This is a genomic window from Helicobacter sp. 219-2 (genome assembly GCF_030053225.1).
Lineage (GTDB): Bacteria > Campylobacterota > Campylobacteria > Campylobacterales > Helicobacteraceae > Helicobacter > Helicobacter pylori_C.
The window spans coordinates 1093436-1151106 of record NZ_JASGBS010000001.1 but is presented as its reverse complement, the minus strand read 5'-3'; the positions used below and the strand labels follow the sequence as shown (position 1 = coordinate 1151106).

Here is a 57671-nt window from a genome sequence, read left to right as displayed (position 1 = left end):
AACGCCCGTTTGAGCGCTAAACCTTCCGTTGAAAATTTAGAAAAGCGTTATGATAAAATCGCTCAAAAAATCGCCCAAAAAGTTAAAATTGATGGCTTTAGAAGAGGTAAAGTCCCCCTTAATTTAGTGAAAACCCGTTATCGAGCCCAAATTGAACAAGACGCTCAAGAAGAAATGATTCAAGAGGTTTTAAAAAACGCTTTTAAGGAATTAGGGATTGAAAATAAGGATCTAATCGGCAGCCCCAACCTCACTAAATTTGAAAAAAAAGACACGCATTTTGAAATAGAAGCCAACATTGGCTTAAAACCCACGATTGTTTTAGACAAGATCAAAGAGTGCGTGCCTAGCGTGGGAGTGGAAATCCCCAATGAAGAAAAAATTGATGAGCGTTTGAAACAGCTCGCTAAAGACTATGCGAAATTTGTGGATACTGATGCTCAAAGAAAAGCTCAAAACGACTATAAATTAACGATTGATTTTGAAGGCTTTATAGATAATGCGCCTTTTGAAGGGGGCAAGGCTGAGAATTTCAGTTTGATTTTAGGCAGTAAGCAAATGCTAGAAGATTTTGAAAAGGCTCTTTTAGGCATGCAAGCGGGTGAAGAAAAAGAATTCCCTTTGACTTTCCCTAGCGAATACCACGCAGAGCATTTAGCCGGCAAAGAAGCCCTTTTTAAAGTGAAATTACGCCAGATTCAAGCGCGTGAAGTGTTAGAAATCAATGACGAACTCGCTAAAATCGTGCTGGCTAATGAAGAGAATGCGACTTTAAAGCTTTTAAAAGAAAGGGTTGAGGGGCAGTTGTTCTTAGAAAATAAAGCCAGGCTCTATAATGAAGAGTTGAAAGAAAAATTGATTGAAAATTTAGACGAAAAGATTGTTTTTGATTTGCCTAAAACGATCATAGAGCAAGAAATGGATTTGTTGTTCAGGAACGATCTTTATTCCATGCAAGCTGAGGAAGTCAAATCCTTACAAGAAAGTCAAGAAAAAGCCAAAGAAAAGCGTGAAAGCTTTAGGAATGATGCGACAAAAAGCGTGAAAATCACTTTTATCATTGACGCTTTAGCAAAAGAAGAAAAAATTGGCGTGCATGACAATGAAGTCTTTCAAACTTTGTATTATGAAGCGATGATGACAGGGCAAAACCCAGAAAATCTCATTGAACAATACCGCAAAAATAACATGTTAGCGGCGGTGAAAATGGCGATGATTGAAGATAGGGTGCTGACTTATTTGTTGGATAAAAACCTGCCTAAAGAGCAACAAGAAATTTTAGAGAAAATGAGGCTCAACGCTCAAAAAACTCAAGTGGGTTAAACGGCTAAAAAAAGGAGAGATGATGGGATACATTCCTTATGTAATAGAGAATACCGATCGTGGGGAGCGCAGCTATGATATTTACTCGCGCCTTTTAAAGGATCGCATTGTTTTATTGAGCGGTGAGATCAATGATAGCGTGGCGTCTTCTATCGTGGCCCAACTCTTGTTTTTGGAAGCTGAAGACCCTGAAAAAGACATTGGCTTGTATATCAATTCTCCCGGTGGGGTGATAACAAGCGGTCTTAGCATTTATGACACCATGAATTTTATCCGCCCTGATGTTTCCACGATTTGCATCGGTCAAGCGGCTTCTATGGGGGCGTTTTTGCTGAGCTGTGGGGCTAAGGGCAAGCGCTTTTCACTACCCCATTCAAGGATTATGATCCACCAGCCTTTAGGGGGGGCTCAAGGGCAAGCGAGCGATATTGAAATCATTTCTAATGAGATTCTCAGGCTTAAAGGTTTGATGAATTCTATTCTAGCTCAAAACTCAGGGCAGAGTTTGGAGCAAATCGCTAAAGACACGGACAGGGATTTTTATATGAGCGCTAAAGAAGCTAAAGAGTATGGCTTGATTGATAAAGTGTTACAGAAAAATGTGAAGTGATTGCATGGCGTTATTAGAGATTATCCATTACCCTTCTAAAATCTTAAGAACGATTTCTAAAGAGGTCGTTTCTTTTGAGGCAAAACTCCACCAACAGCTAGATGACATGCGTGAAACCATGATCGCTAGTGAGGGGATAGGGTTAGCCGCTATTCAAGTGGGCTTGCCTTTAAGAATGCTCATTATCAATCTCCCACGAGAAGACGGCGTGCAACACAAAGAAGACTGCTTAGAAATCATTAACCCTAAGTTTATAGAAACTAAAGGGACAATAATGTATAAGGAGGGGTGCTTGTCTGTGCCGGGATTTTATGAAGAGGTGGAGCGTTTTGAAAAGGTTAAGATAGAATACCAAAACCGCTTCGCTGAAGTGAAAATTTTAGAAGCGAGTGAGCTTTTAGCGGTAGCCATTCAGCATGAAATAGATCACCTCAATGGCGTGTTATTCGTGGATAAATTATCCATTTTGAAGCGTAAGAAATTTGAAAAAGAATTAAAAGAATTAAATAAAAATCCCAAAAACAAGTCCTAACCATGATCAACACGATATTTTGTGCAACCATGCAAAGGGGGGTGGCAGAAATCGTGGCTGTGGAGGCGACTTTCACAAGGGCTTTGCCGGCGTTTGTGATTTCAGGCTTGGCTAATAGCTCTATCCAAGAAGCCAGACAGCGGGTCCAATCGGCTTTGCAAAATAACGATTTCACTTTCCCGCCTTTAAAAATCACCATCAACCTTTCCCCTTCAGATTTGCCTAAATCTGGGAGCCATTTTGATTTGCCTATCGCTCTTTTAATCGCTTTGCAAAAACAAGAGTTGGCTTTTAAAGAGTGGTTTGCTTTTGGGGAGTTAGGGCTTGATGGCAAGATCAAACCCAATCCTAACATTTTCCCCATGCTTTTAGACATTGCCATTAAACACCCCCATGCTAAAGTCATTGCGCCTAAGGCTAATGAAGAGCTTTTTTCGCTCATCCCTAATTTGCAATGCTTTTTTGTGGAGCATTTTAAAGAAGCTTTAGAAATCTTGCAAAATCCTGAAATCAAAGCAGACACCCACACGAAAAAACTACCCTTTAAAACGATAGAATTGAACGATAAAGAGTATTATTTTTCAGACGCCTATGCCTTAGATTTTAAAGAAGTTAAGGGGCAAGCTGTCGCTAAAGAAGCCGCTTTGATCGCTAGCGCTGGGTTTCATAACTTGATTTTAGAGGGAAGTCCAGGGTGTGGGAAAAGCATGATTATTAATCGCATGCGTTATATCTTGCCTCCATTGAGCCTGAATGAAATCCTAGAAGCGACAAAATTACGCATTTTAAGCGAGCAAGACAGCGCCTACTACCCCTTAAGGAGTTTTAGAAACCCTCACCAAAGCGCTTCAAAATCCAGTATTTTAGGCTCAAGCTCTCTAAAAGAGCCAAAACCTGGCGAAATCGCATTAGCGCATAACGGCATGCTTTTTTTTGATGAATTGCCTCATTTTAAAAAGGATATTTTGGAAGCTTTAAGAGAGCCTTTAGAAAATAATAAATTGGTGATCTCAAGAGTGCATAGCAAAATTGAATACGAAACCTCTTTTTTATTTGTGGGGGCTCAAAACCCTTGCTTGTGCGGGAACTTACTCAGTATAACCAAAGCATGCCGTTGCCAAGATAGAGAAATCACGCAGTATAAAAACCGCTTGAGCGAGCCTTTTTTGGACAGGATTGATTTGTTTGTGCAAATGGAAGAGGGGAATTATAAGGACACGCCGTCGCATTCTTGGACTTCAAAAGAGATGCATCAATGGGTATTACTAGCTTTCAAACAGCAAAAATTAAGGAAACAGAGCGCTTTTAATGGTAAGCTTAATGAAGAGCAGATAGAACGATTTTGCCCTTTAAACGCTGAAGCGCAAAAGTTGTTAGAGCAGGCGGTTGAAAGGTTTAATCTGTCCATGCGCTCTGTTAATAAGGTCAAAAAAGTCGCTAGGACGATTGCGGATTTAAACGCTTGCGAGAATATAGAAAAATCTCACATGCTTAAAGCGCTGAGTTTTAGAAAGATTTCTTAAAAGGATTTTTATAAGGGAGAGAAAATGCAAGAATACCATATTCATAATTTGGATTGCCCTGATTGCGCGTCTAAATTAGAAAGGGATTTAAACAAACTAGATTGCGTGAAAAAAGCTCAAATCAATTTCAGCACCAGTAAGTTGTTTTTGGACACGAGTGATTTTGAAAAAGTTAAGGCTTTCATCAAGCAGAATGAACCGCATTTGAGCCTGTCTTTTAAAGAGACTGCAGAAAAGCCCTTGAGTTTTACGCCACTCATTATTACAATCATTGTCTTTTTGGGCGCGATTTTAATCTTACACCTTGAGCCTAACGCTTTTATTGAAAAGGCTATGTTTTTTGTGTTGGCTTTAGTGTATCTTATAAGCGGTAAAGATGTGATTTTAGGGGCGTTTCGTGGGCTTAGAAAAGGGCAATTTTTTGATGAAAACGCTTTGATGCTCATTGCGACTATTGCGGCTTTTTGCGTGGGGGCTTATGAAGAGAGCGTGTCTATTATGGTGTTTTATTCAGCGGGCGAATTTTTGCAAAAACTCGCTATCTCTCGCTCTAAAAAATCCCTTAAGGCTTTAGTGGATGTCGCTCCTAATCTGGCTTATTTGAAAAAGGGCGATGCATTAGTGAGCGTTGCGCCTGAAGATTTAAGAGTCAATGACATTGTGGTGGTAAAAGTCGGCGAAAAAGTGCCTGTGGATGGCGTGGTAGTTAAGGGCGAAAGTTTGCTAGATGAAAGGGCGTTGAGTGGGGAGTCTATGCCTGTTAATGTCAGCGAGCATTCTAAAGTTTTAGGGGGGAGCTTGAATTTAAAAGCGGTCCTTGAAATTCAAGTGGAAAAAATGTATAAAGATTCTTCTATCGCTAAAGTGGTGGATTTAGTCCAACAAGCCACGAATGAAAAGAGCGAAACCGAGAAATTTATCACTAAATTTTCACGCTACTACACCCCAAGCGTTTTATTCATTGCTTTAATGATCGCTGTATTACCGCCCTTGTTTTCTATGGGGAGCTTTGATGAGTGGATTTATAGGGGGCTTGTGGCTTTAATGGTGAGCTGCCCTTGCGCGTTAGTGATTTCTGTGCCTTTAGGGTATTTTGGAGGCGTGGGAGCGGCGAGCCGAAAGGGCATTTTAATGAAAGGCGTGCATGTTTTAGAGGTGCTTACCCAAGCTAAAAGCATCGCTTTTGATAAAACCGGCACTTTGACTAAAGGCGTTTTTAAAGTAACAGATATTGTGCCGCAAAACGGGCATTCTAAAGAAGAAGTTTTGCATTACGCTTCTTGTTCGCAGCTCTTATCCACGCACCCTATCGCTTTATCCATTCAAAAAGCATGCGAAGAAATGTTAAAGGACGATAAGCACCAGCATGACATTAAGAATTACGAAGAAGTGAGCGGAATGGGGGTTAAAGCGCAATGCCATACGGATCTAATCATCGCAGGGAATGAAAAAATGCTCGATCAATTCAATATCGCGCACAGCCCTTCCAAAGAAAACGGCACGATCGTGCATGTGGCTTTCAATCAGGCTTATGTGGGCTATATCGTCATTAGCGATGAGATTAAAGATGACGCCATAGAGTGCTTAAGGGATTTAAAAGCGCAAGGGATAGAAAATTTTTGCATTTTGAGCGGGGACAGAAAAAGCGCGACTGAGAGCATCGCTCAAACTCTAGGCTGTGAATATTATGCGAGCTTGTTGCCTGAAGAAAAAACGAGCGTGTTTAAAACTTTTAAAGAACGCTATAAAGCCCCGGCGATTTTTGTAGGCGATGGCATCAATGACGCTCCGACTCTAGCGAGCGCTGATGTGGGGATAGGCATGGGGAAAGGCTCAGAATTGAGCAAGCAAAGCGCAGACATTGTGATCACTAACGACTCGTTAAATTCGTTAGTGAAAGTTTTAGCGATCGCTAAAAAAACTAAAAGCATTATTTGGCAAAATATCTTGTTCGCTTTGGGGATTAAAGCGGTTTTTATCGTGCTAGGGCTTATGGGGGTAGCGAGCTTGTGGGAAGCGGTCTTTGGCGATGTGGGGGTTACGCTTTTAGCCTTAGCCAACTCCATGCGCGCGATGAGGGCTTAATGATCTTATCATCAGCCATTTAGAAGAAGGGCAAAATGCATAAAATAGAGCGCTTACTCCAAACTTTAGCGCCTAAGGGGGTGGAGTTTAAAACGCTTGAAGAGGTTTTTGAAATTAAAAATGGTTACACCCCATCAAAAAACAATCCTGAATTTTGGGAAAAAGGGACTATCCCTTGGTTTAGAATGGAGGACATTAGAGAAAATGGGAGGATTTTAAAAGACTCTATCCAACACATTACCCCAAAGGCTTTAAAGGGTAAGAAATTATTCCCTAAAAATTCTATTATTATTTCTACAACAGCAACCATAGGCGAACATGCCCTTTTAATCGTTGATTCGTTAGCGAATCAACGATTCACTTTTTTAAGCAAAAAAGCGAATTGTGGTATTGCTTTAGACATGAAATTCTTTTTTTATCAATGTTTTCTTTTAGGGGAATGGTGCAAAAAAAACACTAATGTTTCAGGTTTTGCTTCTGTGGATATGACTGCTTTTAAAAAATATAAGTTCCCCATCCCACCCCTAGAAATCCAGCAAGAGATCGTTAAGATTTTGGATCAATTCTCAGCCCTAACCACTGATTTATTAGCCGGTATCCCGGCTGAAATAGAAGCCAGGAAAAAGCAATACGAATATTACAGAGAAAAACTATTAACCTTCAAACCACTCAAGGCATAAAGCATGAATTATGAGATTATCGCAGAAAGCAATGAAAGCACCGTGATAGCCGAGTATCATAGCGATAATGAGAAAAAAAGCGCTTATGAGAGCGAAGCAGAGCTAGAAAGGGCGTTTATGGCGCTTTTACAAAAACAAGGCTTAAAATAGGCGATAAAGCGTTTTTTTAATGGCTGATTTATCGCTAGGCGTTTAACAACCCCTTAAAGGGTTGTTATTTAAAGAGGGCTTAAAGCTTCCACACTATCTCGGTGAAAATATGGCTCCTGTCTTGATCGGTGGCAGGCTGGCTGTCCAATTTTGGCCCGTTCCACCCCATTTTATAGCCTTGATGCATCAACATATTATAATATTCAAACTTAATGTCGGCCGAGAAATTTTTAGTGAATTTGTAGCCCAAGTTGAGCGATAGGACTTGTTCGTTCGCCCTAGGCCCATAAGTCAAACGCCCCAATAAGCCCCAAAGGAATTTCCTATGCACCCCACCGCCAAAGGCAAACACGGTAAAAGCGTTCGCATCCATCATGTAAGACAAAGAGTTAAGGGTGTTTGCATAAACGGTGTTCGTCCAAAAGTCAAAGCCTAAGCGGTTACCATGGTAGCCTATCATCCAGTTGGCGTTCCCAAAGGATTTATAAATCCCAAAACCAAAATTGTATTCATTCCATTCAAACTTTTGTTTGATCATCAAGCTGTGCGCATTCTTACCGGCCGGCATGCCAAATTGATAGGTGTCCCAAAACCTTTTAGCATAAAAAGGATTGAGCACGGTAACATCTGTTTGAGAGCGAAACCCTAATCCGGTAAAAGTGGGGTTACTATCATAAGTGATCGTAAAGTTAGGGTCGTATTCGTTAAAGGGTGAAAAATAGACAAAAGGCTGAATGCTCCAACCCTTGTAATTCCAAATGATATAAAAGGCATGCACCCCAGGGTTTATGGTTTGCCCGTTTTTGAGAGTGTAGGTTTTAGGCGAATAGAAATTATAAAGCCACTCATTATAGGCAAAACCACGACCAAAAGAGCTAAACCACCAGAATTTGAAATTCCCTAAGTTTAAGGTCATGTCCAAGCCTTGGTTGTAACCACTCATATAATCCGCTGGGGATTCGTATCTTCCGCCCCTAATTTCAAAAATATCTTTGTAGTTGTAACGCAAGTAAGCGTTATAAATCACATAGTTTCTGGTGTGATCGGCATAAGTTTTTGCGCAAGTGGAAGCCTCTAAAGCTTCTTGATCAGACAATTGTGTCATTTGGGCTTGAGTCATCTTATCGTATTGGCCTTGGGTCAAATTCCCCGTGGCTAACCCACAACTAGCCCATGGTTTTTGCCCTACAAGACCGCCCCAATAGCCCACATAGTTCCAAGCCATAGCCCCATAGGGTTTTCCTGTAACTTCGTTAATGAAATCCTTAGTGGTATCATAAATTACAGCACCCCCCCAACCCCCAAGACTCCCGTCTAAATGATGCCCGTTAGCCGTAGCGCTTTTGGGCAAGAGTTCCGTAAAATCTACTTGCATGTAAGCCATAACCGTCATAAAGGTTTCGGTAGGGTAAAGCCCTTTATTGGTGTTGATAGGTTTGTTATTGAAACCGATTTTAGAGAAACTTTCAGCACCCGCTTTAATTTTAGCGATTTTGCCCAAATCAAAAGCTTGACTTTGAGAAGAGAATAAAAAAAGAAGCGTTGCGATATTTTTAGCAGATGCAACTTTATAGTTCATGTTTAACCCTTAGTATAAACAAAAAAATCTAAATAGAGTAAGCCAACACCATTTTAAAGAAAATTTTTTCTTACAGATCTTAAACATCTAATCAGTCTGTTCATCTTTCGTCCTTTTTTCTACGAAGTCCGACTTGCAAAGTTAATTCTTAACTAAGTCGTTCTTTAATACTAGCATAATATTATTGTTTTTTTTAATTTTGAGGATAAAATTTTTCTTTGTCAGTCAAATACAGACACTCAAAGCCTTATTTAATCTCAATATTATTTAATTTTTTAATTTATTCATTCCTTAACACGCTTAAAGCATCAATATGAGAAGCTTTTTTAGATGGGTAATAAGAAGAAAGCCCTACGATAATGATAGAACCTATTAGAGTGAGCATAAAATCCATTAAAGACAGATCCAAAGGCAAGGTGTTAATGCCATAAACATCTGCTGGGAGCGAGATGATAGGGAACACGCTTAAAAGATACATGCTTAAAAACGCTAAAACCACCCCAAGCGCCACACCGCCTAAACCAATGATATTACCCAAATAAAAAAAGGTTTTTTGGATTTCTTTTTGGCTGCTCCCCATGCTAAAGAGTAGGGCGATTTCTTTACGCCTGTTCATCACCACCATTAAAAGCGAGCTGATGATATTCAAAGACGCCATTAAAATAATGAGCATGAGCACAATGAATAACGCTCTTTTTTCTAATTCCATAGCCGAGAAAAAATTCCCGTTTTGTTGCCACCACCCTTCAATGCCTATGCCATGGTGGTTGATGGTTTTTAAAGCGTTGCGTAAATTTTCAATATCTTTCATGGGCTCTTTAGAATAGACATGCACCCCATCATAAAGCCCTAAGGGCAATCTCCTGATCGCGCTTATGGCTTGAAGGCTAGTATACATGTAGCTCATGTCATAAGATTTTAGCCCTGAATCAAAATCGCCTTTTATGGTAAAACGCTTCATAATAGGGGAGAGCGTGAGACCGGTTGGCTCTAATTCGGTGAAAAACAAATCGGCTTTTTGATTGAGATCTAAATTCAAGCTGTATCTCAAGCTTTTCCCCACGATCAAATTAAAAGGGTTTTTAAAAAGATCGTTTTCATTGGTATTTTTTAAAGCGTCGTTTAAAACTTCATTGATGCGCCTTTCTTTAGAAAAATCAACCCCAAACACCACGCCACCATTCATGGAATGCGCGCTTTTAATCAGGCTTTGAGTTTGCAAATAGGGGCTAAAAAGCAAATTGGGGAACTTTTTTTCTAAAGCTTGAACCACTTCTTCGCTGATCCCATAAGGGCTTGTGGTATAGAGCGTTAAGGGGTAGTTCATCACAAAAAGCTTTTTTTCAAATTCCTTACTCATGCCGTTCATGATCGCCATAGCCACAATTAAAACCATCACGCCAACCGCCACGCCAAAGAAAGCCAACAAAGCGGTGATGCTAATAAATGGCTGGCTTTTATCAAAACGCAAATAACGCTTGATAAGGAAAAAAATCAACGATCTATTTGGCAAATAAGCCCTTTTTAGGACCGCTTTTAGCGCAACAATCTTTGTATTTTTTGCCGCTCCCACAAGGGCAAGGCTCGTTCCTTTTAGGGGTTTTAGCGAAAGCTTTCATGGCCACATTCAAATCTTCATCTAAGGCTTCTTCATGGCGGTAAGTTACGCTCTCATGCTCTCTTTCTTCGCTAAAGTTATCCAAATAACGCTCCGCATCGCTAGAATCTTGCTCATTTTCAAACTGGATCTTAGAAAAGGTTTTGATCGCTTCCATTTTAATGTCTTCAATGAGTTCTAAGAAAAGGTTGTAACTCTCTTTTTTATATTCTACAAGAGGGTCTTTTTGGTTATAGCCTCTCAAATTAATACCGGTTTTGAGGTTATCCATCGTATAAAGGTGCTCTCGCCATGCGTTGTCTAAAATCTGCAAATACACGATGCGCTCAATCCGGCTTCTTTGTTCGCTATCTAAAACTTTCATTTTGTTTTCATAATCGCTTTTTAATTTTTCTGCGACAAAATTTTCAATAGGAGAGGCTTTTTCTAAATCTTCTAATTCAACATGAGCGTTAAAATCTTCTTTTAAGATGTTTTTAAGCCCTAAAAGTTCCTCTTTAGACAGGTTTTGATGGTCAAAGGCTTTGAGTTTGGAAAAGATTTGATGGAGTGCGTATTCTCTGTTTTCAGCGATTTTAGTGCCAATATCGTAATTGGCATCTAATAACTCATCTCTAAATTTATACACGCTTTTTCGTTGCTCATTAGCCACATCATCGTATTCTAACAAATGCTTACGGCTTTCAAAATGCAAGTTCTCCACTTTTTTTTGCGCGTTTTCCACCGCTCTTGTAACAAGCTTTGATTCAATGTGTTCGCCGTCTTTAAGCCCTAATTTTTCCATCACCCCCTTAATCCTATCGCTTCCAAAAATGCGTAACAGATTGTCTTCTAAGCTCAAATAAAATTGGCTTGTCCCCGGATCGCCTTGGCGCCCGCTTCGCCCCCTTAATTGGTTGTCAATCCTACGGCTCTCATGCCTTTCAGTGCCAATAATATACAGCCCCCCAAGCTCTTTAATTTCATCAGTGAGTTTAATATCAACGCCCCTGCCTGCCATGTTAGTTGCAATCGTAACCGCTCCTTTAAGCCCGGCGTCTTTGATGATTTCAGCTTCTTTGGTGTGCTGCTTGGCGTTTAAAACGGTGTGAGGGATGCGTTCTTTTTTGAGTAAAGCGTGCAAGGTTTCACTCTTTTCAATACTTGCTGTGCCGACTAAAACGGGCTGACCCTTATCGTATAATTCTTTAATCTTAAGGATCACGGCGTCAAATTTTTCTTTTTCACTCTTATAGATCAAATCGTTCAAATCTTTGCGCTTGATCGCTAGATTAGTGGGGATAGACACCACTTCTAAATTATAGATTTCTAAAAATTCTGTGGCTTCGGTTTGAGCCGTGCCTGTCATGCCAGCGAGTTTAGAAAACATCCTGAAATAATTTTGGAAAGTAATATCGGCTAAGGTTTGGCTCTCTTCTTTAATGCTCACGCCCTCTTTAGCCTCTAAAGCCTGATGCAAGCCCTCACTAAAGCGCCTCCCCTCAGACAAGCGGCCGGTAAATTCATCTACAATCACCACTTCATTGTTGGCTACAATATAATCTTTATCAATAAAAAAGAGGTAATTCGCTTTCAAAGCCTGGTCTAAATGGTGCGATAAGGCGGCGTTTTCAATCTTGTATAAATTATCCACGCCAAAGAGATTTTCGGCCTTTTTAATCCCCTCTTCAGTGATTAAAATCGCGCGGTTTTTTTCATCTATGGTGAAATCTGTTTCCACTTGCATGCTTTTAGCGACTTCATCAGCCTTGTTGTAATTTTCCATGCGCCTATCCACAGGCCCTGAAATGATTAAAGGGGTTCTGGCTTCATCAATTAAAATGGAATCCACTTCATCAACAATAGCGAACGCATGGGATTTTTGCACCTTATGCTCTAAGGAATATTTCATGTTATCCCTTAGATAATCAAAGCCAAATTCATTATTAGTGCCATAAACAATGTCTTTAGAATAAATTTCCAATCGTTCATCATCATCTCGCACGCTTGCGGTAATCGTGCCTACGCTATAACCTAAGAAATGATACAACGGCTCCATTTCTTTAGAATCCCTATGCGCTAGGTAATCATTAACGGTTACCACATACACGCTCTCGCCCTTTAAAGCGTTCAAAGCCACCGCTAAAGTAGCGACTAAAGTCTTGCCCTCGCCGGTTTTCATTTCAGCGATTTTGCCATCGTTTAAGACCATGCCCCCAATGAGTTGCACATCAAAATGGTGCATCTTTAAGATCCTTTTGCTCGCTTCTCTGGTGATTGCAAAACTTTCTGGTAAGACTTCTAAAAGGGTTTTTTCTTGCAAATCTTTTTCTGTGGATCGCACTCGTTTTTTTAACTCTTCAAAAGCGTTTTGCAGCTCAACATCGCTCATTTTTTCATAAGTAGGCTCTAAGGCGTTGATAACTAGGACTTGTTTTTTGTATTGTTTGATCCAGCGATCGTTTCTAGTGCCAATGATTTTTCCAATGATTGCTTTTATCATAGTAGTAATAACCTTATTAAGAGTGCTTTAATCCCATTTATTTTATTAAAGCGTCAGTTTTTAATCCCATTTTAGCATGGATAAAATAAAAGTCATGTAAAATAAAGGGTTTTATTGAGATGAGAGATGATTTTAAGGTTTGGATAATGAAAGCTTTTTTAAAGATTTTAATGGTTTTAATTTTTATGAGCGTTGCTTACGCTAAAAATCCTTCAACGCTTTCTAAAGAAGAAGAGGTTTTACAGCATTTGCAAAGTTTTAGCGCGCGTTTCAAGCAGGTTTTAAAAAATGAAAAACCCTTAGTTTATTACGGGGTTTTAAAGGCTAAAGCCCCTAATTGGGCTTTATGGGTTTATGAAAAGCCTTTAAAAAAAGAAATTTACATGAACGATAAAGAAGTGGTGATTTATGAGCCTAATTTGTTTCAAGCGACTATCACGCCCTTAAAAGACAAGACGGATTTTTTCACCATCCTCAAACGCTTAAAAAAGCAAGATGACGGCTCTTTTAAAACGACTATCCACAAAACCACTTATCGTTTGGTTTTTAAAGACGGCAAGCCTTTTTCGCTAGAATTTAAAGATGAAATGAACAATCTTGTAACGATCACTTTTTCTCAAACAGAAATTAACCCCACCATTGCTAATGAAATCTTTGTTTTTAAGCCTAAAGATGAAAACATTGATATTGTGCGCCAATGATTTTTAACGATTCATTGCATTTTGTTAGCAAAAGTTGGTTAAAATAGACAAGCCTTTAGAAATCATGGGGCTGACTTGGATTTCGACAGATTTCTTGTCGTGCAGACAGCATGCCAAGTGCTACTTGTAAAACAGCAACAAAAATAACTGTAAACAACACAGATTACGCTCCAGCTTACGCTAAAGCTGCGTGAGTTAATCTCCTTTGGAGCTGGACTGATTAGAATTTCTAGCGTTTTAATCACTCCATAACCTTAAGCTAGACGCTTTTAAAAGGTGGTTCGCCTTTTAAACTAAGAAACAAGAACTCTTGAAACTACCTCAAGGTTTTAGAAAGTTGGACCAGAGCTAGTTTTAAGGCTAAAAAACCAACCAATTTTCTAAGCATTGTAGAAGTTTGTGTTTAGGACAAGATTTTTGGACTGGGGTTCGATTCCCCACAGCTCCACCATATTAAAAAGTATCATTTTTAAGCGTATTTAAGGAAGGTAAATGCAGAAGTTTTTCTCTCGTTTTAGAAGGTGGGCGTTGCCCTTTTATTTTGTGAGCGCTTTAGTAGCGATTGATATTGATGAAGTAACAGAAGCTCAAGCTAACAGCATTAAATTAAGCGATCAGTTAGTAAGCCTGAGCGATAAGCTTTTAGAAAAAGCGGTTGATAGGGGGCACAATACCGATCACTTAAAAGATCTTAACGATTTGCATGAAAAAATCAAATATTTGCGCTTGATCTTAGAGCCTAAACCTAAGGACAAAGAAAATAATCCTAACTTAAAAGATCATCAAGGCTCTGAAATGATTGAAATCGGCGAAGCGATTAAAAAGGCTTTAGGCGATCCGGTATTCCCCCAAGACGCACTAGACGCCGCTTTGCAAATTGACAAACAATTGGATTCTTTTAAGCAAGATAATTTGGTTGATGTTAAGCCCTTAAAAGATGTTTTAGCCCAACTAGAAGCCGAATTGAGGAAAGCCATTAATTTCCAAAAACAATGGCTCAATTCTACCAAGCCTAATTGATAGGGGCCTAATTGATAGGGTTTAAAAAAAGAATTTCAAACTCACTATGAGATTGCTCCTGTCTTGTGTGTTCGCCTTAAAGGCTTTATCAAAAGGGCTAGTGAGATCATTAGTCTTATAGCCAGTGTGCATGCTCACCGCATAGTATTGTAAATTCACATCAACGCTAGCAAAATAACCCCATTTATAACCCAAGTGCAAGTCAATGGATCTTTCGCTCGCTCTGGTGGCGTAAGTGTATCTGCCTAAAATACCCCATAAAAACTCTCTATACACGCCCCCACCAAAGACATATCCGCTAACAGAGTCTGCGGTAACAGCGTTACTAAAAACCAAACCATAAACGCTGTTACTTCTTATGTCAAAAGGGATCGGGTTACCATACCAGCCAATCCTTGCGTTAGCGTTGCCAAAATTTTGGTAATAGCCAAAGCCAAAGTTAAATTCGTTGCAGTCAAAGCGTTGGTGGATTAAAAGCGATGAACCCCACTCGCCAATCTTAGAGTTACGCCAATACACATCGTATAAATCTTTAGCATAAACAGGGAAAATTACATTGATAAGGGTTTGAGATCGTAACCCTAAACCTCTAAATTTCGGGTTGCTATCAATATGGATTTTAATCCCGGGCGCCTCGTAAGTCTTAGGTGAAAAATAAAAAAAGGGCGTGGCTTTAACATGCTTGCTAGAAAAATAAAGTTGCACCGCATGAATGCCATCATCAACTTCTTTTCTGCCATCTTCAGTCACAAGGGGAGCATACCAATCTCGTATCCATTGCCCCATAGCCAAAGCCCTCCCAAAAGAGCTAAACCATTTTAACGACACCTTAGGTTTGATTTTATATTCTACTTCAAAACCCTCCGTATAACCGCTCATAAAATCCATGTTAGAGAGATAGCGCCCTAATTTTAAGTGGAATTTATCGCCATAAGAATAAAACAAATAGGAATTATATAAGACATAATTACGAGTGTGAGCGTCAGATTCTATGCGAGAGTCTTTCCAAGGAGCGTCGCCTAAATACCCCCACCAACGCCCTATGAAGTAATAAAGTTCTGAGCCATAGACTTGATGCGTGGCTTGGTCTATGAGCGTTTTTGTGGAATCATAAGCGAGCGCTCCTAAAATCCCCCCAACGCCTATTTTTAGGCTGTGTTTTTCAATGTTTTTAGGGAGCAGATTGGAATCAACTTGAAGCTTGATCGTGGCGGTTACAAAAGTGGCTGTAGGGAAAATGCCTTCTTTGGAATTGAGTTTGGAATGGTTAAACCCCACTTTAGAAAAGGATTCCGCTACCCCGCTAAACTTATAATCAAAAGCCAATAAAGGGCTTTGATTGTAAAGAATAGAAGCAAACAATAAAGGTAATTTTTGAAATTTTAACACAGAATAACCTTTGTTTAATTTTCGCTCGTATCGTATTCCAATTTTATTAAAAAACCTATTAAAAATGAAAGTATTCAAATAATTATCTGAATATTATTCTTTTTTTGTTTCGCTTCCATTTTTTATCGGCTCAAAAGAATACCCTAAAGCCTGATAAATTTGATTGTGGTAACGGACTTGATTGTCTTCTAAACTCTCTTGAAAAGATTTTTTAAAATGCGGATCTAGCGTGTTTAAAAACACCTCTAGTCCTATCGCGCTGGAATAATTCACCCAATCATGCCTTAAATCGCTCTCCAATAAGGAGGCGTATTCTATAAGCGTTTCATCGCTATTTTGTAAGGCATTGACAATGAATAAATTTTTTCTGTCTTTGGGCTGGGTGAGTAAGAGTAAAGAGGGGTTGAAATTGATTTGTGTGGAAAGGATTTTAAAGGGCTTGTATTCTAAAAGCCCTATTTGAGAAAGGATTAGACCGCTTTTAGTGGTAGGGGTGTTTAAAATCAAGGTAGAATTTTTAAAAAACGCATCATTTTTTCTAAAATTTTTAGAAAAACTCGTGGCTTGCTTGTAAGAAATATTTTCTTGGTGTTTGACTGCAATGTTTAAAGACTCCGTGATTTGCCTCAAGCGTTCACCTATTAAGCCATCATCATCGTATTCAATCACGGGTGAATTAGGGCTAATGAAAGCCGTGAGCATGCCTAATTGCTCTTTATAGTCAATCCCCCCAAAATACAAGAGCTCGCTTAAAGAACGATCGGTATGATTTTCTAATTGCGCTTTATTCACCGTAGGCACATAAGTAGGGGTGCTAATGGTGGTGTTTTGGATCAAATTTTCCACGCCCTCTTTAGTCAATAAGGCTATCACAAAAGGGAATTTTTCTTTTTCAATTTCTTTATAGGTTTGCTCTAATTTTTCAGGACTCTCTTCATCGCTGTCAAAGACTTGGATATTGAAATCGTTGTTTCTGGTGTTCAAATACGCTAAAAGAGTGTTCATCACCGAAATCGCATAACGCCCCACCACTTTTTTAGGTAGTAAAACCGCTAATTCAATCTTAGGCTCATAGCTTTCTTTGGCTGGAGTTTGAGAAGCGATGAATGCGGGGTTGAGTTTATTGAGTATGTCCTTGTAATAAGTTTTAAGACTCTCATCTTGGTTATTGTTATCGTATTGAGAAACAAAAGAAAAGATTTGATTTTGCAACATCAAGTCTTTCAAGCATTCCAAAGAGCAAGGCTCTGTCTTAATGATTTGCTGGTGTGCTGGGGGCAAAGGGGAAAACAGATAGCTTTTAGCGTTCAAGCTTATCGCGCAAAAAGTTGAAACAATCAGCACAAGGCGTTTGAAAAATCTTTTTCTTAAGGCGTATGGCATTTTTTAATATCTTTTAAACTGAATTTCCTAAAATTTTATTATAGAATATTTAATAACGAGACTAGTCCCACCCCTACAATCCAACAAGAGGACTTTTTTAAGGCGTGTGAGATTAAACACACTTTTGGAGATTTAAACTCTATAAAATCCCCATTATAGGGACACAGAGCGAGAGCCAAACCCCACAACTTTAATTTTTCAACCAACTTTAATTTCTTCAACCATTAAAGGATTGCATCAAAGGATTGCATGGCACATGCTTTCATGTTTTGATTATCCCCTAGCGCCAATTATAGATATAAGGCCTTAAGCTAATGCAATAATCTCTAGTGCTTAATATATCCTTACGCATATCCCCTAATTGCCCAGACAACACTTCTTGCACTCTTCTTAAATTGTTAATCTCAGTGTTCTGCACGCTGATTATTTTTTTTAAATCCCTTATCTCTTTAATCAAATCCGCATTGGTGATTGCCTTATTAACTTGCGCTGAATCCGCGCTTAAAAAAGCCAACGCCACACACCAACTCACAACGATTTTTTTTACCACTACTCTCCTTTTTATCCTCTCTCAACACTCAAGCCACAGCTAAATAAAAGGGATCGCCCCTTTTAATGAAAACAAAACTAGAGCCTGAAATTCTCCATTAAATTAAAGTTCATGTAGCGATAGATCTTGTCTTTTTGGCTCTCTAGCTTTTCACTCACTAAATTCATGTATTCTTCTTTAGTGGGGATTCTCCCTAGTAAAGCGCACGCCGCCCCAAGCTCTGCGCTGCCTAAATACACTTTAGCCCCTCTACCCATACGATTATCAAAATTCCGTGTGGAAGTAGAAAAGACGACCGCATTATCCCTAACCCTCGCCTGATTGCCCATGCACAAGCTACAGCCTGGGACTTCAGTCCTCGCCCCAGCAGCCCCAAAAATCGCATAATAGCCCTCATTAATAAGCTCTTGTTCATCCATTTTACTGGGTGGCACTACCCAAAGGCGTGCTTGACTGGGAGGAGCGTTTTTAACGATTTCGCCAAAGGCTCTAAAATGCCCGATGTTCGTCATGCAAGAGCCAATAAACACTTCATCAATAGCGTGCGGTCTTTTGCCGGTCGTATCCGCTAAAACTTCGCTCAAAGTAGCGACATCATCAGGGTCATTAGGGCATGCCAAAATAGGCTCAGTGATTTCTGCCACATCAATTTCAATGACAGCGGCGTATTGAGCGTTACTATCTGGCTCTAACAATACCGGATTATCCACCCAAGCTTGCATCGCATCTCTGCGTTTTTTCAAAGTCTCTTTGTCTTCATAACCGCTCGCAATCATCTCATCAATAAGCTTGATATTGGATTTCAAGTATTCAATCATCGGCTCTTTATTCAAACGAACCACGCAAGCAGCCGCGCTCCTTTCTGCGCTCGCATCGCTTAGTTCAAAAGCCTGCTCCATTTTAATATCAGGCAAGCCTTCAATCTCTAAAATACGCCCGTTAAAGACATTGATTTTACCCTTTTTCTCCACCGTGAGTAACCCTTTTTTGATCGCATAATAAGGGATCGCATTCACTAAATCCCTTAAAGTAATCCCAGGATTCATTTCCCCTTTAAAACGCACCAACACAGATTCTGGCATGTTCAAGGGCATCGTGCCTGTAACCGCTGCAAAAGCGACTAACCCGCTCCCTGCCGGGAAACTAATGCCTAAAGGGAAACGGGTGTGGCTATCCCCCCCTGTGCCTAAAGTGTCAGGCAATCCCATGCGGTTTAGCCATGTGTGGATCACGCCATCGCCCGGATGCAACGCCACACCGCCTCTTTGAGTGATAAAGCCAGGCAAGGTTGCATGCAAACTCACATCGCTAGGCTTTGGGTAAGCGGCGGTATGGCAAAAACTCTGCAACACAAAAGGCGCATCAAATTTCAAACTCGCTAATTCTTTAACCTCATCTCTAGTCATCGCCCCTGTGGTGTCTTGACTGCCCACGGTGGTAACCTTTGGCTCACAATAAGTGCCAGGTAAGATCCCTTTTACCCCACAAGCATGACCTACAATTTTTTGGGCTAAAGTGTAACCTTTAGCGTCGCTTTTAGGAGCGGATGGCTTTTTAAACGCTTCAGATTCGCCTAGCCCCAAAAATTTACGCGCTTTATTCGTCAAACCCCTACCAATGATTAAAGGGATACGCCCAGAAGCCCTAACTTCATCTAATAAAGTTTCAGGCTCTAGCTTAAAGGCGCTGACCACTTTATCATTCAGCGTGATTTCGCCTTTATAAGGATAGATTTTAATCATATCGCCCTCTTTTAAATCCTTAACATCAGCCACAATGGGTAATGCTCCACTATCTTCACAAGTCGCAAAGAAAATCGGAGCGATCACCCCCCCAATCACAATGCCCCCACTCCTTTTATTAGGCACAAAAGGAATGTCCTTACCAAAATGCCACATGATAGAGTTTGTTGCGCTTTTTCTAGAGCTTCCTGTGCCGACCACATCGCCCACATACGCTACAGGAACGCCTTTAGCTTTAATGGCTTTGATGCGTTGTTCGTAATTTTCAATCCTGTTTTTTAGCATCGCTTTGGCGTGTAAAGGAATATCGCTTCGTGTGAAAGCATCGCTCGCTGGGCTTAAATCATCGGTATTGGTTTCGCCATCAATCTTAAACACGCACGCTTCAATGCATTCATTCAAAGGCTCTTTATTCAAAAACCATTCAGCGTTCGCCCAAGACTCTAGCACCTCTTTAGCCAGAGCGTTAGTTTTACTCATTGCAGCGATTTTATCAAACGATCCATAGACTAAAAGAGTGGTTTTTAAAGCTTTTGCACTCTCTTTGGCGATGTTTTTGTCTTGACTTTCTAAGCCCATAATCAAAGGCTCTACATTATACCCCCCAAGCATCGTGCCTAAAAGAGTGGTCGCTTCTAAAGCGCTAATGTGCGTGCATTCTAGTTTTTTTTGAGACAATTTGGCTAAAAATTCCGCTTTCACTTTCGCCCCCTCATCAACCCCAGGGCTTACTCTGTGAATGAGTAATTCTTTAGCGAAAGCGGCATTTGTGGGATCTTTCATCAAAATCTCAACGACGGCTTCTACTTGTTTAGCGTTTAAAGGGAGCGGCGGGATACCCTCACTCTCTCTTTCTAAAACGCTTTTTTTATAATCTTCTAAAAAATCTTTCATCATTTCTCCTTTTAAATAGTGTTACTCACTAATACATTCTAATTGCATTGCAAACTACTCCATGATAACAAAACTCTTTTTACTTTTAGTTAAGTTGTAAGAAACTTTAGCTACCATGCGATATAAAAAAGGATTTTAAGTGCGTTTTGGTAAAATTGATTATTTAAACATGCTCCCTTTTGATGTGTTCATCAAATCCTACCCCACCCCTTGTTATTTCAAACAATTTTTACGGCTTAAAAAAACCTACCCATCCAAACTCAATGAGAGTTTTTTATTCAGGCGTATTGATGCGGGGTTTATTTCTTCTATCGCTGGCCATCAATTCGCTCTTCATTCCTATTCTCTAGGCATTGTCGCTTATAAGGAAGTTTTAAGCGTGCTGGTTGTGGATACAAAAAACGCTTTTGATAAAGAAAGCGCTTCTTCAAACGCTCTCTCTCAAGCGCTAGGGTTAAATGGCGAAGTGTTGATCGGCAATAAAGCGCTGCAGTTTTATTATTCCAACCCTAAAAAAGATTTTATAGATTTAGCCGCTCTTTGGTATGAAAAAAAACGCTTGCCGTTTGTTTTTGGGCGTTTGTGCTATTACCAAAACAAGGATTTTTACAAGCGCTTGTCTTTAGCTTTCAAACATCAAAAAACAAAAATCCCTTACTACATCCTTAAAGAAGCCGCTTTAAAAACCAACTTAAAATGCCAAGACATTCTAAACTACTTGCAAAAAATTTACTACACTTTAGGCAAAAAAGAACAATCAGGCCTTAAAGCGTTCTATCGTGAATTGTTATTCAAACGCATTCAAAAACCCAAGCGCTTTTAGTTATGCGCCAAGAACAGAGGCTTAAAAATTAGAAAGGGTGTTTTTAAGCAAGATTAGGTTACAATCATAAGTTTTATTAAAGTTTTATTAATTGATTAAGAAGGGATCATGCAAGCAAAAATAAAAAACAAACGGGTTTTGGTGAAATTTTCTGGGGAAGCGTTAGCTGGGGACAACCAGTTTGGGATTGACATTCATGTGTTAGATCACATCGCTAAAGAAATTAAAAGCTTAGTGGAAAACGCTATTGAAGTGGGTATTGTGATTGGTGGAGGCAATATCATTAGGGGGGTTAGTGCGGCTCAAGGGGGGATTATCAGGCGCACCAGTGGGGATTATATGGGCATGTTAGCCACCGTGATTAATGCAGTAGCCATGCAAGAAGCTTTAGAGCATATCGGTTTAGACACAAGAGTGCAAAGCGCGATTGAAATCAAAGAGATTTGTGAAAGTTACATTTACAGAAAAGCGATCAGGCATTTAGAAAAGGGTAGGGTGGTGATTTTTGGTGCTGGCACGGGAAACCCGTTTTTCACTACGGATACGGCTGCCACTTTAAGAGCGATTGAAATTGGATCGGATTTAATCATTAAAGCGACTAAAGTGGATGGCATTTACGATAAAGACCCTAACAAGTTTAAAGACGCTAAAAAATTAGACACTTTAAGCTATAACGATGCCTTGATAGGGGATATTGAAGTGATGGACGATACCGCTATTTCTTTAGCTAAAGACAATAAGCTCCCCATTGTGGTGTGTAACATGTTCAAAAAAGGGAATTTATTGCAAGTGATCAAGCACCAACAAGGCGTATTTTCTATGGTAAAATAAGCCCTTTAAAATTTGATAGAACTCTAAAATAAAAGGATCAATTTGAAAAAAGAGAGAACAGAGAGTTTAGTCGCTCAAGCCTTAAAAAATATTGGGAACGACCGCTACATGTTAGATAATTTAGTTTTCGCTCGTGTGAAGCAATTAAACGCCGGAGCCAAAACTTTAGTGAATATGGACCCTAAACGCCATAAATTAGTGGATATTGCTATCAGAGAAATCGCTGAGGGGAAAATTGATATAGACAGGATAGATGAACGAAATTGATAAATCCGTTGATATCGGATTCTTACGGATTCTTGATGTTATTAAAAAAGTTACGACCCCAAAGGGCGGCATTGAAATCTTAAGGACTTTAATTGATTTTACGCCCAAAATTGAAAACGCCCTAAATTTAGCGGCCAAAAGCCATAAGGGGCAGTATAGAAAAAGCGGCGAGCCTTATATTGTCCATCCTATTTGTGTGGCAAGCTTGGTAGCGTTTTGTGGGGGCGATGAGGCGATGGTGTGCGCGGCGCTTTTGCATGATGTGGTAGAAGACACGCCATGTAAAATTGAAACGATTGAGCAAGAATTTGGGCAAGATGTGGCTAATTTAGTGGATGCACTCACTAAAATCACTGAAATCAGGAAAGAAGAGTTAGGAGTGAGCGCTCAAGATCCCAGAATGGTGGTTTCAGCGCTCACTTTTAGAAAGATCCTAATTAGCGCGATACAAGATCCAAGAGCCTTAGTGGTAAAGATTAGCGACAGGTTGCACAACATGCTCACCTTAGACGCCTTGCCTCATGACAAACAAGTGCGTATTTCTAAAGAAACTCTAGCGGTGTATGCCCCCATAGCGAGCCGATTGGGCATGTCTTCAATCAAAAATGAATTAGAAGATAAGAGCTTTTATTATATTTATCCAGAAGAGTATAAAAATATCAAGGAATATTTGCACAAAAACAAGCAGTCTTTACTCTTAAAACTCAACGCTTTTGCGAGCAAGTTAGAAAAAAAACTTTTTGATAGCGGGTTTAGCCATTCGGATTTTAAACTCGTTACAAGGGTGAAACGCCCTTATTCTATCTATCTTAAGATGCAACGAAAGGGCGCGGTTAATATTGATGAAATTTTGGACTTGTTAGCCATTAGGATTTTATTGAAAAACCCGATTGATTGCTATAAGGTTTTAGGGATTATCCATTTGAATTTCAAACCCATTGTTTCTCGTTTTAAAGATTACATCGCTTTACCCAAAGAAAATGGCTATAAGACGATACACACGACCATTTTTGATGAATCTTCTGTTTATGAGGTGCAGATTCGCACCTTTGATATGCATATGGGGGCGGAGTATGGTAATTCAGCCCACTGGAAGTATAAAGCTGGGGGCGTGGATAATGAAGATCATCATGAGGGCATGAGGTGGTTGCAAAATTTTAAATACCATGACAGCGATTTGAAAAACGACCCTAAGGAATTTTACGAACTCGCTAAGAACGATTTGTATCGTGAAGACATTGTCGTTTTTTCGCCCCATGGGGACACTTACACCTTACCGGTGGGAGCGATTGCTTTAGATTTTGCTTACATGGTGCATAGCGATTTAGGCGATAAGGCCACGGACGCTTATATCAATAGTAAAAAAGCCTTACTCAATCAAGAATTAAGGAGTGGGGATGTGGTTAAAATCATTAAAGGCGATAAAGTAATACCTCGTTTCATTTGGATGGATCAGCTTAAAACTTCTAAGGCTAAAAACCATTTGCGCATCCAAAGAAGAAACCGCTTGAAAGAAATTGACACTAAGAGCATGATCAATATCTTAGCGACTTTTTTTGGGCGCTCTGTTTTTGAAGATGTGGATTTGAAAGATTATAAAAACTTTGAAGAAAAATTAACAGATTGTGGGGTGGAAACCACCTTAACAGAAGCGATGAAAAGCTTTGAAAATTTAGCCAAACTCACTGAAGAAATTGAAAATAAGGTGTTTTCTTTAAAAGAAGATGCGATTTTAGAATACCAAGAGATGAGTTTATGGACTCGAGGTTTAAGGTATTTGGGTTTTAAAACCAGCGTTTTGAATTTTTTAACCCCAAACCGGCAGTGGCAGTGTAAGGAATTGGAACATTTTAGCGTTTGTTCAAGCAACGCTTTAGAAATCAAACAGGTGTTGTTGAATGATTGTTGTTATCCTAAATATGGCGATGAAATCATTGCGATTGTAACGGATTTAAAAGATCCAAAAGCGATTGCACACCATAAATTTTGCAAAAAAGCGATGGCGGAAGTGGATGCTAAAGTGCCGATGGTTTATATAGAATGGCACAAGCGGGATCGAACGATTTATAAAATGATGTTTTATTTAGGCGAAAAAAAGTCGGTTTTAGCAAGTTTATTGACTTTTTTAAACAGGAATGAATGCAATATTGTGGGCGTGTCTTATTTGGGCTATAAAGACAAGTATTCTAGCCATTGTGAAGTGAGTTTTGAAATAGCTACGGATAAGGCGGATTGGATCAGAGCCTTAATCAATCGCAAATATCAAGATAGGATTGTAGAATTATCCAGTCTGGATGATGCTTATGAATCATAATAAGCCCTAATTAAGGAATGAACATGGAACAAAAAATCAGTATCGCCTTAAAAGAGATTACTAGAGGCGCTAATGAAATCATTGGATTAGAATATATTGAAAAGCTGGTGAGAAAATATTACGAAACCAATGAACGCTTTATCGTTAAAGCCGGGTTTGATCCTACCGCTCCAGATTTGCATTTAGGGCATACGGTATTGATCCAAAAACTGGCTTTATTGCAGCAGTATGGGGCTAGAGTGAAGTTTTTGATTGGGGATTTTACCGCTATGATAGGCGATCCTACAGGGAAAAATGAAACGAGAAAACCCTTAAACCGGGAGCAAGTCTTAGAAAACGCTAAAACTTATGAAGAGCAAATCTATAAAATTTTAGATCAAAAACACACCGAAGTGTGCTTTAATTCCACTTGGCTTGATGCTTTAGGCGCAAAAGGCATTATAGAATTGTGTGCAAAGTTTTCAGTCGCTAGAATGCTAGAAAGGGACGATTTCACTAAACGCTATAAAGAAAATCGCCCCATTAGCATCGTGGAATTTTTATACCCTTTGTTGCAAGGCTATGATTCAGTAGCGATGGATGCGGATATTGAGCTTGGGGGCAATGATCAAAAGTTTAATTTGCTGGTGGGGCGCTTTTTGCAACGCGCTTATGGCTTGAATAAAGAGCAATCTATCATCACCATGCCTTTATTAGAGGGGCTTGATGGGGTGCAAAAAATGAGTAAAAGCTTGGGGAATTATGTGGGGATCACGGAAGAGCCTAATGCGATGTTTGGGAAGATCATGAGCGTGAGCGATAATCTCATGTGGCGCTATTACACCCTTTTGAGTGCTAAAACTTTAGAAGAAATTGAAGACTTAAAACATGGTATTTTGAATCAAACCTTGCACCCTAAAGCCGTTAAAGAAGATCTCGCTGGTGAAATCGTGGCTCGTTATTATGATGATGAACAAGCCATCAAGGCTAAAGAGCAATTTTCTAAAGTGTTTAGCGCAAACCTTTTGCCCGAAATTTTATTAGAGAGCGATTTTGATGAGGGGGTTGGGATTTTAGATGTTTTAAAACAGATTGGCTTTTGCCCATCCACTTCACAAGCCAGGCGTGATATTCAAGGGGGAGGGGTAAAGATTAATCAAGAAGTGGTAAAAAATGAGAGTTATCGTTTTGTTAAAGGAAATTATGTTATACAGCTTGGTAAGAAAAGATTTATGAAATTAAATATTAACTAATATTAAGGAAAGAGCTATGGTATCAACACTCAAACCGCTAAAAATCGGTAAGCACACCATAAAATTCCCTATCTTTCAAGGGGGAATGGGTGTGGGGATTAGTTGGGATGAACTAGCTGGAAATGTTGCCAAAGAGGGGGCTTTAGGAGTGATTTCAGCCGTAGGGACTGGTTATTATAAAAACATGCGTTTTGTAGAAAGGATTGTGGCTAAAAAACCCTTTGAAGCCTTGAATTTTTACTCCAAAAAAGCGTTGAATGAGATTTTTGCAAACGCTAGGAAGATTTGTGGGAACAAGCCTTTAGGAGCGAATATTTTATACGCTATCAATGACTACGGCCGTGTTTTAAGGGACGCTTGTGAAGCAGGAGCGAATATTATTATTACAGGGGCTGGTTTGCCCACTAACATGCCTGAATTCGCTAAGGATTTTAGCGATGTGGCGCTCATCCCTATTATTTCTTCAGCGAAGGCTTTAAAAATCCTTTGTAAAAGGTGGAGCGATCGCTATAAAAGAATCCCGGACGCGTTTATTGTGGAAGGGCCTTTGAGTGGGGGGCATCAGGGCTTTAAATACGAAGATTGTTTCAAGGAAGAATTCCGATTAGAAAACTTAGTGCCTAAAGTCGTGGAAGCTTCTAAAGAATGGGGGAATATCCCTATCATCGCTGCTGGGGGGATTTGGGATAGGAAGGATATAGACACCATGCTAAGTCTTGGAGCGAGTGGGGTGCAAATGGCGACTCGTTTTTTAGGAACGAAAGAATGCGACGCTAAAGTGTATGCTGATCTTTTGCCCACGCTCAACAAAGAAGATATTTTACTCATTAAATCGCCTGTAGGCTATCCGGCTAGGGCTATTAATACGGGGGTGATCAAACGCATTGAAGAGGGTAATGCGCCCAAAATCGCATGCGTGAGCAATTGTGTAGCGCCTTGTAACAGGGGTGAAGAGGCTAAAAAGGTGGGCTATTGCATCGCTGATGGCTTGGGGCGCAGTTATTTAGGGAACAGAGAAGAGGGGCTTTATTTTACCGGGGCTAACGGCTATAGAGTGGATAAGATTATCAGCGTGCATGAATTGATTAAAGAGCTTACAGAGGGTTAATTTGTAGTGCTTGTGAGGTTAGGGGTTGTTGCATGTCTTTTTTGGTTGCATTTTGCTTATGCTACAACTCTTAAAATCATCAACATTGTGCCTTTTGGCTCTAGCAGCGTTAAAATCTCGTTCAATCAAGAAATTAAAAAATTCAAAGAAGTTTTGCTCAAAAATTTCAAGAGCTATTTGGAATTAGAAGCCATTTTAACCATTCCTAAAAAGCATTACCAATTTTCTAAACAATCGTCCATCACGATCGCACAATTTAGCCCTAAATTAGTGCGAGTGGTCATTAGCCATGCCCCTAAGATGACTTATGAAGTTAAAATCCTTAAAGACAAGCTCTATGTTTCTATCGTGGAGAAAAAGCCCTTATCTAGGCATCAAATGGTGCTAAAACCACCCAAACACCATGCGCTAAAACACCAAGCGCCTAAACCCGCCCCTAAATCTATTAAAAAAGAGGCTAAAGAGATTAAAGAGAAAACGCCAACTAAGCATGCGCATTCAAAACACACGCATTCTCAATTAAACGAAAGGAGCGCTAAAAAAGAAATTCCTAAAAAAGAAGCAGAAAATGAGAGTAAGAACCAAGTTTTTATAGCAGAAAAAAATGATGCTTTCATCAAAACCAAGCGCAAAAAACACAAAAAGATCGTTTTAGACGCCGGACATGGGGGAAAAGATTGCGGGGCGATGAGCTCGAATTTAGTGTGTGAAAAAGACATTGTTTTAGAAGTGGTGAAGTTTTTGCATAAAGAGCTTAAAAAAAGAGGCTATAGCGTTTTATTGACAAGGGATAAGGACATTTATATTGATTTAGTGGCTCGCACGGAATTAGCCAATAAAAAAAGCGCGGATTTATTCATCTCAGTGCATGCTAATTCCATCCCTAAACGCTCCACCTCTAACGCTCATGGCATAGAAACTTATTTTTTATCCACCGCAAGGAGCGAAAGGGCTAGGAAAGTGGCTGAGCAAGAAAATAAAGACAATGTGAATTTGATGGATTATTTTTCTAAAAGCTTGCTTTTAAATTCATTAAACACGCAGCGATTGATTGTTTCTAACAAACTGGCGATTGATGTGCAATACGGCATGCTCCAAAGTATCCGCAAAAATTACCCTGATGTGGTGGATGGGGGCGTGAGAGAGGGGCCTTTTTGGGTGTTAGCCGGGGCTTTGATGCCTTCAATTTTAATAGAAATTGGTTATAATTCCCATGCGATAGAATCTAAACGCATCCAAAGCAAACCGTATCAGAAAATCTTGGCTAAGGGTATTGCTGATGGCATTGATAGTTTCTTCAGCAAGAATGATTAGGCAATGATTAGGTTGTAGATGAATTTTTATCAAAAAATACACACGCATAAAGTCGTTTTTTCTTCATTGTTTTTTTTGTTGTTTTTGTTCAATGTGGAAACTTTGTTGCTTTCGCATTTCAGCGATGATTTTTCGCAATTGTTTTTTTTGTTTGAAAACCATGTTTATGATTTCATTGTCAAATTAGATTACTTGGGGTTAATAGGCGTTTCTTTAATTTATCTGCTTGTGCTTATTGTAAAGCCTTTCACCCTCACGCGCCAAAAATGCGCTTGCGTAGGGATATTATGCCTTTCTTTCTACGCTTGGAATTTTCCTGTTAAAGATTCTTTAATAGCGCTTTATATTTTCTATTTTGTGCTGTTAGCGACTTTATTGTGGCGTTTTTTAGGGGCTAGCATGAAGCAATCTTTCTTGCCTTCTATAAATATTTGCATCGTGTGGATTTTTGCTTCTTCTTTACAGAGTTTTAGATTTTTAAGCGTGTCTGATTGCGTGGATTTTTCCCTTTTTATACTCGCTCTTATTTTATTGATACTGGTTTTAATCTACCACAAACGCCTTTTTGGGTTGTATGAATACGCTAACACGCTCATTTTGATCGTGGGGCTTAGCGTGGTGGTGCTATGCTCTAGCATGTTTATTCAAACTAAAGAATACTATGGCATGCGATTGGGTTTTTATTTTTTAGGCTTGTTAGGGTGGCTTTTAGAATATGTGCATAACACTTTAAGGCGCTTGGAGCATCAAATTTAAAGCTCAAGTAGGGATAGCTAAAGCTTTTTGATTGAGTGTCCTTGATTGAGTGTCTTTTTGGGGCTTAAAAGCGGGTTTAAAAAATCTTAAAGAGGTTTAATGATCTTTTGTTTCTGGCGTTCTTGCTCTAATTTAGCCACTTGAGCAAAGACTATCGCCACAGCTTCAAACAATTCTTCTGGTATGGTAGCGTTTAATTTCACATCTCTATAAAGCTCTCTAGCGAGCGTTTTATTTTCTATAATTTCTATGTCATGCTCTCTAGCGATACCCTTAATCCTAATGGCTAAATAATCCATGCCTTTAGCCACCACCACCGGCACAGGGTGTTCTTCATCAAATTTGAGAGCGACAGCATAATGGGTGGGGTTAGTAACCACGACATTAGCTTTAGGGATTTCTTGCATCATTTTATTCGTGGCGTTTTTTAGCATCATTTGGCGGATTTTGGCTTTGATTTCTGGGTTTCCTTCTTGCTGTTTGTATTCGTCCTTAACTTCTTGTTTAGTCATTTTTAAAGAGTTGGTGTATTGGCGGCGTTTGATTATTAAATCTATAAAAGCCAAGACAAAAAATAAAAATAAAAGCGAAGAAATGAGCATTAACGCCTTGCTTTTAAACCACAATAACTGGTCTTGCAAATTCAAAAGAGCCGCATGGTTTAATTCCCCTAAAAATAAGGAAAAGATGAAAAATCCCAGAAAAAAAGCTAAAAAAACTTTTAAAGTGATCAAACTCCCATCAAGGAGCTTTTTTAAAGAAAAAAGGTTTTTGACGCCATTGATAGGGTTGATTTTAGAAAATTTAGGCTCAATGACTTTAGGGGCAAAGAGCCAGCCAAATTGCAAGACATTAGATAAAAACGCCACCACCACTAAAATGATTAAAATAGGTAAAAGCAATAAAAAAGTGTCTTTAGCCAGTTGGTTAAACAGCTTTTGAACGCTTTCTTTACTGAAATCTAGGGAAAAATCTTTCACTACATGGCGATACATCTCGCTAAAGCCATCCACCCACCAGATAAAAAAACAAAAATACCAAGTAATCCGGCCAATAACCCTAAAACCCCCACCACTTCCATGCTCTTAGGCACATTGCCTTCTTCTCTGGCTTTTTGGATTTTTTTCGCGCTAGGGAGTTCGGTTTTTTCTTCTTCAGCCATTTGTTCTCTCTTTTAAAATTTGAACGGCTAATTCATAGTCTTTTAGGGTGTTTAGGTTTAAAAATTCTTCTTCTTTATCCAAATGCATAGCGATAGAAGAGGTGTTTTTCACAAGATCACTAAGGCGATAATTTTGTGTTTTAAGAGCGTAACTAAGAGCGTTAAAAATATTTTGATGCCACAGAGAAATCAAATAATGTTCTTTTGTAGGGCTTTTAGCATAGACCACGCTAAAATCTTTAATCCCACAAAGAGCCTTAATGCTTTCAAAGGACACTAAAGGCGTGTCTATAGGGATAAAAAAAATATAAGGGGTTTGCAATGTTAAAAAAGCGTTATAAATGCCAAAAAGGGGTGAAAAAAGATCGCTCTCTTTTTCTAAAAGGTAGGGAGCGTTTAATTCATACGATTTTTTAGCGCTGATAATGACTTTTTTGAAAAGTTTTAAAAGGCGCATGTATTGGTATTCTAAAAGGCTAGAATACGATTCAAAAGGCATGAGAGCCTTATTGATTTGAATGTTATTGGTGATAAAACGAGAGCTTTTGCCCCCAGCCAGTAAAACGCAAGGAATGTCATTAATGATAGGGTTTTTCAAAAGATCTATCCATGTTTGATGTTGTTAAGTCATTGTTTGTTATGTTACACTAAAAGCTTAAATAAAGGGCATAAGGGAAAAGGGAGTGTTAGTAGATAGTTTTAATAGGGTTATTGACTATATTAGGGTTTCTGTAACCAAACAATGTAATTTCAGGTGCCAGTATTGCATGCCTACTACGCCATTAAATTTTTTTGATAATGAAGAATTATTGCCTTTGGATAATGTTTTAGAATTTCTTAAAATCGCCATTGATGAAGGCGTTAAAAAAATTAGAATCACCGGTGGGGAGTCGCGTTATCCCGAGTGAATGTTTCATTGGATTCTTTAAAAAGGGTTTTAAAAATCTCTCAAAAAGACGCCCTTAAAAACACGCTAGAAGGGATTGAAGAGTCCTTGAAAGTGGGTTTAAAACTCAAATTAAATACGGTTGTGATAAAAAGCGTTAATGATGATGAAATCTTAGAGCTTTTAGAATACGCAAAAAATAGGCATATCCAAATCCGCTACATTGAATTTATGGAAAACACGCATGCTAAAAGTTTGGTTAAAGGCTTGAAAGAGCGAGAAATTTTAGATTTGATCGCTCAAAAATATCAAATCATTGCGACAGAAAAACCTAAACAAGGGTCTTCTAAAATCTACACGCTAGAAAATGGCTATCAATTTGGCATTATCGCTCCGCATAGCGATGATTTTTGCCAATCTTGCAATCGTATCCGTTTGGCTTCTGATGGTAAGATTTGCCCATGCTTATACTATCAAGACGCCATAGACGCTGAAGAGGCGATCGTAAATAAGGATACAAAAAATATAAAAAGGCTTTTAAAGCAATCTATCATCAATAAACCAGAAAAAAACATGTGGAATGATAAAAACAGCGAAACTCCCACAAGGGCGTTTTACTACACAGGGGGGTAGGGGAGTAAAATATTTATTATTTTAAACCTTTTTATTAAAAATAAGGCGGTTTGCTTAGGATTTTTGGTTATAGTGGCTAGGATTGAACAATAAGGAGATCTTTATGGAAAAAGTCCTAGCGTTTTTTATCTCTAGCTTTTTTATTCCTAGTCTTTCGGGGGGGGGGGGGTTACTTATAAGCTTTTCTTAGATTCTTCAAAATCCCCCATTCTTTTTAAACTTCTTCAATTCCGTTTATTGACACTACTAAAGGGAGGCAATTCATGTTGGATCAAGATGTGTTACAAAATTCCCATGAAGCTGGGGTGGGTGGTTTGGAGAGTGAAATTTTGAATGGTTTTGTTTCATTCATAAAGAGTATCTATAAATGCCAAAAAAAAGGAAAAGACCCCAAAGAAGTACTCAAGCACACCGCTATTGCGACTCTAAAGGGTGGTGTGCGTAGTTATGGTATTGCATTTGGGGGTTCATTATTGGGGGGCATGATGCATAATAACGCTAACCAATTCATCCAAAACCTTAGCAATGGTTCAATACCTACGATGGTTGTAGGGGTTGGTGTGGGAAGTTGCGAAATTTTAATTAAATATTTTCGTGGAAAGATTAATAGTGTGGAGTGTTTGGAGAAATTGGGGGAAAAAACACCAAATTTTTAAGCGGTATAGCTATGAGTGGCATTGGTCAATTAGCGATCCCCATTCCTGTGGTTGGAGCGCTCATCGGGGGCTTTGTGGGTGCAGCGTTGAGCGAAGCTTTTTTTAACGCCTTAAATTCTAAAAAGGTTGAACTAGCACGCCAAAGGCGTATAGAGATTGAGAAAGAATGCCGTGAGAGTATCAGGCTGTTAGAGATGTATCGCAATCAATTTAAGGAGGTGTTTGAGCGGTATTTTCAAGAGACTGCGAGATTCTTTAATGAGAGTTTTGATGAGTTGGAGAGGGCGCTTTATGCGGGCGATGCGGATTTGGTCATAGGAGCCAATAATAAGATCCAAGAAGGGCTGGGTCAAAAGGCGTTGTTTGGCAACAAGCAAGAATGTTGGGAATTTATCACTAGCCGTAAAGAGGGTTGGAATTTCATCACCAGCCGTGGAAGAACAGAAATTTAAAGGAGAAGTCATGGAAGAAAATAGAGATGGGCATGCGATTGTGTCTAATGTGATAAAGTCGTTGGAAAAGGGTGGTTTTTTCAGTCCAAGCGATCGAGAAAAATTCGCACGAGTCGCCAGAGAGCATGGGATTGAAGGTAGCGTTATTGAAGAGGTTATTGATATTGCTCAGACCATTAGTCTTATCTTTCGCCATGAAGATGGCTTGATAGGAGCGATCTGGCAAGAGAGGAGAAGAAAGCCGTGTGCGCTGAACTCCAAAAGAGCATTGATGAAAATTTGGAAGCTTTGAGAAAGATCACGAACTCCTTATTTGCTACTAAATTTGTTGCTGATCTTACGAGATCAATGTTTCCACTAAATGTGCAAAAAATGATGGAAGTCCTTAATAATTATAATAATAAAGATGGGTCAAAATAAAGGAGAAGACATGCCATACCGCTGATAAAGTCAATGAAATAGTCAAAGAGGCAGAGGATTTAAAAGAAGGGGCAAAGAATAGGGTTGAGTGCGCTGAGTCTGGTTACAAGAACGCTCTCATGGGATTGGGTAAGAAAAAACTCCATGTCATAAGCCATGGCGTTTCAAGGTTTGTGAGGCATTTCAATCAATTGAAGGGTCATCAGTTTTTCGTCAAAGATTCTGACATGCAAGATCTCCACAAACAAGTCTCAGTTGCACAAAATTTCTCTAAACAACTTAATGCCAGTGGTATGAGCGAGGAGAGCACTATAGGGGGAATGTTTGCAGGCTATGGTGGTTTAGGTATTTCTAGTTTCACTACTGGTGATATGTTGGGTGGAGGGCTCACTATGGGTGGTCTTGCAGGCATGGTAGTGCTTGGAGGGCTTGTGGCCGGGCCAGCACTCGCTATTTTGGGAGCTATGAGCGCTGATGAAATGAAAGAGAAGCTAGAAAAAGCCAAGGCTTACTACTCTCAAGTTGAAAAAGCCGTTAAAAAAGCAGATGCGATGACCGATCAGTTTCAAGCTATTGAAAAAATGGCTAAGCTTTTCACCAAACAGATCGCCAAATGCGATACACTGCTCTTCTTGCTCTCTCAAGACGCCATTGCCACGATGAAAAAAACACAACTACGATTTCTCTCCTTACGACAAAGAAGAAAACGAAGAAGAAAAAGATCAGCTCTGCGTTACGGTTTCAACGCTCTCTAGTTTGAGCGCTTTTTTGAAAGTGCCTATCATAGACGAACACCAAAAGCTTAATGAAAAAGCGCAAATGGCTTTGGAGATCATGAAAGGGCAGATGGATGCCCTAGAAAGCGGGTAAGAAAGCGGGCGTTATGATGTGGCGATGATCCAATCCAGGCAAAAAGATCTTGAAAACCTGTAAAAGGGGATCGCCTAGAGGCTTGAAAGATAAAGAGCCTTAAAGGGGAGAATATAAAAAGATGAAAGGATCAAGTGAAAAGCTTGATCGCTTCCCTTGCACCTCTTGTGGGCTGTGCTGTAAAAATATCACCGGGATTATTGAGCTTGTTGGGTTTGATGCCGGTAATGGGGTATGCAAGTTTTTGGATTTAGAAACCAATCTGTGCAAGATTTATGAATCCCGCCCGTTAATTTGCATGGTTAATGAAGCGCACAAAAAGCTTTATTCTCATATTCCGCTGAAGGAGTTTTATGCTAAAAACGCAGAGGTTTGCAACGCTTTGCAAGAATCAAACCATATGGATAAGAGCTTTAGGGTTGTTCTTAAGGAATAATTTTTAATTTATTGTTCCACAAACACCGCATCAACCAAATCTTCTATAAAGCGCTCTTCATCAAAAGCGATCAAATCGTCTTCTTTTTCGCCCATTCCTAAATAAAGAATGGGTAATTTCAACTCATACAGCACGCTTAAAATCGCTCCGCCTTTAGAAGTGCCATCAAGCTTAGTCATAATCACGCCGTCTAACGCCAAAGTCTCATGGAAAATCTTGGCTTGAGTGAGCCCAGAACTCCCTTGCGTGCCGTCTAAAATAAGGAATTTATAAAAGGGGGCGTCTTTTAAAACTTTAGAGCAGGTGCGCGCGATTTTAGAAAGCTCGTTTTTAAGGTTGGTCTGGTTGTGTAACCTCCCGGCGGTGTCTATAAAAACTTCATCTATATTTTTAGCGATCGCGCTTTCTATGGTGTTATAAGCTAGAGAGCTTGGATCGCTCCCTTCTTTAGCGCTAATGACTTGAATGTTAAGCTTTTCGCCCCATAACTGGAGCTGTTTGACTGCGGCCGCTCTAAAGGTATCGCCTGCCCCTAAAAGCACTTTTTTATGCTGTTTTAAAGAGAGCTTGGCGAGTTTGGCGATCGTGGTGGTTTTGCCCGCCCCATTAACCCCCACGATTAAATGCACTAAGGGTTTTGTGGTGATAGTTTTTAGGCGTGTTTTATCATAATAGCTTTCCCCACGCACGAAACGCAACAAAGCGACTTCTAATTGCTTGGGCGTGATTGAATCGCCTAAATGATTTAGCAAACTCTCTATCAAATCGTATTGAATGTCAAAACCAATCAAAATTTCTTCTAATTCCTCTTTAGGAACGCTTTGGCGCTTTTTTTCTTTAGCCTCTTCTCTAACCTCTTCACCCTTAATTTTATTGACAATTTTTTTGAAAAAATTAAACATGGTTTTTTAATCCTTTAAATTGGAAATATCAAATTGGAGCATTTCTATGGGCACGATCCCCTGATACATTTTGATCAATTGGTGTTTGTAATATAAGAGCATGTTAAAAGAATGATCTAAAGAGTCATGCTTTAAATGATCAAAAAGAGCGGTATCTTTAGGGTTTAAAATCATAAAATCAGCTTGAGAATGCGCATTAAAGTCTTTGATTTCATCGCTTGAATAGGGTTTATTGAGTAAAATAAGCACCCTCAAACGATCTTTAAAAGTTTTTTTTAAGATGTTAAAGCTGGGGGCGTAATCTTTTAAAAAATTATCTAAAGCGCTTAAAACTAATAGGGTAGGAGCGTTAGAATCCGGACTGATATTTAGAGAATCTAAATCGCCCATGATCGTGTATTCTTGGTTATTTGAATCCGTAGCGGTGTAGGTTTTAGGGCTATCTTGTTGGGTGGTATTGTTTTGAGAGTCTTGAGATTTTTGAGAATTTTTACAAGCGCTAAAACCTAACAAAACGATCAAAACCAGCGCGATAAAACGCAAAAAATAAGCCTTAATTCTCATTATAAATACATCCTTAAGAATAATAAAATGGTAACTAATAACCTAAAATTATACTATAATGTAAGTCTAAAATTTAAGGATTATAACCATTAAAACGATTTTTAGAGATTTTTGTAAAGAACGCTTGAAAAGGGCTAAACCAACCAAAGATAAAGCGGTCAGGGACAAACTGGCTTGCAAGCTTTTATTTTTGAAACTCAAAGATTATCAAAATATTTTATTGTATAGCCCATTAGGGCATGAGCTTGACATTAGGCCTTTGATTTTGAAGTTAAGACAACAAAATAAGCATGTGTGGTTGCCTAAAAGCATCAAAAAAGGCGCTAATTTTTCTAAAGAGGGTTTCACTATCGCGCCCTTTAGGTTGCCCTTAAGGCGTTTGGGGTGGTTTGATGAGCCTAATTTGTCACGCTATTATAAGCAGGAATTAGATTGTATTGTCGTGCCGATTTTAGGAATGGATACAAGCTTTAGGCGCGTGGGTTTTGGGCTAGGCATGTATGATAGGAGTTTGCCCCAATTATTCAAAAGGCGGCTAAAACGCCCCTTAATCGTGTTTGTGAGTAGGGAGTTAGCGATAGCCAATGGTGTTTTTACAGACGCCTATGACATTGAAGCGGATCTTTATATGAATGCTCGTATCGTTATGAAGAATAATAAAAGGAAACATTATGAGCATGGGGTTAATTTACATTTCATTAGAAGTCTTGGTAGCGTGTTTGATTACCGCTCTAGCCATGTATTATGTGATGAAAAAGATCTATTACGCTAGAGGGCAAGCCGTTTTAAAAGGTGCTTCAGCTAAAGCCAAATTGATGGAGTTTCAAGCGAAATCTTTTGTGGAAGCTGAAGAGATGCGCATGAAAAGCCAAGAATGCAAATTGCAACAGCAATATGAAAATAAAAATTTGCAGCTCCAAACCCATTTTGAAAAAAAAGAAGCGCATTTGAAGCATTTAGAAGTGCAACACAAAGAATTTGTAAGAGATGAAAAACGCTATTTGGAAAAAGAAAAACAAGAGCTTGAAAAAGAACGCCAAATTTTAGAACAAGAGAGAGAAAATTTTAAAAAACAGTGCGCTGTTTGTAAAGAAGCTCAAGCCAAAGCGCTAGATGCGATGCTCAATTACATGGCTTACACCAAAGATGAAATTAAAAACATGGTTTTAGAGCAATTAGAAGAAGAATTAGAAGCGCAAAAAAGCGCGTTGATCAAGCGTTATGAAAAAGAAGCCAAAGAAGAGGGCAAGAGAAAATCGTATGCCATTTTAGCGGAAGCGACAGCCCGTTTTGCGGGTAATTATGCGGCAGAGAATTTAACAACTCGCATTGCTTTGCCTTGCTCAGATTATATCGGTCGTGTGATAGGCAAAGACGGGAAAAATATTGAAGCGTTTAAAAAAGTCAGCGGAGTGGATATAGAATTTAGCGAAGACAGCAGCGAATTGTGTTTGTCCAGTTTCAATCTTTATCGGCGTGAAGTAGCGAGCGAAACGCTTAAAATTTTAATAGAAGACGGCCGTATCCAGCCTAACAGGATTGAAGAGGTCTATCATAGAGTCGCACGCAACATGGAAAAAGAATTGCTTTCTGAAGGGGAGAGCGTGGTGCTAGAATTAGAGCTTGGGGCTATGGAAGATGAGCTTAAATTTTTAATAGGCAAAATGCGTTATCGTTCCAGTTTTGGGCAAAACGCCTTACAGCATTCTAAAGAAGTCGCTCTTTTAGCCGGCTTGATTGCAGAGCAGCTTGGAGGGGATAAAAAACTCGCCAGAAGAGCCGGTATTTTGCATGATATTGGCAAAGCGCTCACCCAAGAGCTTGGGAGAGATCATGTGAATTTAGGGGTTGAGGTGTGCAAGCGCCATAAAGAAGACCCGGTTGTGATTAATGCGATTTATGCCCACCATGGGCATGAAGAAATCATGAGCGTAGAGTGCGCGAGCGTGTGCGCGGCTGATGCGCTTTCAGCAGGGCGTCCTGGGGCTAGAAGAAAGAGCGATGAAGAATACGCTAAACGCATGCAAGCTTTAGAAGAGATCGCGCTAGAATTTGATGGGGTGGAAAAAGCGTATGCGATGGAGAGCGGGCGAGAACTAAGAGTGATTGTCAAATCCAACCAGGTTAGGGACAATCAAGTGCCTATTATTGCCAGAAAGATCGCTAAAAAGATAGAAGAGAGCACTCAGTATGTGGGCGAAGTGGGCGTGCAGGTGGTGCGAGAAAGCCGTTTTAAAACGACCGCTACGCTCAAGCAATAATCAAGCCTTTTTCCCGCACCTTTTCCAAATGCCTTTAGAAAAAACTTTATAATAGATGAATGAGCGCAAAAAAGTTTCTGATGCGATCACTACAAAAATAAATTCCACCTTAAAATGATAAATCAAAAGCAAGTAAATGGGCATGATCCTTAGCCCCCATAAACTTAGGGTGTTAATATACAGTGAGACTTTAGAAATGCCAGCCCCTCTAAAAACTCCATCCAGCACAAAATACCCAATTAAAGGGGCTTGAGAAAGACCCACAGCGATCAAATAAGATCGCGCCACTTCCAAGACTTCTTCATCTTGAGAAAAAAGGCTCGCAAATTCTTTAGCGAATAAAACTAAAACAATCCCTAAAACCCCCATTAAACCCATAGAAATTTTTAAAATCAAATGCGCGTATTCTGTGGCGATCTTTGGCTTGTTCGCCCCCAAATTTTGCCCTGTTAAAACCATCGCTGCGATCATAAACCCAAATCCGGGCATGAACGAAAAGGTTTCAACCCTAATGCCTATTTGCATGCCCGCTAACACCTTATCCCCATAGCTCGCTACAAATTTGGATAAGAGGGTTAAAGAAAATAAGCTCAATAAGCGCTCAAACCCGGCCGGCCAACCCACTCTAAACATGGTTTTTAAAAAAGAAAAATGAAAGGTTATTTTGAATTTTAAAGGGATTTTTTTGATTTGTATCCAAACGCCAAGCGCGAGCAATTCCAAATAAGAAACAATCACATTCGCTAAAGCAGAGCCTACAATCCCCATTTCTTTAAAACCAAAATCCCCAAAAATCAAGGCTTGATTCAAGAAAATGCATGCGATGACCATGATGATTTTGACAATAAAGGGGGTTAGGGTGTCTGAAAAGCTAGCGAGCGCTGAAACTAAAACATTTTTTAAAAAAATACTCGGTAGCGCGATGACTAAGACTTCTAAATAATCTTGTGTTAATTGGCGTGAAGGATCTTGTAATCGCATCCAATTTAAAAAAGGCTCAATCAAAAAATAAGAAACAAACAGCACGCCCAAACAGATCACAAACGCCCCTATAAAAATACTTGAAAAAGCGTGGTTGATTTGAGTAAAATCCCTAGCTCCCACAAGCCTAGAAAGAATGGCGTTAGTGCCGGTGTATAAAATCGTATTGATGCCATAAAAAAGCATCAAAAATTGCAAACCCACCCCTAAAGCCACAATGTGATGGTGCGAAATCTTGCCCACAAAAAAAACCGAGAGCGCGACCACTAGCACATCTAAAAAAGCGTTAATCCCAGAGGGTAAGGCTAAAGAAAAGATTTTCTTAACTTGATAGATTAGCCTAATAGTAACGCTCCAACCACTCCAAAAACAATCAAAGGGAGGTTATAGACTAAAAAAGTCGGCACGCATGTGTCATAGATATGATTGTGTTGGTTGTCTGCGTTAAGCCCGCAAGTAGGCCCCATGGTGCTATCGCTAGCCGGTGAGCCTGCATCACCTAAAGCTGCGGCTATGCCGATGAGTAAAATCGTAGATTCTATGCTAAAACCTAATTTCGCGCATAAAGGGACATAAAACACAGCGATGATAGGAATAGTGCCAAAAGAAGTCCCTATCCCCATAGTGATAAAAAGCCCTACAACAAGCATTAAAAAAGCCCCTAAAAGCTTCCCTTGGACTACGCTTGTGATCGCATTCACTAAGCCCTCTATCGCATGCACTTTTTGCAACACTTCTCCAAACCCGCTAGCCACTAACATCACAAAAGCGATAAACGCCATCATTTTCACGCTATCATCCATAAGCGAATCTGTTTCTTTAAACTTAATGCCACGACCCAGTAAGATAATCGCTAACGCTAAAAAGGCGGCTAAGGGCATAGAATCGGTGGTTAATTGAATCGCAAACGCCACGATAATCCCTATAAAAGTCAAGTAGTCATGGTAGTTTAATTGGAGCGAGGCGTAATTTTCTATGTTAAAAGATTTTTCTTTGTAGTGTCTGGGTTTTTTGTATAGCGTTAATACAGAAGCAAATAGCCCAACAACCATCGCTAACCCCGCTATCCACATCACTCCTGTGATTTGTGATAGGGTAGCGCTAACGCCATTAGCTTTTAATTGTTCTAAAATGGTGGTTTGAAAAATCAAGCCAAACCCTACAGGAAGCACCAAGTAGGGGGCTTGCAAGCCAAAGGTTAAAGCACAAGCGACCGCTCTTCTATCCAATTCTAGACGGTTCATTAAATGCAAAAGAGGGGGGATTAAAATAGGGATAAAAGCGATATGCACCGGCACTAAATTTTGCGAAAAACATGCGATGAAAGCGATCAAAAAGCAAAAAGTGGATCGTTTGTAATTCATTAAGCCTATTAATTTACTCAAAGCGACTTTAATGAGATTGCTTTTAGCGATCGCTACCGCTAAAGCCCCTAAAAGGATGTAGCTTAAAGCGATGTTTAAATTGCCTTTCATGCCATCTATCATTGCATTAAAACTCTCCGTGATCCCAAGCCCTCCCATAAGTCCTGCTATGAGAGTCGCACTAATCATAGAAAGCATGACATTGAGCCTTAAAAGGCTAAGAACGCACATGCAAATGATGGCCACAAAGGCAGGATTGCTCCATATAGAGCTATTTTCTAGCATTTTTGCTCCTTATTAAAATGAAAATACCGCACAAAAATGATAGAATTTTTGCACTTGTTTAGCGCAAAAAACCACAGCTACCATGTTTAATCCTTTCTAACACCTTAATTTCTAATTTTAAATTGATTGACTGATTAAATATAGCGTTTCAACAAATCGTTATAAAAATCAATGCGTCTGTCTCTCAAAAACGGCCACATTCGGCGCACTTCTTCGGTGCGTTCTAAATTAATTTCCGCATACAAAATCTCTTCTTTATCGCTCGCTTTAGCCAAAAATTCGCCCAAAGCCCCCACCACAAAACTAGAGCCAAAAAAAGTAATGCCCCCCTTAATCGCGCCGCTAGGATCTAACTCTACGCCCACTCTGTTAGTCGCAATCAAAGGCAAGCCATTAGCGATCGCATGCCCTCTTTGGATAGTCTCCCATGCGTTTTGCTGGCGTTTTTTTTCTTCATTAGAATCTTCTTCTAAAAACCCTATCGCGCTAGGATAGATTAAAATTTCTGCCCCTTTTAAAGCCATAATCCTTGCTGCCTCAGGATACCACTGATCCCAGCACACCATAAGCCCTAATTTGCCCACGCTTGTAACAATAGGCTCAAAGCCCAAATCCCCCGGCGTGAAATAAAATTTTTCATAAAACCCCGGATCATCAGGAATGTGCATTTTGCGATACACTCCAGCGATTGATCCGTCCTTTTCAAACACAACAGCACTATTGTGATACAACCCTTTAGCACGCTTTTCAAATAAAGAAGCGATCAGCACCACTTGAAATTTTTGGGCTAAAGCGCTAAAAAAAGCCTTATCTTCTTCAAAATATTCGCCCAAATCAAAAAATTTAGGGTTTTCGCTCTGGCAAAAATAACTATAGGGGTTTAATTCTTGCAACACCACTAAATCGGTTTTAGGGTGTTTTTTTAGCGCTTGTTCAAGCAAGTTTGCTGTATGCTCTATGGTTTTTTTTCTAGAGCCGCAATAAGCATGCTGGAGGACGCTTGCACAAATCATTTTTCACTCTTCTTCATAATCAGAGCTATAGTCTTCATAATCGTCATCACCATAGACATTTTTATAATCCCCATACTCTTCATCTTCTTCTTCAAAGCCCTCTAATTCTTCTTCTTCAAAATCTTCCAACTCGTCTTCGTAATCTTTCATTCCACTTCCTTTCATTGTTGATAATACCTTATTTAATAATGTCTTGCACGACTTCACTCGCTATTTGCAAACCAAAACTCGCCGTAACCGCATTAAAACTCCCAAGCTCTATGCAATGCGGAACTTCAGGGCTAAAAACCACTTTAAAATCCCCTTTAAAACGGCGTTTTTTTAAAAAATCCCTAAACTTACGCCCGAATTTATCGCCATAGCTTTCCCACACGCTCCCCACTTGGATGTGTTTAGGATTCAAGCGTTTCGCGCTCCCCATAGAGCTGATAAATTTCCCGTAAGAGAAATTTTGACATTTGATCGCTAAGCTCGTTTTAATAGGCAAATCGTCCATGCAATCTAGAATGTAATCATAATCTCTAAAATTAAACGAATTTAAAAACGCTTCATCTATATGCAAATTCAAAGCTTGAATGCCTTTATAGAGATCTTGCAACACCAACACTTTAGATTCTCCTATCCTTTCTGATCCAATCTGGCGGTTTTGATTGGTAACATCAAACACATCTTTATCAATGATAGTGATTTGCCCTATTCCCACACGATACAAAGCGTCTAACGCAAAGCCCCCAACGCCCCCCACGCCACAGATTAAAACCCTTTGTTGGCGGATTTTTTCAAAATCGTTTTTAAACAACCACCTTATGCGCGTGAATCTATCTATGGGTTCAGACAATCTTTAGCCTTCAATAAAAATAGTGCTTTTATTGTATCGTAGTTTAAAAAATCTAAGACAAAAATTTTTGAATCTTCTTAGCCTTATGCATTTGTGATTGCAGTTCTTCTTTTTCTTTTTCTAATAGTTCAATGCTTTGGGCTATCATTTCCTTAAGGCTTAAAAGCGTGTCTAAATCCAAGCTTTTTATTTGCTCTAAAGAAAGGTGCTCTATCAATGAAAAGGCCTGTTTAGAATCTTTTTTAATGAGAGCGATTTTAAAGGAATCTAATAACATGTTAGGCGAGTTCATCTGAATGGATTTCCCTCCATGCTTCTAGTAACCCCCTAGCCACATTCAACACCAAATCAATCTTACTCGCATCGTTTTCCACATTGGCTTGCGTTAAAACTTTGATTTGATGGGTGTATAAGCCTGTGAGATACACTGCCACTTCCCCCCCTTTTTCATAATCTAAAATATTCAACAATTCCGTGAAAATATCCGTAACCCTGTTAATATAATAAATCTTTTTTTCAATGTCTTCATTTTCAATACAGCGTTTGGCTTGCGAAGAAAATCTTAAAATCCCCTCATAAAGCATTTCAATGAGTTTTGCTGGGGATTCCACACTCACTCGGTTATGCTGGTAGGCTTGATAAGCGTTAGCGTATTGCATAATGTTCCTTCATCCTTTAAAATTGATAACTCTTTTTTTTTAATTCTTTTTAATTCTTTTTGGCCGCCGCTTGATCGATCATCATTTGCACGGAATTGAATTTTTGATTGGCTTTAGAAATTTGGCTATCATAAGCCGCAAAGCGTTCCGCCATGATGTTGTAGCGGGTTTTTAAAAGCTCTTGAGCGTTTTCTTTGTCTTTGGTCAGGCTTTTAGCATCTCTGTCTAGGGAATCTTCATAAATCTTTAATTTAGCGTTCCCTCCATCTATGAGATTGGCGATGACTTGATTGAATTTAGAAAAAATGCCCTCTTGGTGGATTTCTCTGCCCCCCATATCCTTGCTATCGCTCCCATAGAAAAAATCTTGAGTCGCTTTAGGATTAGAATTTAAGGCACTACTCAATTTAGCCTCATCTAAACTCATCACGCCCTTATCGTCCAAACTAAGCCCGTATTTCATCAAGCTTTCTACCCCATTATCCGTATGCACGCTATAAGAAAACACATTATTAAGAGAAGAACGAATCGTGCGAATATCGCCCACGCCGTTAAAAATCCCAGCGATTTTAGTGTCAGCGTCATAACGAGTGTCTTCGTCTAGTTTGGGAATAAGCTCATTATAGGCTTTGACAAATTCAGTAAGGCTGTCTATAATGGCTTGATTGTCCCTGCTCACGCTGATAATGGCAGGTTTATTAGGCTCTGTGGTTTGCTCTAAAGTGATATTAACCCCACTGATCACATCATTGATCTCATTAGTGGGGCGTGTGATGCTCACCCCATTATAAGTGAATGCTGAATCGCTCGCTTTTTGCAAATTTTTAGACATAAAAAGCGCGCCTTGTGAAGCTTCATAGGATTGCACCATGCCAGCATTCAAGCCCAAATCCTTCAAACTGGCCTTGCCTAAAGCGTCCTCGCCCTTAATCGTTAGCATCCCGGTTTTAGAATTGATCACAAGCTTGCCTTCAGCGTTCTTAAACGCATTCAAGCCTTCTTTGGAATTGATCGCTTGAATAATAGCGTCTGTGTTTTCTTCACTGGTGTTGCTTTCTTTGGTTAAAGCGCTCAAATCCAGTTTTTGACCATTCAAGCTAACCACCCCTTCTAATTTACCCTCTTTTATGGTGCGAGAGCTTTTCAATAAATCGCTTTCTTGGGTAGTGGTTTGCAAAAACCCAAGCTCTTTAGCCTTACTCCCTTTAATCTCAATATTTCCCCCACGCCTATCATTAATGATTAAAGACTCCCCCCCATGAAGAGTGTCTATAGAAATATCCCCATTAGCGATCAAATCTTTAAAATTAGGGTCATTTTCTAAAGCCTGCTCCATCGCTTTTTGGATTGCGGTGTTTTTTTGTTTGATAGAAGCGCTTTCAGGGAGTTCTAGCACAATGGGGACTTCATGCATACTCCCATCAGCCCCCTTTAAATTCAAACTCACTTCACTTTTTGCGCTCCCATCAACCCCCAAAGAAAGGGCGTTTTTGTTAGTGAGCGTGGATTGGAGGTGTGAGCCAAAATAGATGCGGTTGTCTTCGCCGGTGTTTTTGGTATTCACCATTAATTGGTAGGGGTCATTCCCTCCTGTTTTCATCACAATGCCCATCACTTCGCCGTTGGTAGCGTCCGTGATGCTTTGAGCCACATCGCCTAAAGTCATTCCTGCTTTAATATCAACGGCGTAATCCTTGTTTTGCGTGTAAAACTTGAGCGTGGTATCCACTTGGCTAAAAATATCATCTCTTGAAGAAAATTTCGCCCCTAATTCGTTAATATCGCCTTGCGCTAAATTTTGCACATCCACTTTAATGTCTTGAATAGGCACGCCAGCCCCCACGCTCGCGCTCAACGCATCGCCTGTAACATTGCTTTTCCTGCTGATATAAGTGGAATAATCTGAAAGCGTTTTAACCGGGCCTTTGAGAGATGAAAGGAGCGTTTTAATTTCCACAAGGGCTTTTTGTTTTTCAACATTTTGCTCCATTTTCTTGTCTAAGGGGGCGATTAACGCTTTTTCATCGGCGTCCTTAAGCTTGTCAATCACATCGTAATTCAAAACCTTACTGCCAAGCCCTAATGAGCTTAATGAACCTATTGCCATGTTTTACCTCTAATTTTTAGCCTTTTTTATCAAAGATAATGCCTATCACATCGCGCATTCTTTGCATAAGCTCCACGGCTTCTTTAGAGGGTATTTCTCTTATCACCTTATCCCCATTAGCGTCTTTGACTGAAACCACTAACCCTTTGATCGTATCGTTATAGCTGAAATTAATATCCGTGCCGATGCGTTTCATTTCTTCATTCAGACGCTCGCTCAATAATTCCAGCTTGGGTTTGTATTGCTCAGGGTCTATCGTTGTTTTAGATTCATCAATAGTGTTTATAGTATTTGTGCGACTGATCTCTTTTGTGGGGGCTGTTTGAACGCTTGCGTGAGATGTGGGAATCCCAATCCCTTGAACTTCATTGACCATAAAAACCTCCAAATTTTTCCATGCCTACAAAGTATGATTATTTGTTTGCATAAACTCTTTAGCCAATATCGGCAATAAAAACGATTTGTTAAATCTTAATTGCGTGTGATGAGTTCTAGGGGGTTGATGTGTTTTTCTTTCATGGTAACTTCAAAGCCCAAGCGTTGATCAATGCGCCCTAAAACATAGCCTTTTTGGATCCGCATGCCGCTTTTAATGGTGGGAGCGATTTTATCCAGTTGGGAATAAATCGTGCGGATGCCGTTTTTATGCTCAATGATAACGACTTTTTTAAGCATGTTGATTTCTTTAGCGAACACGATTTTCCCGTCTAAAACATTACGCACCAAAGCGTTTGGGGTTTTTGACACGAGCGTAATAGACTCGCTAAAAATTTTTAAATTATAAACCGGATCAATATAGGGGCCAAATTTTTGCACCACTTCATAATCGTTCAAAGGAGCGATCGTTTTTGGCCCGTTATAGCTCGTAGTGTTGATATTTTGATAAGAGCTCGCTACTTGTTTGACTTCTAAGGCTTGAGAAGATTTTTTCAAACTGACTTTTTCTTCATTTTCTCTATTTTGTTTGATGATATTTAAGCGTTTTAAAAGAGCGTTTAAATTCTGGCGTTCTTTTTCTAAAAGGGTTAGGCGTTGGTTATAGATCGCATAATCTTTTTGCATGCTCAAAATGAGCTTATCTTGTTCGGTTTGTAAGGATTTTAAGGTTACTTCACGAGTTTTTTGCTCATCTATGATGGATGAGATTTTTTGAATGCTGCTTTTGACTTTTAGAGCTTGCGCATTGAGATCCTTTTCTTCTTGGCTCAGTTGCGACATTTTAGACAGAGTGCTTTGGTGCAAGTTTTCAAACGCTACTTGTAAAATAACATCATTAGAAGAGGCTAAATTCTGCCCCTTTAGGGCTTGTGAAAAAAGGAAATCCTGTAAAAGCGTATCAAACACCTTCTTTTGTAAAAACGATCGCTGTTTTTGCAAATGATCTAAAGACTTGCGGTAGTTGGTTAGGACTTTTTCTTGCGCCAAACTTTCGTTACGATTTTTTTCAAGACTCTTTTTTAAAGCGATCATTTGGCGCCCAATCTCAGCTTTTTGAAGCTCTTTAGAGCGGATCGCTTCGCCTAAAGAACTCAAACGGCTGTTTAGTTGGTTTTTTTCTTCATGGGTTTTTTTCAAAAGGGTTTCTTTGTGTTGAATATCTTTAGCAATATCGCTCACTTTTTGCGTGTTAGCTGATAGTAAGGTGGCTAACAAAAACACCCCTAATTTATGCATGTCTAGTCCTCCAAGCTACAAGTAAAACAGAAACAAATGAGACTACAAGGCTAAAAAGCAGTCCCCATAAAAAATGGTTTAAAGCAAACGCGCCTCCTATAATACCCAAAGTATCCATCGTTTTTTCAAAACCTTTTTGCGAAGTGGTATAGAGCATGAGCATGGGGGCTAAAAAACTAGCGATTAAAGAATCCATTAAAGCTATTTTATACAAAAACCCGTTTTTAAAAGACACCGAAGCCCCTAATAAATCCATGATCTCTAACCTCTCATGGTATTGATAGATCCAGATGCGGACTTGTTTAAACATCAATAAAACCGATAAAACAAAGACCACTAACGCAAAGATATAAACCGCTGCTTTAATAAAACTCAAGAGATCATACACTTGCATGTAAGTTTTAGCAAAAACTTCAACTTTTTGAACGCCAGGGATTTTGAGCAATTTTTCTTTAATGTTTTCTAAACGCTCTTGAGTGGGGAATGTGGAAAGTTGTAAAGAATAAAAAAAGGGCAAATTTTTTCTTAATTCCTTAAGCCCATCCATGCCTAAGGTTTTTTGAAGAGGTCCTAAAGAATAATTAGGATCAATTTCTTTTAACGCTATGATTTCGCTAAAATTTTGACGCAACAATTCCAAGCTTAATTTTTGCGTGCTGGCCAACACAACCGAATAATCTTCAATCAATTTTTTTTCTTTTTGCTCGATTGCTTGATTGATAAATAACACGCATTCCAAGCTAAACAATAACGCTACTAGGGGAATGATAAAGGCTAAATGCTTTTTAAGAGTATTCATAAACTTCCCCATCTTCTATATAAAATTTTCGGTGATAAGCGCTAAAATTTTTAGGGAATTTGTGCGTAACCACCACGATCGTAGCGTTTAATTGCGTGTTCATGCCCCTTAACAAGCTCCAGATTTTATCGCTAGAATAATCGTCTAAATTCCCGGTAGGCTCATCGGCTAAAATGAGTTCAGGGCAGTTCGCCATAGCTCTAGCCATAGCCACTCGCTGTTGTTCGCCCCCGCTGAGTTCTTTGGGGTAGCGGTTAGCCTTATGGCGTAAATCAATATGCCCTAAAAGTTTTTCTAGCTGCAAATGGCATTCTTCTTTTTTAATGCCACAAATCACCATGGGTAGTTTGATGTTTTGCTCAATCGTGTAATCTTGGATCAATTTATAATCTTGGAAAACCACGCCGATATTTTTACGCAAATCTAAAATCGTTGATTTTGAAGCGTTGTTCATGTTGATATTGCAAACTTCTAATTTGCCGCTAAAAAGTTTTAAATCCCCATAAAACGATCGCAAAAGCGTGCTTTTACCGCTCCCGCTAGGCCCTGAAATGAACACAAAATCCTTGCGTTTGATGCGCAAATTAGCATGCTTAATGACCGGTTCGTTTTGCTGGTATTGTAAGCATAGATTGTTCGCTAAGATGATCACACTCATCCAATTCCCTTTTGGCTTAGGATATTTTGAAGCAAAAGATGCGCTTTGTGGTTGTTTAAGGTTTTTAAGGGGCTTTTATTGAGATAAAAAATTTGATTTTCTGTCAATAAAACAAACAAACGCACAGGCCAATCAAAATCCCCCATACTCAATTCCACTAAAAAATCCCCCTTATCCTCATAAATATTACAAACATGCACAAAATACCCCTCTTGGATGATTTTTGGGGTTTTTAAAATCGTTCCAACGCTCTTTTTATCAATTGTTATTGTATCAAAAGAAAAATCAAATGCATGATGATAAAAAGGGGTTTCATTCCATTCTAAAGAATAAATTCTTAAATCATAAATATCTTTTTTGAGTTTATTCCAACGCGCTTCATACTTGCTGACAACCGGTATTTGAGCGTTTTTTTTGATTTCTATCTCGCATTTAAAGTTTTTTAGGGCTAATTTTAAGCTGTCTTCAAAATAAAGGCTATCATCGGTTCGTAATTCCAAAAACCCTTTAGGCTTTAAAACCCTTAAAGCTTCGTTTAAAAACTTTTCGCTTAGCACCCGGCGGTGTTTTTTCTCATTCCATGGCACAGGGAAATGCACAAAAATTTTCTCGCACTTGTGATTTGGCATGCTCTCTAAAACCAAACGGCCATCGCCTTGCAAGATGCACAGATTTTTTAAATCCAACAGCTCAATTTGCTTTAACGCTTGCGCGATGGATGGGGTGTGAATCTCTATCCCTAGGCATGTTTTAGTGGGGTTGTTTTTGGCTAATTCTATCAAATGCCTCCCACTCCCAAAACCAATTTCTACTAAAATAGGGGCTTGATTTTTTTGAATAAAGTCTTCAAAAGCCTCTAAATCAAGGGCTTTTTTTCCGCTCGCATGTTTAGAATTTTCTTGCAAATTATGCGAAATGACTTCAAAAGATTGCGAATAAATCCTTAAAGCTTGTTTTAAAACCTCTCTTTTTAAGGGCGTTGCTTTTTCGCTTTTGATTAAAAAATCATCCGCTCGCCTGATTTTTTGCAATAAAAAAATGCGATCCTTAAAACTCGCATACACACAGCTTTTAGTGGGGTGTTTTAAGCTTAAAAATTCCTTATGAAAACAAAAATCCCCTTCAATTAAGGGGTATTCTAAAGGTTTAGAATCCAGCTTGGCTAAAAAATGGGGCATTAAAACCCTTTTAGCGCTCTAAAAACAAACGCACTTCTTTGCTTGGGTGCGACTCTAAACCATCTTTATCCACGCTCACCACTTGATAGCGGTAAGCCACGCCCACTTTCATGTCTTTATCCACGAATTGGTTTTTGGTGATATTCCCAAAGCGCAAAGGGGTTTTAGAGTTGGCTTCAAAACGATACACTGCATAAGTGGTTATTTTAGCGCTTGGGTTATTTTCCCATTGAATGAGGGCTGAAGAGTCTTGAATAGTCCCTTTAGTGATGATAGGGGCTTCGGGTCTGTCAGCGGTCTCACCCATTGCAGGCTCTTTGGGTAATGCCCCTTCAAGATGCGTTTTATCAAGGGCGACGACTTTGTAATAACGAGTGAGGTTGTCTTTTTCTATTTTATCCACATAGGAAGTGTTAGTGGTTTGAGCGATGAATTTGTATTTATCGTTGCGGTTATTGGAAGCGTAAATGCGATAAGCTATCACATCTTCTTCAGGGGATTTATCCCAACTCAACTCAATGTGTCGTGTGAGGTTTTGGCTCACTCTAACATTAGCGATTTCTTTGGGTAAATCTTTGGTTTTCCCTTCTACTATGATGCTAGGCCTGGATTTATCCCCCATGAAATTTTCGGCGATGACTTGGTAGCGGTATTTTTTCCCATCTTCTAAATCTTTATCAAAAAACTCCACAAACAAGCGGTTCCTAACAGCTCCTACGCTAACAAATTTGCCGTCTTTATTCTGCCTTTGAATGATGTATTTAGAAACGCTAGGGTTAGGGTGCGGACTCCAAAAGACTTTCACGCTTTTAGGGTATTCAAGGCTTGCAAACACGCTTTCTACAGGATTGATAAAAGAGGTTTTTACCAAAATGGGTTCTGAAAGTTTAGAGATTTTATCGCCCTTGTAAGTAGCGAGTTGGTAAGTGTAAGAACTCTCTGTTTCTAACCCCTCATCATAATAGTGGGTCGCATAAGGGTTTTTAATCGTGGCGATTCTTTTAAGTTTGGAGTCTTTTTTCAAACGATACAAAATAAACCCATCAATATCATAAGTATCAGCGATTTTAGGCCATTCAAAACCCACTGAACTCACATCGTTAATCGTTTTAATAGAATAAACTACCGGGAGATTAGGGTCTGTATTTTCTTGATTGTTAAGGGCTGAAAAAGTATGATTCCTGGTAGAAGAACACCCTATAAAAACCGCCAATACCACACTACTTTGCAATAAAAGCGTGAAGTATTTTTTCTTCATCCAAGACCTCATCTAAATTCTCCTTGTCAAAAACTTTTTTAAGGTATTCTAACATATCCTTTAATAGGGGAACTTTAAAGCGCAGTTTTTGCTCGCTTCTAGGGTGTTTGAACTCTATCAAATAGGCATGCAGCATGATTCTTATTTCTTCTTTAGGAAGCGCTTGATTAAGCCCGTAAAGATTGTCGCCTATGATGTGTCTGTTCAAATATTCTAAATGCGCTCTGATCTGGTGCGTGCGCCCGGTGAACAATTTAGCCCCTATCAAATTAAGATGATTTTGAGAAGTCAGCAAGCTAGTAAATTCGCTTTTAGAATAGCGGCTTTTTTCTTTTTTGGCCGCTTTGAGCGCTATCATTTTTAAGCGGTTATTAGGGTTTCTTGTCAAATAGCATTCCACGCTCATTTTTTCTTCTTTTAAGGGGGTTGAAAGCAAGGCGATATAATAGCGCCCCATCATTTTAGTTTTGAGCTGCTCGCTCAAATGAACATGGGTAAAATTGTTTTTAGCGATGACAATCCCTCCGCTTGTGTCCTTATCCAAACGATGCACAATCCCATAGCGCTCTTTAGATCCCAGATTAGAAAGCTCGTAATTTTTAAATTCCAGCCAATCCACTAAAGTAGGCTCTTTCACGCTTGGGGCTTTATGGATAACTAAATTAGGAGGCTTATTCAACACTAATAAATCTTCATCTTCAAAAATGACTCCTATTTCTAAATCAAGCCCTCTTTTTAAGAGTTTAGGCGCGATTTTGGGCGTTAAAAGCGTGATTTCATCGCCTTTTTTTAAGGCTAACCCCCCCTTTTTTACCCCCTTTTTTTGATAAAACACCAGCCCTTCTTTAATCAAATGCAATACTTGGTTTTTAGAAATTTGCAATTCTTTGGCTAAAAATTCATCAAGGCGTTTGTGATCGGTTAGGGCGATAAAAACTTTTTGCATCCAAACTCTTTTTTGCTTTTTTAAAAACCATTATTTTACTCAAAACCTTAAAAAATCATGTTTCTTAGTTAGTTTAATACGCTATAATCCGTAAGCTCTTAAATCATTTTACAAAGGGGTTTTATAATAGAAAACAACGAAAACTATGAAAAGTTGAGCGGTATTTTGCACGAGTTTTTAGGCGATGCGTTCACGCTTGATAGGAAAGAAGGAGGATTGAATGTGGAAAAAATGCACGAAGTCATCAAAAAAGAAAAACCAATCATGAATATTTTGCTTATGGGAGCTATTGGAGTGGGTAAAAGCTCGCTCATTAACGGCTTATTTGGTCAAGAAGTCGCCAAAGCAGGTGCAGGAAAACCCATCACTCAGCATCTTGAAAAGTATGTTGATGAAGAAAAGGGCTTGATTTTATGGGACACTAAAGGCATTGAAGCTAAAGATTATCAGAATACCATGGAAAGCCTTAAAAAAGAAATGGAAGATTCTTTTAAAACGCTCAATGAAAAAGAGGCGATTGATGTGGCGTATCTGTGCGTTAAGGAGACTTCTTCTAGGGTTGAAGAAAGAGAGAAAGAATTATTAAACCTTACTAAAGAATGGAATATCCCAACGATCGTCATCTTCACCAACACCCAAGAAAAAGCCGGCGATGCATTTGTCCAAGAATCTCAAAGAGTTATCAATGAAGAATGGGGCTTTAAAGGTTTTATCAGAGCCTATGCGAGAGTCAATTCCGTTGCGTTTTCATTTAGAGGCATGAAAGTCCCCATTGAAGGTTTAGAAGAATTGGTAGATGAAACGAAAAAATGCTTGATAGATGCTAAGAAAAACAAACAAAACCATTTCTTGCTGATTCAAAAAGCTAATATCCAAGCAAGAAAACAAGCTATGATAACAAGCCATGATAGATGAAAGTAAAACCATTATCCATGTTGCAGCAGGAGCGGCTGGGCTTATCCCCATACCTTTTAGCGATGCACTCGCTATTGTGCCCATTCAAGCAGGAATGATCTATAAAATGAATGACGCTTTTGGAGTGAAAATGAAAGATTCTGTAGCCGCATCGCTCATCACCGGATTGTTAGGCGTAACCGCAGTCGTGCAAGTGGGGAGAACGCTCGTTAATGGCTTGCTTAAATTCATTCCTGTTGCGGGGAGTGTTGCAGGGGGCACAACCGCTGTGGCTATCACAGAAGGCATTGGGTTTGCTTATTTGAAAGCGCTAGAAACATGCTTTAATGATGAAACGGGTGAAGTCAAATTGCCTGCAATGGATACGATAAAATCTCTCTTTAAGGAGAGTTATCTCAGTTTGGATACCATCAAAAAATTAAAAGATTAGGGGTTATGAAAAACGCATGGCATTAGACAAAAGAATCTGGATGCATTTTGATTTTTTGCCTTTTGTGTTTATCATCCCCTTGCTTGTGGTTTCTTTTTTATTGATTTTTGAGAGCAGTGCGGCTTTGAGCTTAAAGCAAGGGGTTTATTATGCGATAGGGTTTATTCTCTTTTGGATCGTGTTTTTTATCCCTTTTAGGAAGCTTGATCGGTGGTTGTTTGTGTTTTATTGGGCGTGCGTTATTTTATTAGCGTTAGTGGATTTTATGGGATCAAGCAAGCTTGGGGCGCAGCGATGGCTAGTCATTCCCTTTACCTCTATTTCTTTACAGCCTAGCGAACCTGTGAAAATCGCTATCCTTTTATTATTGGCGCATTTGATTAAAATAAACCCACCCCCTTTTAAGGGCTATGATTGGGGCATGTTTTTAAAGCTTAGTTTTTACATTTGCTTACCGGCGGCTTTGATTTTAAAACAGCCTGATTTAGGCACGGCTCTTATTGTGTTAATCATGGGCTTTGGGATTTTATTGATCGTGGGTTTAAGGACTAGGGTGTGGCTCCCTCTTTTTATCGCTCTCTTAGTGGCTTCGCCTATCGCTTATCACTTTTTGCACGATTACCAAAAAAAGCGTATCGCAGATTTTCTTTCTGAAAAACCTAATTACCATGTCATGCAATCCATTATCGCTATAGGATCGGGCGGGTTTTTAGGCAAATCTAAAGAAGCCTGCACGCAAACCAAATTCAAATTCTTGCCCATCGCAACGAGCGATTTTATCTTCGCTTATTTCGTGGAGCGTTTTGGGTTTTTGGGGGCTATGTTGCTTTTTGCGATTTATATAGGCTTGAGTTTGCATTTATTTTTTTACATGTTTGAGAGCAACAGCGATTGGTTTTTAAAGATTGTAGCCCTTGGGATTTCTATTTTAATCTTTGTTTATTCCAGCGTGAATATCGCCATGACTTTAGGGTTAGCCCCTGTGGTGGGGATTCCTTTGCCGTTATTTAGCTATGGGGGGAGCAGTTTTATCACTTTTATGATCCTATTTGGGATCTTAGAAAACCTGCTTGCTTTTCGCTATATTTTTGGATACAATAGCAAACCATCCTTTGGGAATTTTGGATTCTTAGCTCAGCTGGTCAGAGCGCTCGGCTCATAACCGATTGGTCGTAGGTTCAAGTCCTACAGAATCCACCACTCCCCCTTTTTTATCATCTTTTTAACTCCCCCTTTTAAGTGAAAAGCGATTGGACGCTTTCGTTATGATAAATCCTTCTGATCACTTCCGCAAATAAGGACGCTACGCTTAAGGTGGTGATTTTATCGCATTTTTGAACTAAAGGGATAGAGTTGGTTACCACCACTTCATCTAACGCGCTTTCTTTAATGCGCTTGATCGCATTTCCGCTCAAAACCGCATGCGTGCCTAACGCCATGACAGAAGTTGCCCCCTGTTCTTTTAAAGCCAAAGCGGCTTTACAGATCGTGCCTGCGGTATCAATCATGTCATCCACTAAGATCACATCGCGCTCCTTTGCTGAGCCGATAATATTCATCACTTCGCTTTCATTAGCTTTTTCACGGCGCTTATCCACGATGATTAAATCTAAACCCATTTGATTGGCAAAATACCTAGCTCTTGTAACCCCACCCACATCAGGGCTAGCGATCACAGGGTTTTTTAACGCTTTAGAACGGATATAGTCTCTAAAGACGATAGATCCGTATAAATTATCTACCGGCACATCAAAAAAGCCTTGGATTTGCCCGGCATGCAAATCCATTGTAATGATCCTTTCAATCCCCACTTCTTGCATCAAATTAGCGACCATTTTAGCCGTGATAGGCACTCTTGGAGCCGCTTTTCTGTCCTGTCTGGCATAGCCAAAATACGGCAACACCGCTGTGATAGAATTGGCCGAACTGCGCCTTAAAGCATCTACCATGACTAACAATTCCATTAAATTGTCATTGACCGGCACGCAAGTGGGCTGGACAATAAAAATATCCTTACCGCGCACCGATTCGCTGATTTGGATATTGATTTCGCCATCGCTGAATTTGCCTATCACCGCTTTGGATAAGGGAATGCCTAAATGCTTTGACACTTCTTTGCCAAATGCAGGGTGAGCGCTCCCTGAAAAAATCTTAAACCCACGCATCTTTGTCTTAAACCCACGCGCCTTCATCGCTTACACTCCCTAAAATGAATTAAAATCAATTGTAGCGCACCCAAACTAAAAGCGTTTGTTTTCAACCAAGCTCCTTTTCTAATAAGTTTTTTAGGGTAAGATAGGTTTCATTTAAATCAATCCCGCACACCCTGGTTTGAGCGATAACGCTTATAAAATTGCTATCGCCTAAAAACCTAGGCACTAAATGCATGTGCAAATGCTCAGGGATTCCTGCTCCGGCACTTCTGTGCAAATTCAAACCTAAATTAATCCCTTGAGCGCCATAAGCATACAACGCTTTTAACGCTTTAGGCGCTAATGCATTCATATTGAGCCAAGTGTTCAGCTCTAAAAGTTCAACGCTCGCCTTGTGCGCATGGGGAATGATCAACAAATGCCCTGGGTTATAAGGGTAGGCGTTCATCACAACAAAGAGATCGCTATTTCTATAAAGCACTCTGTTTTCTGAATCTTTTGTAGGGTTTTGAGAAATTTCACAAAAGACACAACTCTTATCTTTCTCTTTCAAATAACTTTCGCGCCAAGGAGCGTATAAATGTTGCATGTTCATTTCCTAAATGTAATTAGGGGCGTCATTAGCGAATAAAATCAAATCGCCTTGAATCGTGGTGGCTTGTAAGATATTTTCCAATTGCGCCTTATCCTTGAGTAAGATTTTTTGGGGGTTTTTCAATTGTGAAGCAATCGTTTTGGAATTCAACTCCCCTGTGATGATAGCGACATCAAAAACCTCGTCTATTTTTTGCGCTAAAGTTTCATTACTTTCTGTATTGCTTTCCACTAATCCCGGTGTTACAATGACTTTACGCCCTTCATACAAACTCGCTAAACGAATGCCCTCTAACATGCCCTTTAAATTCCCGTTAAAGCTATCGTCTATAATGATTTTTTGATTCACTTCCAAAAGTTGCAAACGATGGGCAATAGGGTTGAATTCCCAAACAAGCCGTTTGATCCTTTCTGTCTCTAAGCCTAAATGCTTAGCGATTAAAATGGCTGAAGCGATATTATAAGCGTTGAACTTACCTAAAACCTTTGTTTCAAAGCTTTCCCAAACGCTACCTATCAGCATTTCAAAAGAAGTGCCTTTTAAAGTGGATTGGATGTTTTTAACCAGGCTAGAATAGTCTATTAAAGGGCTGTCTTTAGGGGCATAGGGCTTGATTTTTTCTACAGAGTAACAAAAGGCTTTTTCTAAGCGTTTGGAATCCAATAATTCCGCTTTTGTCTCGCAAATATTTTCTAAAGTTTTAAAATATTCTAAATGCTGTTCGCCCACTTCTGCGACCACGGCAAGGTGCGGTTCAATAAGGCGGGTGATTTCTTTAATATCGCCCTTATTCCTTGCCCCGGCTTCAGCGATATAAATTTCACTCCTATCGTCTAAATTCTGGTTAATATCATTCGCAAGCCCTAAAAGGGTATTGACGCTTTTGGGGCTTGCATGCACATTGAATGTGGTTTGTAAGATTTGAAGCAAGAAATTTTTGGTGCTGGTTTTCCCAAAGCTTCCGGTAATGGCGATGACTTTTAAATTTTTTAAAGAGGCGATTTTATCTTTAGCGGTTTGCAAATACTGCTTGGATAAGACTTTTTCAAAGATTAAAGAAGCGCTTAAAACAAATATGAATAAACACAAATAGCCTAGCACGAGCGAAATCCCATTCAAAGGGACTAATTCTGTATTTAAGATTTCATGCAAGATTAAAAATAATAATAAGAAGATAAAAAAGCGCTTCACCCTTGGCGTGAAAACTAGAGGTTTGTCGTTGCGTTTGGCCCAAACAATGAGCATGGGCATTTGAATAACACCGCAAAAGAAATCAAAAACAAACGGCATTGTGAAAGCATACGATAGGATAAACACCCCCAAAGGCAATAAAAAATAAATCCCATGCCAACGCATTTTGTGGTGCTTGGTTAAGATCCTAAACACGCTGTAATGATACCACTGCAATAAAGTCATTATATAATAGCCAAGCCCTGTTATAAAGAGCCAACGAAACGCTAAATTCAGCCAACTAAGACTTTGCATGATGATAATTCTCCACTAGTTTTTCAATCTCTTTTGCCTGGTTTAAAAAAAAGAAATGATCCCCTTCTAAAACAAATAACGAGCTTCTTTTCAATAAGGTTTGCATTTTTTGAGCGGAGCTTAAGGGGGTTGCTTTATCATCTTTACCCCAAAATAATAAGACTTCTTTCTCGCATCGTTTGAAA

General features: G+C 39.4%; 54 protein-coding genes, 1 tRNA gene, 1 other RNA gene and 3 pseudogenes (2 of these 59 running past the window's edge). 29 read left to right on the top strand and 30 right to left on the bottom strand.

The window, feature by feature from the left end:
* The 7 genes in view from tig to P6280_RS05565 are tightly spaced (at most 35 nt apart) and all read left to right on the top strand, a layout consistent with a single transcriptional unit that may run on beyond the window.
* Positions 1–1323, top strand: the 3' portion of a protein-coding gene (gene tig / locus P6280_RS05595; protein WP_283237226.1) for a trigger factor. Its footprint begins 33 nt before the window's first position; 1323 of the gene's 1356 nt are visible here — the last part of the coding sequence; the start codon falls outside the window, past its left edge; the stop codon is at positions 1321–1323.
* Between the two features lie 22 nt (positions 1324–1345).
* On the top strand, positions 1346–1933 hold the full coding sequence (gene clpP, locus P6280_RS05590) for an ATP-dependent Clp endopeptidase proteolytic subunit ClpP (protein ID WP_000540573.1): 588 nt from the start codon (positions 1346–1348) through the stop codon (positions 1931–1933).
* 4 nt (positions 1934–1937) lie between these two features.
* The gene (gene def, locus P6280_RS05585) at positions 1938–2465 is read left to right on the top strand and encodes a peptide deformylase (RefSeq protein WP_245041649.1); all 528 of its coding nucleotides are present in this window, start codon (positions 1938–1940) and stop codon (positions 2463–2465) included.
* A 2-nt stretch (positions 2466–2467) separates the two neighbouring features.
* Positions 2468–3988, top strand: coding sequence for a YifB family Mg chelatase-like AAA ATPase (locus P6280_RS05580; RefSeq protein ID WP_212884470.1), 1521 nt, complete (start codon positions 2468–2470; stop codon positions 3986–3988).
* A gap of 24 nt (positions 3989–4012) precedes the next feature.
* A complete protein-coding gene (locus tag P6280_RS05575) occupies positions 4013–6073 on the top strand; it encodes a heavy metal translocating P-type ATPase (RefSeq protein ID WP_283237225.1) in 2061 nt (686 codons plus the stop codon).
* 35 nt (positions 6074–6108) lie between these two features.
* Positions 6109–6753 carry a restriction endonuclease subunit S gene (locus P6280_RS05570; protein ID WP_283237224.1) on the top strand — a complete coding sequence of 215 codons (645 nt, stop codon included), beginning with the start codon at positions 6109–6111 and terminating at the stop codon, positions 6751–6753.
* Between the two features lie 3 nt (positions 6754–6756).
* The gene (locus tag P6280_RS05565; RefSeq protein WP_283237223.1) at positions 6757–6903 is read left to right on the top strand and encodes a hypothetical protein; all 147 of its coding nucleotides are present in this window, start codon (positions 6757–6759) and stop codon (positions 6901–6903) included.
* A gap of 79 nt (positions 6904–6982) precedes the next feature.
* Here the strand turns inward: P6280_RS05565 and hofF are convergent, their stop codons facing one another.
* The 3 genes from hofF to secA all read right to left on the bottom strand — a co-directional run bounded on the left by hofF (position 6983) and on the right by secA (position 12582).
* Positions 6983–8482 (bottom strand): outer membrane beta-barrel protein HofF, encoded by a 1500-nt coding sequence (gene hofF / locus P6280_RS05560; RefSeq protein WP_283237222.1) that lies wholly within the window; start codon positions 8480–8482, stop codon positions 6983–6985.
* A gap of 280 nt (positions 8483–8762) precedes the next feature.
* Positions 8763–9995: an FtsX-like permease family protein gene (locus P6280_RS05555; RefSeq protein WP_283237221.1), complete on the bottom strand. Its 1233-nt coding sequence runs from the start codon at positions 9993–9995 to the stop codon at positions 8763–8765.
* Complete coding sequence (secA, locus tag P6280_RS05550) at positions 9985–12582, bottom strand: preprotein translocase subunit SecA (RefSeq protein ID WP_283237220.1); 2598 nt, start codon at positions 12580–12582, stop codon at positions 9985–9987. Before secA ends, P6280_RS05555 begins: the two co-directional genes overlap by 11 nt.
* Positions 12583–12728: 146 nt before the next feature.
* On the opposite strand from secA, the gene lolA reads away from it, so the two are divergent.
* The 3 genes from lolA (at position 12729) to P6280_RS05535 (ending at position 14303) form a co-directional block, all read left to right on the top strand.
* On the top strand, positions 12729–13283 hold the full coding sequence (gene lolA / locus P6280_RS05545) for a LolA-like outer membrane lipoprotein chaperone (RefSeq protein ID WP_283237219.1): 555 nt from the start codon (positions 12729–12731) through the stop codon (positions 13281–13283).
* Between the two features lie 66 nt (positions 13284–13349).
* Positions 13350–13734: a transfer-messenger RNA gene (gene ssrA, locus P6280_RS05540) on the top strand.
* 41 nt (positions 13735–13775) lie between these two features.
* Positions 13776–14303: a hypothetical protein gene (locus P6280_RS05535; protein ID WP_283237218.1), complete on the top strand. Its 528-nt coding sequence runs from the start codon at positions 13776–13778 to the stop codon at positions 14301–14303.
* 21 nt (positions 14304–14324) lie between these two features.
* Here P6280_RS05535 and P6280_RS05530 read toward each other — a convergent pair whose 3' ends face one another.
* The 4 genes from P6280_RS05530 to acnB all read right to left on the bottom strand — a co-directional run bounded on the left by P6280_RS05530 (position 14325) and on the right by acnB (position 20261).
* The gene (locus P6280_RS05530) at positions 14325–15692 is read right to left on the bottom strand and encodes an outer membrane family protein (protein WP_283237217.1); all 1368 of its coding nucleotides are present in this window, start codon (positions 15690–15692) and stop codon (positions 14325–14327) included.
* 93 nt (positions 15693–15785) lie between these two features.
* Complete coding sequence (locus P6280_RS05525) at positions 15786–17075, bottom strand: IS701 family transposase (protein WP_283237216.1); 1290 nt, start codon at positions 17073–17075, stop codon at positions 15786–15788.
* Positions 17076–17355: 280 nt separating this feature from the next.
* Positions 17356–17625: a hypothetical protein gene (locus P6280_RS05520; protein ID WP_283237215.1), complete on the bottom strand. Its 270-nt coding sequence runs from the start codon at positions 17623–17625 to the stop codon at positions 17356–17358.
* A 77-nt stretch (positions 17626–17702) separates the two neighbouring features.
* Positions 17703–20261, bottom strand: coding sequence for a bifunctional aconitate hydratase 2/2-methylisocitrate dehydratase (gene acnB / locus P6280_RS05515; protein ID WP_283237214.1), 2559 nt, complete (start codon positions 20259–20261; stop codon positions 17703–17705).
* Between the two features lie 139 nt (positions 20262–20400).
* On the opposite strand from acnB, the gene P6280_RS05510 reads away from it, so the two are divergent.
* From P6280_RS05510 to P6280_RS05475, 8 genes are all read left to right on the top strand, one after another.
* Positions 20401–21084: an MqnA/MqnD/SBP family protein gene (locus P6280_RS05510; protein WP_283237213.1), complete on the top strand. Its 684-nt coding sequence runs from the start codon at positions 20401–20403 to the stop codon at positions 21082–21084.
* Between the two features lie 108 nt (positions 21085–21192).
* Positions 21193–21915 carry a UMP kinase gene (gene pyrH, locus P6280_RS05505; protein ID WP_001148049.1) on the top strand — a complete coding sequence of 241 codons (723 nt, stop codon included), beginning with the start codon at positions 21193–21195 and terminating at the stop codon, positions 21913–21915.
* Positions 21916–21957: 42 nt separating this feature from the next.
* Positions 21958–22182 (top strand): DNA-directed RNA polymerase subunit omega, encoded by a 225-nt coding sequence (locus P6280_RS05500; protein WP_000712202.1) that lies wholly within the window; start codon positions 21958–21960, stop codon positions 22180–22182.
* Positions 22169–24496 carry a RelA/SpoT family protein gene (locus P6280_RS05495; protein WP_001002215.1) on the top strand — a complete coding sequence of 776 codons (2328 nt, stop codon included), beginning with the start codon at positions 22169–22171 and terminating at the stop codon, positions 24494–24496. Before P6280_RS05500 ends, P6280_RS05495 begins: the two co-directional genes overlap by 14 nt.
* Before the next feature lie 23 nt (positions 24497–24519).
* Positions 24520–25728, top strand: a complete 1209-nt coding sequence (gene tyrS, locus P6280_RS05490; RefSeq protein WP_283237212.1) for a tyrosine--tRNA ligase — start codon at positions 24520–24522, stop codon at positions 25726–25728.
* A 16-nt stretch (positions 25729–25744) separates the two neighbouring features.
* Entirely contained in the window at positions 25745–26836 is a 1092-nt protein-coding gene (fabX, locus tag P6280_RS05485) for a decanoate oxidase/trans-2-decenoyl-[acyl-carrier protein] isomerase FabX (RefSeq protein ID WP_000255219.1), read from the top strand.
* A 6-nt stretch (positions 26837–26842) separates the two neighbouring features.
* Positions 26843–28150 carry an N-acetylmuramoyl-L-alanine amidase family protein gene (locus tag P6280_RS05480; protein ID WP_283237211.1) on the top strand — a complete coding sequence of 436 codons (1308 nt, stop codon included), beginning with the start codon at positions 26843–26845 and terminating at the stop codon, positions 28148–28150.
* Between the two features lie 18 nt (positions 28151–28168).
* Complete coding sequence (locus P6280_RS05475; RefSeq protein WP_283237210.1) at positions 28169–28906, top strand: hypothetical protein; 738 nt, start codon at positions 28169–28171, stop codon at positions 28904–28906.
* Between the two features lie 86 nt (positions 28907–28992).
* On the opposite strand, the pseudogene flhB reads toward P6280_RS05475, so the two are convergent.
* Both flhB and mobA read right to left on the bottom strand, forming a co-directional pair.
* Positions 28993–30068: pseudogene (gene flhB / locus P6280_RS05470) on the bottom strand (flagellar biosynthesis protein FlhB).
* Entirely contained in the window at positions 30061–30666 is a 606-nt protein-coding gene (gene mobA, locus P6280_RS05465; RefSeq protein ID WP_283237209.1) for a molybdenum cofactor guanylyltransferase MobA, read from the bottom strand. The pseudogene flhB and the gene mobA overlap by 8 nt, the downstream one beginning before the upstream one ends.
* A gap of 169 nt (positions 30667–30835) precedes the next feature.
* Between mobA and P6280_RS05460 the strand changes: the two are divergent.
* From P6280_RS05460 to P6280_RS05435, 6 genes and pseudogenes are all read left to right on the top strand, one after another.
* Positions 30836–31587, top strand: a pseudogene (locus P6280_RS05460) (GTP 3',8-cyclase MoaA).
* 263 nt (positions 31588–31850) lie between these two features.
* A complete protein-coding gene (locus tag P6280_RS05455; RefSeq protein WP_283237208.1) occupies positions 31851–32243 on the top strand; it encodes a hypothetical protein in 393 nt (130 codons plus the stop codon).
* 11 nt (positions 32244–32254) lie between these two features.
* Positions 32255–32695, top strand: coding sequence for a hypothetical protein (locus P6280_RS05450; RefSeq protein ID WP_283237207.1), 441 nt, complete (start codon positions 32255–32257; stop codon positions 32693–32695).
* 10 nt (positions 32696–32705) lie between these two features.
* On the top strand, positions 32706–32987 hold the full coding sequence (locus P6280_RS05445; RefSeq protein WP_245053250.1) for a lipocalin/fatty acid-binding family protein: 282 nt from the start codon (positions 32706–32708) through the stop codon (positions 32985–32987).
* Positions 32988–33234: 247 nt separating this feature from the next.
* Positions 33235–33870 (top strand): sortase, encoded by a 636-nt coding sequence (locus tag P6280_RS05440; RefSeq protein ID WP_349306381.1) that lies wholly within the window; start codon positions 33235–33237, stop codon positions 33868–33870.
* Between the two features lie 236 nt (positions 33871–34106).
* Positions 34107–34421: a YkgJ family cysteine cluster protein gene (locus P6280_RS05435; RefSeq protein WP_283237206.1), complete on the top strand. Its 315-nt coding sequence runs from the start codon at positions 34107–34109 to the stop codon at positions 34419–34421.
* Between the two features lie 8 nt (positions 34422–34429).
* Here P6280_RS05435 and ftsY read toward each other — a convergent pair whose 3' ends face one another.
* Together ftsY and P6280_RS05425 are read right to left on the bottom strand one after the other, a co-directional pair.
* The gene (ftsY, locus tag P6280_RS05430; RefSeq protein WP_180524925.1) at positions 34430–35323 is read right to left on the bottom strand and encodes a signal recognition particle-docking protein FtsY; all 894 of its coding nucleotides are present in this window, start codon (positions 35321–35323) and stop codon (positions 34430–34432) included.
* A 6-nt stretch (positions 35324–35329) separates the two neighbouring features.
* Entirely contained in the window at positions 35330–35887 is a 558-nt protein-coding gene (locus P6280_RS05425) for a hypothetical protein (RefSeq protein WP_283237205.1), read from the bottom strand.
* Between the two features lie 97 nt (positions 35888–35984).
* Between P6280_RS05425 and P6280_RS05420 the strand changes: the two genes are divergently transcribed.
* Together P6280_RS05420 and rny are read left to right on the top strand one after the other, a co-directional pair.
* The gene (locus P6280_RS05420) at positions 35985–36659 is read left to right on the top strand and encodes a 5-formyltetrahydrofolate cyclo-ligase (RefSeq protein WP_283237467.1); all 675 of its coding nucleotides are present in this window, start codon (positions 35985–35987) and stop codon (positions 36657–36659) included.
* The gene (gene rny / locus P6280_RS05415; protein ID WP_283237466.1) at positions 36637–38148 is read left to right on the top strand and encodes a ribonuclease Y; all 1512 of its coding nucleotides are present in this window, start codon (positions 36637–36639) and stop codon (positions 38146–38148) included. Before P6280_RS05420 ends, rny begins: the two co-directional genes overlap by 23 nt.
* On the opposite strand, the gene P6280_RS05410 is transcribed toward rny, so the two are convergent.
* The 15 genes from P6280_RS05410 to P6280_RS05340 all read right to left on the bottom strand — a co-directional run bounded on the left by P6280_RS05410 (position 38149) and on the right by P6280_RS05340 (position 51908).
* The gene (locus P6280_RS05410) at positions 38149–39465 is read right to left on the bottom strand and encodes an MATE family efflux transporter (RefSeq protein WP_283237465.1); all 1317 of its coding nucleotides are present in this window, start codon (positions 39463–39465) and stop codon (positions 38149–38151) included.
* Positions 39465–40778 carry a Na+/H+ antiporter family protein gene (locus P6280_RS05405; RefSeq protein ID WP_283237204.1) on the bottom strand — a complete coding sequence of 438 codons (1314 nt, stop codon included), beginning with the start codon at positions 40776–40778 and terminating at the stop codon, positions 39465–39467. Before P6280_RS05405 ends, P6280_RS05410 begins: the two co-directional genes overlap by 1 nt.
* A 134-nt stretch (positions 40779–40912) precedes the next feature.
* Positions 40913–41791: a carbon-nitrogen hydrolase gene (locus tag P6280_RS05400; RefSeq protein WP_283237203.1), complete on the bottom strand. Its 879-nt coding sequence runs from the start codon at positions 41789–41791 to the stop codon at positions 40913–40915.
* Positions 41792–41794: 3 nt separating this feature from the next.
* Positions 41795–41941 carry a hypothetical protein gene (locus tag P6280_RS05395; RefSeq protein WP_283237202.1) on the bottom strand — a complete coding sequence of 49 codons (147 nt, stop codon included), beginning with the start codon at positions 41939–41941 and terminating at the stop codon, positions 41795–41797.
* Positions 41942–41969: 28 nt separating this feature from the next.
* The gene (locus P6280_RS05390) at positions 41970–42629 is read right to left on the bottom strand and encodes a tRNA threonylcarbamoyladenosine dehydratase (RefSeq protein ID WP_283237201.1); all 660 of its coding nucleotides are present in this window, start codon (positions 42627–42629) and stop codon (positions 41970–41972) included.
* Between the two features lie 52 nt (positions 42630–42681).
* Positions 42682–42921 carry a hypothetical protein gene (locus P6280_RS05385; RefSeq protein ID WP_015427878.1) on the bottom strand — a complete coding sequence of 80 codons (240 nt, stop codon included), beginning with the start codon at positions 42919–42921 and terminating at the stop codon, positions 42682–42684.
* Complete coding sequence (gene fliS, locus P6280_RS05380; protein ID WP_001199081.1) at positions 42908–43288, bottom strand: flagellar export chaperone FliS; 381 nt, start codon at positions 43286–43288, stop codon at positions 42908–42910. Before fliS ends, P6280_RS05385 begins: the two co-directional genes overlap by 14 nt.
* Positions 43289–43337: 49 nt before the next feature.
* Complete coding sequence (fliD, locus tag P6280_RS05375) at positions 43338–45395, bottom strand: flagellar filament capping protein FliD (protein WP_283237200.1); 2058 nt, start codon at positions 45393–45395, stop codon at positions 43338–43340.
* Positions 45396–45411: 16 nt separating this feature from the next.
* The gene (gene flaG / locus P6280_RS05370; protein WP_212793523.1) at positions 45412–45771 is read right to left on the bottom strand and encodes a flagella length regulator FlaG; all 360 of its coding nucleotides are present in this window, start codon (positions 45769–45771) and stop codon (positions 45412–45414) included.
* 95 nt (positions 45772–45866) lie between these two features.
* Positions 45867–47069: a murein hydrolase activator EnvC family protein gene (locus P6280_RS05365; protein WP_283237199.1), complete on the bottom strand. Its 1203-nt coding sequence runs from the start codon at positions 47067–47069 to the stop codon at positions 45867–45869.
* On the bottom strand, positions 47062–47868 hold the full coding sequence (locus tag P6280_RS05360; RefSeq protein WP_283237198.1) for an FtsX-like permease family protein: 807 nt from the start codon (positions 47866–47868) through the stop codon (positions 47062–47064). The genes P6280_RS05365 and P6280_RS05360 overlap by 8 nt, the downstream gene beginning before the upstream one ends.
* Positions 47855–48526 carry an ABC transporter ATP-binding protein gene (locus P6280_RS05355; protein ID WP_212848870.1) on the bottom strand — a complete coding sequence of 224 codons (672 nt, stop codon included), beginning with the start codon at positions 48524–48526 and terminating at the stop codon, positions 47855–47857. Before P6280_RS05355 ends, P6280_RS05360 begins: the two co-directional genes overlap by 14 nt.
* Positions 48523–49704, bottom strand: coding sequence for a tRNA (guanosine(46)-N7)-methyltransferase TrmB (gene trmB, locus P6280_RS05350; protein WP_283237197.1), 1182 nt, complete (start codon positions 49702–49704; stop codon positions 48523–48525). The genes P6280_RS05355 and trmB overlap by 4 nt, the downstream gene beginning before the upstream one ends.
* A gap of 10 nt (positions 49705–49714) precedes the next feature.
* The gene (locus P6280_RS05345) at positions 49715–50962 is read right to left on the bottom strand and encodes a fibronectin type III domain-containing protein (protein ID WP_180518726.1); all 1248 of its coding nucleotides are present in this window, start codon (positions 50960–50962) and stop codon (positions 49715–49717) included.
* Positions 50925–51908 carry an RluA family pseudouridine synthase gene (locus tag P6280_RS05340; RefSeq protein WP_283237196.1) on the bottom strand — a complete coding sequence of 328 codons (984 nt, stop codon included), beginning with the start codon at positions 51906–51908 and terminating at the stop codon, positions 50925–50927. Before P6280_RS05340 ends, P6280_RS05345 begins: the two co-directional genes overlap by 38 nt.
* A 153-nt stretch (positions 51909–52061) precedes the next feature.
* Here P6280_RS05340 and P6280_RS07630 point away from each other — a divergent pair.
* The 3 genes and pseudogenes from P6280_RS07630 to P6280_RS05320 all read left to right on the top strand — a co-directional run bounded on the left by P6280_RS07630 (position 52062) and on the right by P6280_RS05320 (position 54453).
* Positions 52062–53253 (top strand): annotated as a pseudogene (locus P6280_RS07630) (GTPase).
* A 16-nt stretch (positions 53254–53269) separates the two neighbouring features.
* Positions 53270–54415 carry an FtsW/RodA/SpoVE family cell cycle protein gene (locus P6280_RS05325; protein WP_014537342.1) on the top strand — a complete coding sequence of 382 codons (1146 nt, stop codon included), beginning with the start codon at positions 53270–53272 and terminating at the stop codon, positions 54413–54415.
* Positions 54377–54453 (top strand) — tRNA-Ile (locus P6280_RS05320). Before P6280_RS05325 ends, P6280_RS05320 begins: the two co-directional genes overlap by 39 nt.
* Before the next feature lie 35 nt (positions 54454–54488).
* Here the strand turns inward: P6280_RS05320 and P6280_RS05315 are convergent.
* From P6280_RS05315 to estV, 4 genes are all read right to left on the bottom strand, one after another.
* Entirely contained in the window at positions 54489–55445 is a 957-nt protein-coding gene (locus tag P6280_RS05315) for a ribose-phosphate pyrophosphokinase (protein WP_000647457.1), read from the bottom strand.
* Positions 55446–55509: 64 nt separating this feature from the next.
* Entirely contained in the window at positions 55510–55995 is a 486-nt protein-coding gene (locus P6280_RS05310) for an HIT family protein (protein WP_187832954.1), read from the bottom strand.
* Positions 55996–56004: 9 nt separating this feature from the next.
* Entirely contained in the window at positions 56005–57486 is a 1482-nt protein-coding gene (locus tag P6280_RS05305) for a Mur ligase family protein (protein WP_283237193.1), read from the bottom strand.
* Positions 57473–57671, bottom strand: partial view of a lipase EstV gene (gene estV, locus P6280_RS05300; RefSeq protein ID WP_283237192.1) — the end only. Its footprint extends 527 nt past the window's final position; 199 of the gene's 726 nt are visible here — the last part of the coding sequence; its start codon lies beyond the right edge, outside the window; the stop codon is at positions 57473–57475. The genes P6280_RS05305 and estV overlap by 14 nt, the downstream gene beginning before the upstream one ends.

What these genes read in the sequence shown, in the direction of transcription:
- clpP (WP_000540573.1), top strand. Translation starts at nt 1,346, where the DNA reads ATGGGATACATTCCTTATGTAATAGAGAATACCGATCGTGGGGAGCGC.
- def (WP_245041649.1), top strand. Translation starts at nt 1,938, where the DNA reads ATGGCGTTATTAGAGATTATCCATTACCCTTCTAAAATCTTAAGAACG.
- P6280_RS05580 (WP_212884470.1), top strand. Translation starts at nt 2,468, where the DNA reads ATGATCAACACGATATTTTGTGCAACCATGCAAAGGGGGGTGGCAGAA.
- P6280_RS05575 (WP_283237225.1), top strand. Translation starts at nt 4,013, where the DNA reads ATGCAAGAATACCATATTCATAATTTGGATTGCCCTGATTGCGCGTCT.
- P6280_RS05570 (WP_283237224.1), top strand. Translation starts at nt 6,109, where the DNA reads ATGCATAAAATAGAGCGCTTACTCCAAACTTTAGCGCCTAAGGGGGTG.
- P6280_RS05565 (WP_283237223.1), top strand. Translation starts at nt 6,757, where the DNA reads ATGAATTATGAGATTATCGCAGAAAGCAATGAAAGCACCGTGATAGCC.
- hofF (WP_283237222.1), bottom strand. Translation starts at nt 8,482, where the DNA reads ATGAACTATAAAGTTGCATCTGCTAAAAATATCGCAACGCTTCTTTTT.
- secA (WP_283237220.1), bottom strand. Translation starts at nt 12,582, where the DNA reads ATGATAAAAGCAATCATTGGAAAAATCATTGGCACTAGAAACGATCGC.
- lolA (WP_283237219.1), top strand. Translation starts at nt 12,729, where the DNA reads ATGAAAGCTTTTTTAAAGATTTTAATGGTTTTAATTTTTATGAGCGTT.
- P6280_RS05535 (WP_283237218.1), top strand. Translation starts at nt 13,776, where the DNA reads ATGCAGAAGTTTTTCTCTCGTTTTAGAAGGTGGGCGTTGCCCTTTTAT.
- P6280_RS05525 (WP_283237216.1), bottom strand. Translation starts at nt 17,075, where the DNA reads ATGCCATACGCCTTAAGAAAAAGATTTTTCAAACGCCTTGTGCTGATT.
- acnB (WP_283237214.1), bottom strand. Translation starts at nt 20,261, where the DNA reads ATGAAAGATTTTTTAGAAGATTATAAAAAAAGCGTTTTAGAAAGAGAG.
- pyrH (WP_001148049.1), top strand. Translation starts at nt 21,193, where the DNA reads ATGCAAGCAAAAATAAAAAACAAACGGGTTTTGGTGAAATTTTCTGGG.
- P6280_RS05495 (WP_001002215.1), top strand. Translation starts at nt 22,169, where the DNA reads ATGAACGAAATTGATAAATCCGTTGATATCGGATTCTTACGGATTCTT.
- tyrS (WP_283237212.1), top strand. Translation starts at nt 24,520, where the DNA reads ATGGAACAAAAAATCAGTATCGCCTTAAAAGAGATTACTAGAGGCGCT.
- fabX (WP_000255219.1), top strand. Translation starts at nt 25,745, where the DNA reads ATGGTATCAACACTCAAACCGCTAAAAATCGGTAAGCACACCATAAAA.
- P6280_RS05475 (WP_283237210.1), top strand. Translation starts at nt 28,169, where the DNA reads ATGAATTTTTATCAAAAAATACACACGCATAAAGTCGTTTTTTCTTCA.
- P6280_RS05455 (WP_283237208.1), top strand. Translation starts at nt 31,851, where the DNA reads ATGTTGGATCAAGATGTGTTACAAAATTCCCATGAAGCTGGGGTGGGT.
- P6280_RS05450 (WP_283237207.1), top strand. Translation starts at nt 32,255, where the DNA reads ATGAGTGGCATTGGTCAATTAGCGATCCCCATTCCTGTGGTTGGAGCG.
- P6280_RS05445 (WP_245053250.1), top strand. Translation starts at nt 32,706, where the DNA reads ATGGAAGAAAATAGAGATGGGCATGCGATTGTGTCTAATGTGATAAAG.
- P6280_RS05440 (WP_349306381.1), top strand. Translation starts at nt 33,235, where the DNA reads ATGGGATTGGGTAAGAAAAAACTCCATGTCATAAGCCATGGCGTTTCA.
- P6280_RS05435 (WP_283237206.1), top strand. Translation starts at nt 34,107, where the DNA reads ATGAAAGGATCAAGTGAAAAGCTTGATCGCTTCCCTTGCACCTCTTGT.
- ftsY (WP_180524925.1), bottom strand. Translation starts at nt 35,323, where the DNA reads ATGTTTAATTTTTTCAAAAAAATTGTCAATAAAATTAAGGGTGAAGAG.
- P6280_RS05425 (WP_283237205.1), bottom strand. Translation starts at nt 35,887, where the DNA reads ATGAGAATTAAGGCTTATTTTTTGCGTTTTATCGCGCTGGTTTTGATC.
- rny (WP_283237466.1), top strand. Translation starts at nt 36,637, where the DNA reads ATGAAAAAGATCTATTACGCTAGAGGGCAAGCCGTTTTAAAAGGTGCT.
- P6280_RS05405 (WP_283237204.1), bottom strand. Translation starts at nt 40,778, where the DNA reads ATGCTAGAAAATAGCTCTATATGGAGCAATCCTGCCTTTGTGGCCATC.
- P6280_RS05400 (WP_283237203.1), bottom strand. Translation starts at nt 41,791, where the DNA reads ATGATTTGTGCAAGCGTCCTCCAGCATGCTTATTGCGGCTCTAGAAAA.
- P6280_RS05395 (WP_283237202.1), bottom strand. Translation starts at nt 41,941, where the DNA reads ATGAAAGATTACGAAGACGAGTTGGAAGATTTTGAAGAAGAAGAATTA.
- P6280_RS05385 (WP_015427878.1), bottom strand. Translation starts at nt 42,921, where the DNA reads ATGAACTCGCCTAACATGTTATTAGATTCCTTTAAAATCGCTCTCATT.
- fliS (WP_001199081.1), bottom strand. Translation starts at nt 43,288, where the DNA reads ATGCAATACGCTAACGCTTATCAAGCCTACCAGCATAACCGAGTGAGT.
- fliD (WP_283237200.1), bottom strand. Translation starts at nt 45,395, where the DNA reads ATGGCAATAGGTTCATTAAGCTCATTAGGGCTTGGCAGTAAGGTTTTG.
- flaG (WP_212793523.1), bottom strand. Translation starts at nt 45,771, where the DNA reads ATGGTCAATGAAGTTCAAGGGATTGGGATTCCCACATCTCACGCAAGC.
- P6280_RS05365 (WP_283237199.1), bottom strand. Translation starts at nt 47,069, where the DNA reads ATGCATAAATTAGGGGTGTTTTTGTTAGCCACCTTACTATCAGCTAAC.
- P6280_RS05360 (WP_283237198.1), bottom strand. Translation starts at nt 47,868, where the DNA reads ATGAATACTCTTAAAAAGCATTTAGCCTTTATCATTCCCCTAGTAGCG.
- P6280_RS05355 (WP_212848870.1), bottom strand. Translation starts at nt 48,526, where the DNA reads ATGAGTGTGATCATCTTAGCGAACAATCTATGCTTACAATACCAGCAA.
- trmB (WP_283237197.1), bottom strand. Translation starts at nt 49,704, where the DNA reads ATGCCCCATTTTTTAGCCAAGCTGGATTCTAAACCTTTAGAATACCCC.
- P6280_RS05345 (WP_180518726.1), bottom strand. Translation starts at nt 50,962, where the DNA reads ATGAAGAAAAAATACTTCACGCTTTTATTGCAAAGTAGTGTGGTATTG.
- P6280_RS05340 (WP_283237196.1), bottom strand. Translation starts at nt 51,908, where the DNA reads ATGCAAAAAGTTTTTATCGCCCTAACCGATCACAAACGCCTTGATGAA.
- P6280_RS05325 (WP_014537342.1), top strand. Translation starts at nt 53,270, where the DNA reads ATGGCATTAGACAAAAGAATCTGGATGCATTTTGATTTTTTGCCTTTT.
- P6280_RS05315 (WP_000647457.1), bottom strand. Translation starts at nt 55,445, where the DNA reads ATGAAGGCGCGTGGGTTTAAGACAAAGATGCGTGGGTTTAAGATTTTT.
- P6280_RS05310 (WP_187832954.1), bottom strand. Translation starts at nt 55,995, where the DNA reads ATGCAACATTTATACGCTCCTTGGCGCGAAAGTTATTTGAAAGAGAAA.
- P6280_RS05305 (WP_283237193.1), bottom strand. Translation starts at nt 57,486, where the DNA reads ATGCAAAGTCTTAGTTGGCTGAATTTAGCGTTTCGTTGGCTCTTTATA.